General features: G+C 60.5%; 53 protein-coding genes, 1 tRNA gene and 3 pseudogenes (1 of these 57 running past the window's edge). 23 read left to right on the plus strand and 34 right to left on the minus strand.

Annotation, left to right across the window (positions count from 1 at the left end; all coding sequences use genetic code 11):
* Window positions 1-2: 2 nt before the first annotated feature.
* A tRNA-Glu gene (locus AC07VO_RS26995) sits at window positions 3-75 on the minus strand.
* A 394-nt stretch (window positions 76-469) separates the two neighbouring features.
* Here AC07VO_RS26995 and AC07VO_RS27000 point away from each other — a divergent pair.
* Window positions 470-1,228, plus strand: a complete 759-nt coding sequence (locus AC07VO_RS27000; protein WP_064616541.1) for a hypothetical protein — start codon at window positions 470-472, stop codon at window positions 1,226-1,228.
* 111 nt (window positions 1,229-1,339) lie between these two features.
* On the opposite strand, the gene AC07VO_RS27005 is transcribed toward AC07VO_RS27000, so the two are convergent.
* From AC07VO_RS27005 to AC07VO_RS27020, 4 genes and pseudogenes are all read right to left on the minus strand, one after another.
* Window positions 1,340-2,221 carry a methyl-accepting chemotaxis protein gene (locus AC07VO_RS27005; protein ID WP_371861333.1) on the minus strand — a complete coding sequence of 294 codons (882 nt, stop codon included), beginning with the start codon at window positions 2,219-2,221 and terminating at the stop codon, window positions 1,340-1,342.
* A pseudogene (locus AC07VO_RS27010) lies at window positions 2,201-3,304 on the minus strand (HAMP domain-containing protein); the annotation flags it as partial. The pseudogene AC07VO_RS27010 and the gene AC07VO_RS27005, both read right to left, overlap by 21 nt.
* Window positions 3,305-3,690: 386 nt before the next feature.
* Window positions 3,691-5,067 carry an aminotransferase-like domain-containing protein gene (locus tag AC07VO_RS27015; protein ID WP_111455156.1) on the minus strand — a complete coding sequence of 459 codons (1,377 nt, stop codon included), beginning with the start codon at window positions 5,065-5,067 and terminating at the stop codon, window positions 3,691-3,693.
* A 300-nt stretch (window positions 5,068-5,367) separates the two neighbouring features.
* A complete protein-coding gene (locus tag AC07VO_RS27020) occupies window positions 5,368-6,129 on the minus strand; it encodes an SDR family oxidoreductase (RefSeq protein WP_495007684.1) in 762 nt (253 codons plus the stop codon).
* Window positions 6,130-6,364: 235 nt separating this feature from the next.
* On the opposite strand from AC07VO_RS27020, the gene AC07VO_RS27025 reads away from it, so the two are divergent.
* Window positions 6,365-7,369, plus strand: coding sequence for an NADP-dependent oxidoreductase (locus AC07VO_RS27025; protein WP_018926267.1), 1,005 nt, complete (start codon window positions 6,365-6,367; stop codon window positions 7,367-7,369).
* Window positions 7,370-7,441: 72 nt separating this feature from the next.
* Here the strand turns inward: AC07VO_RS27025 and pyrF are convergent, their stop codons facing one another.
* Window positions 7,442-8,140 carry an orotidine-5'-phosphate decarboxylase gene (pyrF, locus tag AC07VO_RS27030; protein WP_167331181.1) on the minus strand — a complete coding sequence of 233 codons (699 nt, stop codon included), beginning with the start codon at window positions 8,138-8,140 and terminating at the stop codon, window positions 7,442-7,444.
* 292 nt (window positions 8,141-8,432) lie between these two features.
* Here pyrF and AC07VO_RS27035 point away from each other — a divergent pair, with 292 nt between their 5' ends.
* The 3 genes from AC07VO_RS27035 (at window position 8,433) to xopAW (ending at window position 11,237) form a co-directional block, all read left to right on the plus strand.
* Window positions 8,433-9,191, plus strand: a complete 759-nt coding sequence (locus AC07VO_RS27035; protein ID WP_019581208.1) for a response regulator — start codon at window positions 8,433-8,435, stop codon at window positions 9,189-9,191.
* A complete protein-coding gene (locus tag AC07VO_RS27040) occupies window positions 9,191-10,243 on the plus strand; it encodes a sensor histidine kinase (protein WP_018926270.1) in 1,053 nt (350 codons plus the stop codon). Before AC07VO_RS27035 ends, AC07VO_RS27040 begins: the two co-directional genes overlap by 1 nt.
* Window positions 10,244-10,385: 142 nt before the next feature.
* Window positions 10,386-11,237 (plus strand): XopAW family type III secretion system calcium-binding effector, encoded by an 852-nt coding sequence (gene xopAW, locus AC07VO_RS27045; protein WP_064616533.1) that lies wholly within the window; start codon window positions 10,386-10,388, stop codon window positions 11,235-11,237.
* A 38-nt stretch (window positions 11,238-11,275) separates the two neighbouring features.
* Here xopAW and AC07VO_RS27050 read toward each other — a convergent pair whose 3' ends face one another.
* The 10 genes from AC07VO_RS27050 to AC07VO_RS27095 all read right to left on the minus strand — a co-directional run bounded on the left by AC07VO_RS27050 (window position 11,276) and on the right by AC07VO_RS27095 (window position 19,841).
* Window positions 11,276-12,331 (minus strand): AI-2E family transporter, encoded by a 1,056-nt coding sequence (locus AC07VO_RS27050; protein ID WP_018926272.1) that lies wholly within the window; start codon window positions 12,329-12,331, stop codon window positions 11,276-11,278.
* 69 nt (window positions 12,332-12,400) lie between these two features.
* On the minus strand, window positions 12,401-13,207 hold the full coding sequence (locus AC07VO_RS27055) for a DUF4892 domain-containing protein (protein WP_495007685.1): 807 nt from the start codon (window positions 13,205-13,207) through the stop codon (window positions 12,401-12,403).
* A gap of 8 nt (window positions 13,208-13,215) precedes the next feature.
* Complete coding sequence (locus AC07VO_RS27060) at window positions 13,216-13,875, minus strand: glutathione S-transferase family protein (RefSeq protein WP_018926274.1); 660 nt, start codon at window positions 13,873-13,875, stop codon at window positions 13,216-13,218.
* A gap of 50 nt (window positions 13,876-13,925) precedes the next feature.
* A complete protein-coding gene (locus tag AC07VO_RS27065) occupies window positions 13,926-14,780 on the minus strand; it encodes an alpha/beta hydrolase (RefSeq protein ID WP_436275167.1) in 855 nt (284 codons plus the stop codon).
* Window positions 14,777-15,583: an alpha/beta fold hydrolase gene (locus tag AC07VO_RS27070; protein WP_064616524.1), complete on the minus strand. Its 807-nt coding sequence runs from the start codon at window positions 15,581-15,583 to the stop codon at window positions 14,777-14,779. Before AC07VO_RS27070 ends, AC07VO_RS27065 begins: the two co-directional genes overlap by 4 nt.
* Window positions 15,584-15,739: 156 nt before the next feature.
* Complete coding sequence (locus AC07VO_RS27075; RefSeq protein WP_019581216.1) at window positions 15,740-16,183, minus strand: hotdog fold thioesterase; 444 nt, start codon at window positions 16,181-16,183, stop codon at window positions 15,740-15,742.
* Window positions 16,184-16,215: 32 nt separating this feature from the next.
* Window positions 16,216-17,883: an AMP-binding protein gene (locus tag AC07VO_RS27080; protein WP_495007686.1), complete on the minus strand. Its 1,668-nt coding sequence runs from the start codon at window positions 17,881-17,883 to the stop codon at window positions 16,216-16,218.
* Between the two features lie 100 nt (window positions 17,884-17,983).
* Window positions 17,984-18,436 (minus strand): phosphohistidine phosphatase SixA, encoded by a 453-nt coding sequence (sixA, locus tag AC07VO_RS27085; RefSeq protein ID WP_018926279.1) that lies wholly within the window; start codon window positions 18,434-18,436, stop codon window positions 17,984-17,986.
* Window positions 18,433-18,783 carry a DUF4389 domain-containing protein gene (locus tag AC07VO_RS27090; RefSeq protein WP_018926280.1) on the minus strand — a complete coding sequence of 117 codons (351 nt, stop codon included), beginning with the start codon at window positions 18,781-18,783 and terminating at the stop codon, window positions 18,433-18,435. Before AC07VO_RS27090 ends, sixA begins: the two co-directional genes overlap by 4 nt.
* Before the next feature lie 35 nt (window positions 18,784-18,818).
* Window positions 18,819-19,841, minus strand: coding sequence for an NAD(P)H-dependent glycerol-3-phosphate dehydrogenase (locus AC07VO_RS27095; RefSeq protein ID WP_018926281.1), 1,023 nt, complete (start codon window positions 19,839-19,841; stop codon window positions 18,819-18,821).
* Window positions 19,842-20,037: 196 nt separating this feature from the next.
* On the opposite strand from AC07VO_RS27095, the gene AC07VO_RS27100 reads away from it, so the two are divergent.
* From AC07VO_RS27100 to AC07VO_RS27125, 6 genes are all read left to right on the plus strand, one after another.
* Window positions 20,038-22,155: a TonB-dependent receptor plug domain-containing protein gene (locus AC07VO_RS27100; RefSeq protein ID WP_495007687.1), complete on the plus strand. Its 2,118-nt coding sequence runs from the start codon at window positions 20,038-20,040 to the stop codon at window positions 22,153-22,155.
* Window position 22,156: 1 nt separating this feature from the next.
* Window positions 22,157-23,089 carry an ABC transporter substrate-binding protein gene (locus AC07VO_RS27105; protein ID WP_495007688.1) on the plus strand — a complete coding sequence of 311 codons (933 nt, stop codon included), beginning with the start codon at window positions 22,157-22,159 and terminating at the stop codon, window positions 23,087-23,089.
* The gene (locus AC07VO_RS27110; RefSeq protein WP_018926284.1) at window positions 23,086-24,987 is read left to right on the plus strand and encodes an ATP-binding protein; all 1,902 of its coding nucleotides are present in this window, start codon (window positions 23,086-23,088) and stop codon (window positions 24,985-24,987) included. Before AC07VO_RS27105 ends, AC07VO_RS27110 begins: the two co-directional genes overlap by 4 nt.
* 245 nt (window positions 24,988-25,232) lie before the next feature.
* Entirely contained in the window at window positions 25,233-25,748 is a 516-nt protein-coding gene (gene fabA, locus AC07VO_RS27115) for a 3-hydroxyacyl-[acyl-carrier-protein] dehydratase FabA (RefSeq protein WP_018926285.1), read from the plus strand.
* A gap of 11 nt (window positions 25,749-25,759) precedes the next feature.
* Window positions 25,760-26,980, plus strand: coding sequence for a beta-ketoacyl-ACP synthase I (fabB, locus tag AC07VO_RS27120; RefSeq protein WP_007937568.1), 1,221 nt, complete (start codon window positions 25,760-25,762; stop codon window positions 26,978-26,980).
* 278 nt (window positions 26,981-27,258) lie between these two features.
* Complete coding sequence (locus tag AC07VO_RS27125) at window positions 27,259-27,447, plus strand: hypothetical protein (RefSeq protein ID WP_018926287.1); 189 nt, start codon at window positions 27,259-27,261, stop codon at window positions 27,445-27,447.
* A gap of 66 nt (window positions 27,448-27,513) precedes the next feature.
* Here the strand turns inward: AC07VO_RS27125 and AC07VO_RS27130 are convergent, their stop codons facing one another.
* From AC07VO_RS27130 to AC07VO_RS27165, 8 genes and pseudogenes are all read right to left on the minus strand, one after another.
* Window positions 27,514-28,056, minus strand: coding sequence for a DUF2058 domain-containing protein (locus tag AC07VO_RS27130; RefSeq protein ID WP_018926288.1), 543 nt, complete (start codon window positions 28,054-28,056; stop codon window positions 27,514-27,516).
* Between the two features lie 25 nt (window positions 28,057-28,081).
* On the minus strand, window positions 28,082-28,915 hold the full coding sequence (mazG, locus tag AC07VO_RS27135; protein WP_018926289.1) for a nucleoside triphosphate pyrophosphohydrolase: 834 nt from the start codon (window positions 28,913-28,915) through the stop codon (window positions 28,082-28,084).
* 111 nt (window positions 28,916-29,026) lie between these two features.
* Window positions 29,027-31,270: a GTP diphosphokinase gene (relA, locus tag AC07VO_RS27140; RefSeq protein WP_018926290.1), complete on the minus strand. Its 2,244-nt coding sequence runs from the start codon at window positions 31,268-31,270 to the stop codon at window positions 29,027-29,029.
* A 121-nt stretch (window positions 31,271-31,391) separates the two neighbouring features.
* Window positions 31,392-32,744, minus strand: coding sequence for a 23S rRNA (uracil(1939)-C(5))-methyltransferase RlmD (gene rlmD / locus AC07VO_RS27145; RefSeq protein ID WP_495007689.1), 1,353 nt, complete (start codon window positions 32,742-32,744; stop codon window positions 31,392-31,394).
* Entirely contained in the window at window positions 32,744-33,646 is a 903-nt protein-coding gene (gene cysM, locus AC07VO_RS27150; protein WP_018926292.1) for a cysteine synthase CysM, read from the minus strand. The genes rlmD and cysM overlap by 1 nt, the downstream gene beginning before the upstream one ends.
* 104 nt (window positions 33,647-33,750) lie before the next feature.
* A pseudogene (locus tag AC07VO_RS27155) lies at window positions 33,751-34,530 on the minus strand (PDDEXK nuclease domain-containing protein).
* A gap of 145 nt (window positions 34,531-34,675) precedes the next feature.
* Window positions 34,676-35,392, minus strand: a pseudogene (locus AC07VO_RS27160) (sensor histidine kinase); the annotation flags it as partial.
* Window positions 35,393-35,405: 13 nt separating this feature from the next.
* Window positions 35,406-36,128 (minus strand): response regulator transcription factor, encoded by a 723-nt coding sequence (locus AC07VO_RS27165; protein ID WP_018926295.1) that lies wholly within the window; start codon window positions 36,126-36,128, stop codon window positions 35,406-35,408.
* A gap of 215 nt (window positions 36,129-36,343) precedes the next feature.
* On the opposite strand from AC07VO_RS27165, the gene AC07VO_RS27170 reads away from it, so the two are divergent.
* Together AC07VO_RS27170 and AC07VO_RS27175 are read left to right on the plus strand one after the other, a co-directional pair.
* A complete protein-coding gene (locus AC07VO_RS27170) occupies window positions 36,344-39,094 on the plus strand; it encodes a response regulator (RefSeq protein ID WP_064616515.1) in 2,751 nt (916 codons plus the stop codon).
* Window positions 39,095-39,191: 97 nt separating this feature from the next.
* Entirely contained in the window at window positions 39,192-40,181 is a 990-nt protein-coding gene (locus AC07VO_RS27175) for a 2-hydroxyacid dehydrogenase (RefSeq protein WP_495007690.1), read from the plus strand.
* 5 nt (window positions 40,182-40,186) lie between these two features.
* On the opposite strand, the gene AC07VO_RS27180 is transcribed toward AC07VO_RS27175, so the two are convergent.
* Complete coding sequence (locus AC07VO_RS27180) at window positions 40,187-40,582, minus strand: hypothetical protein (protein WP_111455169.1); 396 nt, start codon at window positions 40,580-40,582, stop codon at window positions 40,187-40,189.
* 134 nt (window positions 40,583-40,716) lie between these two features.
* Between AC07VO_RS27180 and AC07VO_RS27185 the strand changes: the two genes are divergently transcribed.
* Together AC07VO_RS27185 and AC07VO_RS27190 are read left to right on the plus strand one after the other, a co-directional pair.
* The gene (locus tag AC07VO_RS27185) at window positions 40,717-41,151 is read left to right on the plus strand and encodes a hypothetical protein (protein WP_018926299.1); all 435 of its coding nucleotides are present in this window, start codon (window positions 40,717-40,719) and stop codon (window positions 41,149-41,151) included.
* A complete protein-coding gene (locus AC07VO_RS27190; RefSeq protein WP_007937547.1) occupies window positions 41,151-41,555 on the plus strand; it encodes an META domain-containing protein in 405 nt (134 codons plus the stop codon). Before AC07VO_RS27185 ends, AC07VO_RS27190 begins: the two co-directional genes overlap by 1 nt.
* Before the next feature lie 150 nt (window positions 41,556-41,705).
* On the opposite strand, the gene AC07VO_RS27195 is transcribed toward AC07VO_RS27190, so the two are convergent.
* Window positions 41,706-42,173 (minus strand): TlpA family protein disulfide reductase, encoded by a 468-nt coding sequence (locus AC07VO_RS27195; protein WP_018926300.1) that lies wholly within the window; start codon window positions 42,171-42,173, stop codon window positions 41,706-41,708.
* Between the two features lie 114 nt (window positions 42,174-42,287).
* Here AC07VO_RS27195 and arsC point away from each other — a divergent pair, with 114 nt between their 5' ends.
* From arsC to AC07VO_RS27210, 3 genes are read left to right on the plus strand one after another with little or no spacing between them, the layout of a single operon-like run.
* Window positions 42,288-42,641, plus strand: coding sequence for an arsenate reductase (glutaredoxin) (gene arsC, locus AC07VO_RS27200; protein WP_018926301.1), 354 nt, complete (start codon window positions 42,288-42,290; stop codon window positions 42,639-42,641).
* Window positions 42,638-43,243, plus strand: a complete 606-nt coding sequence (wrbA, locus tag AC07VO_RS27205; RefSeq protein WP_018926302.1) for an NAD(P)H:quinone oxidoreductase — start codon at window positions 42,638-42,640, stop codon at window positions 43,241-43,243. Before arsC ends, wrbA begins: the two co-directional genes overlap by 4 nt.
* A complete protein-coding gene (locus AC07VO_RS27210; protein WP_064616505.1) occupies window positions 43,236-43,661 on the plus strand; it encodes a DUF2069 domain-containing protein in 426 nt (141 codons plus the stop codon). The genes wrbA and AC07VO_RS27210 overlap by 8 nt, the downstream gene beginning before the upstream one ends.
* A 51-nt stretch (window positions 43,662-43,712) precedes the next feature.
* Here the strand turns inward: AC07VO_RS27210 and AC07VO_RS27215 are convergent, their stop codons facing one another.
* Window positions 43,713-44,387 (minus strand): DNA-3-methyladenine glycosylase I, encoded by a 675-nt coding sequence (locus AC07VO_RS27215; RefSeq protein WP_007937540.1) that lies wholly within the window; start codon window positions 44,385-44,387, stop codon window positions 43,713-43,715.
* Window positions 44,388-44,454: 67 nt separating this feature from the next.
* Window positions 44,455-45,279 carry a tRNA 2-thiocytidine(32) synthetase TtcA gene (gene ttcA / locus AC07VO_RS27220; RefSeq protein WP_007937538.1) on the minus strand — a complete coding sequence of 275 codons (825 nt, stop codon included), beginning with the start codon at window positions 45,277-45,279 and terminating at the stop codon, window positions 44,455-44,457.
* A gap of 431 nt (window positions 45,280-45,710) precedes the next feature.
* Between ttcA and AC07VO_RS27225 the strand changes: the two genes are divergently transcribed.
* Both AC07VO_RS27225 and AC07VO_RS27230 read left to right on the plus strand, forming a co-directional pair.
* A complete protein-coding gene (locus AC07VO_RS27225) occupies window positions 45,711-46,313 on the plus strand; it encodes a Yip1 family protein (protein WP_018926304.1) in 603 nt (200 codons plus the stop codon).
* A gap of 149 nt (window positions 46,314-46,462) precedes the next feature.
* Window positions 46,463-46,957 (plus strand): SprT family zinc-dependent metalloprotease, encoded by a 495-nt coding sequence (locus AC07VO_RS27230; RefSeq protein ID WP_007937535.1) that lies wholly within the window; start codon window positions 46,463-46,465, stop codon window positions 46,955-46,957.
* Between the two features lie 24 nt (window positions 46,958-46,981).
* Here the strand turns inward: AC07VO_RS27230 and AC07VO_RS27235 are convergent, their stop codons facing one another.
* Together AC07VO_RS27235 and AC07VO_RS27240 are read right to left on the minus strand one after the other, a co-directional pair.
* Window positions 46,982-48,163, minus strand: coding sequence for a CaiB/BaiF CoA transferase family protein (locus AC07VO_RS27235; protein WP_442115362.1), 1,182 nt, complete (start codon window positions 48,161-48,163; stop codon window positions 46,982-46,984).
* A gap of 144 nt (window positions 48,164-48,307) precedes the next feature.
* Window positions 48,308-49,642 (minus strand): dicarboxylate/amino acid:cation symporter, encoded by a 1,335-nt coding sequence (locus tag AC07VO_RS27240; protein WP_018926306.1) that lies wholly within the window; start codon window positions 49,640-49,642, stop codon window positions 48,308-48,310.
* Window positions 49,643-49,979: 337 nt separating this feature from the next.
* Here AC07VO_RS27240 and AC07VO_RS27245 point away from each other — a divergent pair, with 337 nt between their 5' ends.
* Window positions 49,980-50,978 (plus strand): AraC family transcriptional regulator, encoded by a 999-nt coding sequence (locus tag AC07VO_RS27245; RefSeq protein ID WP_018926307.1) that lies wholly within the window; start codon window positions 49,980-49,982, stop codon window positions 50,976-50,978.
* Between the two features lie 188 nt (window positions 50,979-51,166).
* Here the strand turns inward: AC07VO_RS27245 and AC07VO_RS27250 are convergent, their stop codons facing one another.
* The 4 genes from AC07VO_RS27250 to AC07VO_RS27265 form a co-directional block, all read right to left on the minus strand.
* Window positions 51,167-51,526, minus strand: a complete 360-nt coding sequence (locus tag AC07VO_RS27250; RefSeq protein WP_019581235.1) for a DUF6124 family protein — start codon at window positions 51,524-51,526, stop codon at window positions 51,167-51,169.
* Between the two features lie 443 nt (window positions 51,527-51,969).
* Window positions 51,970-53,316, minus strand: coding sequence for an ATP-binding protein (locus tag AC07VO_RS27255; protein WP_064616500.1), 1,347 nt, complete (start codon window positions 53,314-53,316; stop codon window positions 51,970-51,972).
* Window positions 53,313-53,990, minus strand: a complete 678-nt coding sequence (locus AC07VO_RS27260; protein ID WP_064616498.1) for a response regulator transcription factor — start codon at window positions 53,988-53,990, stop codon at window positions 53,313-53,315. The genes AC07VO_RS27255 and AC07VO_RS27260 overlap by 4 nt, the downstream gene beginning before the upstream one ends.
* Window positions 53,991-54,082: 92 nt before the next feature.
* On the minus strand, window positions 54,083-54,685 hold the full coding sequence (locus tag AC07VO_RS27265) for a hypothetical protein (RefSeq protein ID WP_086944560.1): 603 nt from the start codon (window positions 54,683-54,685) through the stop codon (window positions 54,083-54,085).
* A 147-nt stretch (window positions 54,686-54,832) separates the two neighbouring features.
* Between AC07VO_RS27265 and AC07VO_RS27270 the strand changes: the two genes are divergently transcribed.
* Together AC07VO_RS27270 and AC07VO_RS27275 are read left to right on the plus strand one after the other, a co-directional pair.
* The gene (locus tag AC07VO_RS27270; protein ID WP_495007691.1) at window positions 54,833-55,624 is read left to right on the plus strand and encodes a dienelactone hydrolase family protein; all 792 of its coding nucleotides are present in this window, start codon (window positions 54,833-54,835) and stop codon (window positions 55,622-55,624) included.
* A gap of 197 nt (window positions 55,625-55,821) precedes the next feature.
* Window positions 55,822-56,240: the 5' portion of a 4'-phosphopantetheinyl transferase family protein gene (locus tag AC07VO_RS27275; RefSeq protein WP_495007692.1), read on the plus strand. Its footprint extends 307 nt past the window's final position; the window shows 419 of its 726 coding nt (coding positions 1-419); its start codon is at window positions 55,822-55,824; the stop codon falls past the right edge of the window.

Raw genomic sequence — 56,240 nt, forward strand, 5'->3', positions numbered from 1 at the left:
GGCGTCCCCTAGGGGACTCGAACCCCTGTTACCGCCGTGAAAGGGCGGTGTCCTAGGCCACTAGACGAAGGGGACACACGTACAACATTCACTCCCTACCGCGTTTCGCTGTGTGCTTTACGCTGTAAGTGGCGCGCATTCTATGGATGGATTGAGGGGTCGTCAACCCCCAGATATAAATTTATTTAAATCAATGACTTCGCCCTGCTTTTGGCAGCGATTCAGGCTTTTGTGTCGCCTGACCTTTGGCGCCTATATTCTGGCATCCACCAAGACGCTATAGTCCATGCCGAGATGATGGCAATGTGCACCTCGCACGCTATTTACTTATAGAAGCGGCATTGCGGCCGATATAAGAAGAGCTATAGCCGATTCACTCGTCGAGCAACCCTATGCGCCCATATGCCAAGCCAACTACACTCGACTCGAACGCGAACCCCATAAAGAGGTCTTACCGGTGACACCACTCATGATCACCCTGCTAGTCGTAGCCGGGATCGCACTATTGATCGCCATTGGCTACATGAACCATGTGGTGGAAAACAATAAGCTGGAAAAAGCCCGCACCAAGGTTGAACTCAACGACCGCCTGCGTCGCTGCGGCGAAATCACCGAGACCTTTCCCGGTCAGTTCATGACACCCGCGCTCAAGTTGCTATTGACCCGTCTGGAACTGAACGTCTGCCAGCGCCTGCTCAACCTGGAAAAAACCAGCCCCACGCTCAAGCCACGGATTACCGAGCTGAGTGCCTTGGTTGCCCAAGGCGAATCGATCCCGGTCAACAACCCGCCGGCACCGATCCAGACCGAAGCCAAGGCCAAAGACGTGCGCTTCCTGCTCGAAGCCCTGCATGGCCAGATCACCCGTGCCGCACAGGACGGCTACCTGCCGACCAACGAAGCCAAGCACTGGATCCGCGAGGTCCGCCACATCCTGGTCCTGCTGCACATCGAGTTCTTCAACAACCTTGGTCAGCATTCCCTGCAACAGAACCAGCCAGGTCAGGCCCGACTGGCCTTCGAACGCGGCGTGCAATACCTGCGCAAACAGCCGGAGCCCCAGGTATACAGCGAACAACTCGAGTACCTGGAAAAACTCCTGGCCCGCGCCAACGACCAGGTCATGGACAAGATCGCCCCGGTTGAAGGCGAAGTGAACCAACTGACTGAAGGGCTCAAAGACGTCGAGGCTGATGCCGACTGGAAGAAGAAAGTGATCTACGACTGATCATGCAAATGCTGAAAAGCCACCGGGTCAGGTGGCTTTTTTTTTGCGTTGGGATTGATGGCCACCAGAATCAATAGATTATCCGGACGCAGCCCGAGCCTTCGGCAGCTGCTACAGCTTGAAATGCCCCACCATCCCCCTCAACTCACTCCCCAACTGCGCCAGTTCAATACTCGACGCCGCATTGCCCTGCATCGCCAATGAAGACTGATCCGCACTGGCGCGAATGCTCGTGACACTGCGATTGATCTCCTCGGCCACCGAGCTCTGCTCCTCCGCAGCCGCTGCAATCTGCTGGTTCATCTGCTGAATCAGCGACACCGCCGCCGCAATACTCCCCAATGCACTTTCGGTCTGCAACGCATCGCTCACCGCCAGCTTCACCAACTCGCCACTGCTCTGAATCTGCTGCACCGACGATTGCGCCGCCGAGCGCAAGGCACTGACCAGGCGTTCGATTTCCTCGGTCGATTGCTGGGTTCGCCTGGCCAGCGCCCGAACCTCATCGGCCACCACTGCAAAGCCCCGGCCCTGCTCGCCGGCACGCGCCGCCTCGATGGCCGCATTGAGCGCCAACAGGTTGGTCTGCTCGGCAACGCTTTTGATCACGCTGAGCACCGTGCCGATGTTCTGGATTTCTGCACTGAGGCTTTCGATGCTGGAGCTGGCCGAGGTGGCCGAGTCCGCCAGTTGCTCAATTCGCGCCATGCTCTGACGCACCACCTGCTGACCGCTTTCGACCTTGCCATCGGCAGTCTGCGCCGCCTGGGCGGCCTCCTCCGCATTACGTGCCACATCGTGCACCGTGGCGGTCATCTGGTTCATCGCAGTGGCGACCTGCTCGGTTTCTTCTTTCTGGCTGCTGACTTCAAGGTTGGTCTGCTCGGTCACCGCCGACAGCGATTGCGCAGAGCTTGCCAGCTGTTCGATACCGGCCTGCAAACCACTGACAATGCTGCTGAGCCCCGCGCCCATTTGCTGCATGGCTTGCATCAACTGGCCGATCTCGTCACGGCGGGTCACCTCAATCGTCGCGCTCAAATCGCCCGCGGCGATCTGCTGGGCGACACGGATCACGCTGCGCAGCGGTGCGACGATCAACCGGGTAATCACCCACGCGGCAATCAGCCCGACCAGCAAGGCCAGTGCCGAGGAGCCGATGATCAACAGCGAGTTCTTTTTCAGCTCTGCCTGCATCGACCGGTCTTCGGCAACGTAGGCCTGATCCACCCGCTCCACCACTTGCGCGGCGCGCTGGTGGAGTTGCTCGGAGACGGTCTTTTCCTGCGCCAACAACCCGGTGTACTCGGCGAGTTTTTCAGTGAAACTGCCGATATGACCCGACACTTCATTGAGGACCGTCTGGTAACCCTCATCCTTTACGGTAGCTTTCAACTGTTCGGCCTGGGCCAGCGCCTGGTCGGCTTGCTCGATCTTGCCCTGCCCGGCACTGTCGTCGCCCTTGCGGCTCTGATCCAGGCGTACGTGCGCTTCGTTCATGGCCTGCAACATCAGTCGCGAGACCTGGCTGACCTGATTCGCCTGCTCGATGAATTGCGCACCGTCCTTGCCCTCGGACTCCTTCAAGGCATAGGCGCCATCATCGCTAAGCCCGGACTGCAGCACATCCAGGTTATTGGCCACACTGGACACCGACCAACTGGCCATTTCCAGCGCCAGGTCCTTGGCCTGACTCAGCGAGACGAACTCGTCAAAGGCCTTGCGATAAGCCCCCAGAGACTGTTCGACGTCATTCATGACCGGCACGTTGGCTGCGGACTGAGCCTTGAGCTCGGTCGCCAGCGCGATCAACGCGTCCACCCCCGCGTGCAAGGCTTCCACGGTTTTCGGGTCGCCGCGCAAGACGTAGTCCTGCTCAAGCAGACGCACCTTGAGCAAACCGCTGTTGAGCGACGACATCTGCTTGAGCCCGTCGAAGCGATGACTGATGGTTTGCAGGGACCATACGCCAATGGCCGCCACCAGGGCTGTCAACAGCAGCACCAGTACAAACCCGACACCCAGTTTTTTCGCCATACCGAGGTTGGCAAAACGTCCTTGCACGGCCGAAATCATTGCGCTTAGTCCCCTGCCATTGTCTGTGGATGCAGATTCGCAACGGGCTTGTGCCAACACAAGTCTCTGGCGTCTGAATAATGGCCAAAAGCTACGCCAGCGTCGTTTTCAGAACGCTTGAGGTCGATCCTCAGGGTCTGTTGACGTTTGGTGACGACCGCGACGGATGCCAACGTTGCGCAGGGCAAGGCGCGAGGAACGTGGTTTGGTTGTTCCAAATAAGTTCCGAGCAACGCAGCCCTGCGCAACGTTGGCTCCGTCCCTTCGGGTTGCGCGCCAACGTGCGCGAGGCTGCGTTGCGGGATTTGCCAAGGGAACAACCATTGGCGGCATCCCGCGCCTTGCCTCGCGCACGTTGGCATCGCAACGCGGCTCGCCACCAAACGTCAACAGACCCTGGCGGTAGCCTGAAAAAATGCCCGAGCACGAGGATCACAGGCATAGGCAACGTTGATGCGCTGCCAGTCATGAGCCTCGCCGGTGGGGCTGAATGCCGTTGCGCATGACAGACGGATGCCGAAGCGTCGCGCCTGAACCTGCACCTGAACGGCGTCGGCCTTGCGCGATCGCGCCCAGATGAACAGGCCACCTGCGGGTTTGCCGAAAACCTCCCATTCCGCGTCTTCAAGCACCTGCAAGGCCGCGTCCCTGTCGGTGCTTAAACGCTGGCGCTGACGCTGCACCAATTTGCGATAGGCACCACTGGCCAACAAAGAAGCCAGCACCGATTCGCTGAACCGTGAAGCACCCATGCTGCTGATCATCTTGACCTCGGCCAGTCGCGCAATGACGTCGGCACCCGCCACGACAAAGCCGACCCGCAACGAACTGCTGAGGGTTTTGGAGTAGCTGCCGACGTAGATCACGTTGTCATCGATACCCAGTGCCGCAAGACGCGTCCCGGGACCGCGGTACAAATCCGCATAGACGTCGTCTTCGATCACCAGTACGCCATGCTTTCTGGCCAGCTGCATTACCTGCCGAGCCACGCCCAAGGTCAAACTGCTGCCGGTGGGGTTGTGATAAAAGCTGTTGATGAACAAGCCACGGGGTTTGTATTTCAGCAACAGTGCCTGGAGTGCTTCGGTGTCGGGTCCGTGAGGCGTTCGTGGGACTTCGATCATGCTGACCCCGTGCAGCCTGAGCAAATCGAACAGCATCGAATAACCGGGGTTCTCCACCACCACGCAATCGCCCGGTTTGAACAACGTGCGCACGATCAGGTCGAGCCCATGACTGGCACCCGCCGTGGTGAGGATTCGACTTTCATCCACCGCGATATCCAGCTGCTTCAGTCGTTTGAGGATCTGTTGGCGCAGGGCAAGCAGGCCCAGCGGTGTGCTGTAGTTGAACAAACCGGCCATATCGGTGCGGCTGACCTGGCGTATGGCATAGCTCAGGTCGTCAGTCTCGCGCCAGCTTTCGGGTAATCCGCCGCAACCCAGCTTCAGATCGCCCGCGACGCCACTCTGCTGCTCAACCCCCTCGAACCAGGAAAAATCCCGTTGCCCGTGAGCGGCAAGCGCCGTTGCCGCGACAAAGAAACCCGCCCCGCTACGCGTGGCCAGCACACCTTGGGCCACTAACCGTTCACAGGCCTCGACAACACTGGATTGGCTGAGCAGATTGATCCGCGCGATTTGCCGCACGGAAGGCAAACGTGTCCCCGGCGACACCTCGCCACGATGGAGCCAGTCGGCCATCGCGTCGACGATTTGCTGCACGACCGGCACCAATGCCTGTCGATCGATTCTCAACTCCATGAGCAAGCAAACTCCTGTCTGTTTTGCGGAAAACAGTTAATCACAGGAGCGCTCGACAAGATGTGCGACAAAACCGCCAAAACCGTCGGTTCTAACCATTTGAAACACAATGCCCGGTGTTTTCACGGAACCGATGGCAGTGTGCGTAATGCTGAGAAACCTGTGGCGAGGGAGCTTGCTCCCGCTTGAGTGCGTAGCACTCACAAAAACCGGCAATGGTTGTCAGATTTTTGGGGCCGCTACGCAGCCCAGCGTGAGCAAGCTCCCTCGCCACAAAAGCAGGTATATCGAAACGCCTGATTAAAACGCCGTAACCCCACCATCCACCGCCAGCGAATGACCGGTGGTGAACGCCGCGCCGTCGCTGCACAGGTACAGCACCGCGCTGGCAATCTCCTCGACCTTGCCGATACGTCCGACCGGGTGCATGGCATTGGCGAACTCGCCCTTCTTCGGGTCCGCTTCATAGGCCCGACGGAACATGTCGGTGTCGATCACCGCCGGGCACACCGCATTCACGCGAATCTTTTTCTTGGCGTATTCGATGGCCGCCGATTTGGTCAGGCCGATCACCGCATGTTTGGAGGCGGCGTAGATGCTCATCTTCGGCGCAGCCCCCAGGCCGGCGACCGAAGCGGTATTGACGATCGCGCCGCCGCCCTGGGCCAGCAGCAATGGCAACTGGTACTTCATGCACAGCCAGACGCCTTTGACGTTGACGCCCATGATCGCGTCGAACTCATCGAGCGTGCCCTCGGCCAGTTTGCCTTTCTCGATTTCGATGCCGGCATTGTTGAAGGCATAGTCGAGACGGCCGTAGGCATTCACGACCTCGTCCATCAGATTTTTTACATCGCTTTCCACAGTGACATTGCAGCGCACGAAGGTCGCGTCACCGCCGGCAGCGCGAATCAGCGCCACAGTGCCTTCACCACCGGTCACGTCCAGATCGGCCACCACCACTTTCAACCCTTCGGCGGCGAACGCCAAAGCGGTTGCGCGGCCAATCCCATTGGCCGCGCCCGTCACAACGGCGACCTGGCCGGAAAACGTCATGCTCATTGTTATGTCCTCGAAGAGAAGAATGTGGGGAGTCACGTGTTTTCAGTTAGCCACAGCGCCTTGTGACACGGCAGCACTATCAGAAGGCCGGTTGGGCGCCCATGAGTGGCAGTGATGGAACTGCCGCCCTGACTATCACTGCACTGGATCGATGTGCATTCGCCGTGTCAGCCAACCTTGCAGCATCGTCCATGAAGGTCTATCAACAAGGCTTCATTCATCTTGAGTGCCTGTCATGACTACCCAGACCAATCGCCAGTTCCTGCTCGCCAAACGTCCCGTGGGGCCAGCTACCCGCGAGACGTTCACCTATCAAGAAGTACCAGTCGGTGAGCCTGCGGCAGGTCAGATCCTGGTCAAGAACGAATACCTGTCCCTGGACCCGGCCATGCGTGGCTGGATGAACGAGGGCAAGTCCTACATCCCTCCGGTCGGCATTGGTGAAGTGATGCGTGCATTGGGCGTAGGCAAAGTCATCGCCTCGAACAATCCGGGCTTTGCCGTGGGGGACTACGTCAACGGTGCCTTGGGTGTGCAGGATTACTTCCTTGGCGAGCCGCGAGGTTTCTACAAGGTCGATCCGAAACTGGCGCCGCTGCCGCGTTATTTATCCGCGCTGGGCATGACCGGAATGACCGCCTACTTCGCCCTGCTCGATGTCGGCGCGCCGAAAGCCGGCGACACCGTGGTGTTGTCGGGCGCGGCCGGTGCGGTGGGCAGCATCGCCGGGCAAATCGCCAAGATCAAAGGTTGCCGGGTGGTCGGCATCGCCGGCGGCGCGGACAAGTGCAAGTTCCTGATCGATGAGCTGGGTTTTGACGGTGCCATCGATTACAAGAACGAAGACGTGATCGCCGGCCTCAAGCGTGAATGCCCGAAAGGCGTCGACGTGTATTTCGATAACGTCGGCGGCGATATTCTCGACGCCGTGCTGAGCCGCCTTAACATGAAAGCACGGGTGGTGATTTGCGGTGCCATCAGCCAGTACAACAACAAGGAAGCAGTCAAAGGCCCGGCCAACTACCTGGCGTTGCTGGTCAACCGCGCGCGGATGGAAGGCTTCGTGGTGATGGATTACGCCGCACAGTTCGCCGCTGCCGGGCAGGAAATGGCCGGCTGGATGGCCAAGGGGCAGCTCAAGAGCAAGGAAGACATCGTGGAGGGACTGGAAACATTCCCGGAGACGCTGATGAAGTTGTTCAGCGGCGAGAATTTCGGGAAGTTGGTGTTGAAGGTATAAAAGCTTCGCGGGCAAGTCGGATCGCCGCACCGCTCGCTCCTACAGGAGCGAGGCTTGCCCGCGAATCGGCGCTTAAGCGATTTCTGCGACGACCGCCGCCAACGCCTTGGCCGGATCCGCCGCCTGGCTGATCGGACGGCCGATCACCAGGTAATCGGAACCGGCATCCAGCGCCTGACGCGGCGTCAGGATGCGGCGCTGATCGTCCAGGGCACTGCCCGCCGGACGAATCCCCGGCGTCACCAGTTGCAACGACGGGTGGGCGGCTTTCAAGGCCTGGGCTTCCTGGGCCGAGCAGACCAGACCGTCCATCCCGGCCTTTTCCGCCAGCGCGGCCAGGCGCAGCACCTGCTCCTGCGGCTCGATGTCCAGGCCAATACCCGCCAGATCCTCACGCTCCATGCTGGTCAGCACGGTCACGCCGATCAACAGCGGTTTCGGGCCGCTGCGCTGATCGAGCACTTCGCGGCAGGCGGCCATCATGCGCAGGCCGCCGGAGCAGTGCACATTGACCATCCATACGCCCATTTCCGCAGCCGCCTTGACGGCCATGGCGGTGGTGTTCGGAATGTCGTGGAACTTGAGGTCCAGGAACACTTCGAAACCCTTGTCGCGCAAGGTGCCGACGATTTCCGAAGCGCAACTGGTAAACAGTTCTTTACCGACTTTGACCCGGCACAGTTTCGGGTCCAGTTGATCGGCCAGCTTCAGTGCGGCGTCACGGGTGGGGAAATCCAGGGCGACGATGATAGGCGTCTGGCAGGCGGACATGAGTGGGCTCTCAGGCAAGTCGAAATCGGCGCGCATTGTAGCGGAACCAGCGCCGCTGCGGGACCCGATGATCGGTAATTCGTCGTCGCGGCTCAGGCAAGACTAGCTGCTGCGGCAATTGTGTCGACCCCGATACACACACGACACGCCCACAACACCCTTCAACGCTACCCTCGTCAGCCGCAACAAGCCCTACAGCACTTCCCGCCTCACGGCCGGACGCCTATGCTGAAGCCACAACCTCGCAGCCTATCTTTGTGGTTGGCAGCCTACCTGGCAGATGAACGCACGCATGCACAACTCCCCAGCACCTCTGAACGACGATCAAAAAGCGCCGGCCGATGACAAACGCTGGAGCATTCGCGCCCTGATCGTCGACGATGACGTTCCGATCCGCGAACTGATGATCGACTACCTGGCCCGTTTCAATATCCACGCCAGCGGCGTCTCTGACGGCGCCGCCATGCGTCAGGCGCTGCAAGCCGAGCATTTCGATGTGGTGGTGCTCGATCTGATGTTGCCGGGTGAAGATGGTTTGTCGCTGTGCCGCTGGCTGCGCGCCGAATCGGACATCCCGATTCTGATGCTCACCGCCCGCTGCGAACCCACCGACCGGATCATCGGCCTGGAGCTGGGCGCCGACGACTACATGGCCAAGCCGTTCGAGCCGCGGGAACTGGTTGCGCGGATTCAGACCATTCTGCGTCGGGTGCGCGACGACCGTACTGAACAGCGTGCGAATATTCGCTTCGACAACTGGCGATTGAACAGCGTGTTGCGCCAGTTGATCGCCGCCGATGGCCTGGTGGTGCCGCTGTCCAACGCCGAATTCCGTTTGCTTTGGGTGTTCATCGAACGGCCGCGCCGGGTGCTCAGCCGCGAACAACTGCTGGACGCGGCGCGCGGTCGCTCGATCGAAGCGTTTGATCGCAGCATCGATCTGTTGGTGTCGCGCCTGCGCCAGAAACTGGGCGACGACCCGAAAGCCCCGCAGTTGATCAAGACCGTTCGCGGTGAGGGTTATCTGTTCGACGCACGAGACATCAGCTGATGCGTGCGCGCTTCGATACGCTGTTCGGCCGCCTGTTCGGCGTGCTGTTGGTGGCGATCGTACTGGCGCACTTGTTAGCTTTTTTATGGTTCAAACATTACGGGCCGCCCCCGCCTCCCCCACCGCCACCGGGTTTTTCCGAGCGCTTCGACGGCCCTCCCCCACCAATGGACCCGCGTTTCGGCAATCGACCACCGCGGCCATGGTTCGGCGGGCCGCTGGTGCCACTGACCTTTCAGTTTGTCTCGCTGATCATCGCCGCCTGGTACGGCGCCAAGCTATTGACCCGCCCGATTCAGCGCCTGAGCGACGCCGCCGAGCGCCTGAGTGAAAATCTCGACAGTCCGCCGCTGGATGAGTCCGGCCCACGGGAGGCGCGGCAAGCGGCGCACACTTTCAACCTGATGCAGAAACGCATTCTTGAACAAATGCAGCAACGTTCGCGCATGCTCGGCGCGGTGTCCCATGACCTGCGCACACCGCTGTCGCGACTCAAGCTGCGGCTGGAACAGATCGACGATGAGAAGCTGCAAGGCCAGATGCGTCAGGACCTGGACGACATGATCGGCATGCTCGATTCCACCCTCACCTACCTGCACGAGCAGCGCACCAGCGAGGCGCCACAATGGATGGACGTGCAAGCGCTGGTGGAGTCCCTGAGTGAAAACGCCCAGGACCAGGGCGCCGACGTCCAGGCCCGCGGCCATTGTGCCCCGCTGCAGGTTCAACCGATGGCTTTGCGCTCGTGCATCAACAACCTGCTGGACAACGCCTTGCGTTATGCCGGGGACGCGCTGATCACGCTTGAGGACAGTCGCGAACAACTGGTAATCCGGGTCATTGACCATGGCCCGGGTATCGCGGCGGAAAAACGTGAAGCGGTGTTTGAACCGTTCTTTCGCCTGGAAGGTTCGCGTAATCGCAACTCCGGCGGCGTCGGCCTGGGCATGACCATCGCCCGGGAAGCCGCGGAGCGTTTGGGCGGGCAGTTGAGCCTGGAAGAAACGCCCGGCGGTGGTCTGACCGCCGTCATCCGCCTGCCCCGCGTCTAAGCCCGCATCCACAGGATCCGGGTCTGACTGGATAAGTTGTGTGTACCCATCGGTACAAATCCCACATACCCACGACAACTTGCCCCTTGAGGCTGCATAAGCCGGTGCACCCACCGGTTTCCCATTCCAAGGAGTGAGCACAATGATCGGTAGTGTCAGCAGCTACACGAGCTATACCAGCACCAGCAGTACCGCCACCAACAGCGCCCGTAGCCAGCAATTCCAGAAAGAACTGCTCGCCAAACTCGACAACAACAGCGACGGTGCGGTGGATCAGGATGAGCTCAAGAGCGCCCTGTCGCAGAAAAACGACGATGGTCTGCTGGTCAGCCTGAGCAAGAACTTCAGCGATCTGGACAGCGACAAAAGCGGCAGCCTGAGCAGCGAAGAGATGGCCGCGATGGCCCCTCCGACGCCACCGCCGCACGATCAGGCACCGAACACCGAGCTGGCCGATGCGCTGATCAGCGCTTTGGACAAAGACGGCGACGGCGCCATCAACAGCGATGAGCTGAGCAATGGCCTGACCAGTGCCGGCAGCACGGCCGACAGCTCGAAAATCTTCTCGGCCCTGGACAAGAATGAAGACGGCACCGTCAGCCAGGACGAACTCGCCGCCAGCCTGACCCCGCCGCCACCGCCACCTCAGCAGATGTCCAGCGAAGAGCTGTTCAGCCAACTCGATACCGACAGCGATGGCAGTGTCACGGCCACGGAACTGAGCAGCGCGTTGCAGGCGAGCGACAGCACTTCATCGACCGCCACCGACACCAGCGCCGCGTTGCTCAAAGTACTCGATAGCGACAGCAGCGGTGGCGTCAGCAACGATGAACTGAAAGCCGTCCTGCAAGCCGGCCGCGAGCAGAACTCCGACAGTTCCACCCATCAGTTCAACGTGACCGAAGCCCTGAACAAAATGATCGCCAACCTGAGCAAGCAGTATTCGCTCGACAACGTGGCGACCGTAGGCAAACACCTGAACGTGGCGACCTGAGTCAAAAAACTTCGCGGCCCTAAGACCCAACAAAAAACTTAGGGCCGGCGATCTTCAACCCGAGCCTGGCTCTTGCTCCAATCGGTCAACAGGCTGTAAGCCACTGCCAACAACGTCGGGCCGATGAACAGGCCGATAAACCCGAACGCAATCAACCCGCCAAACACCCCGAGCAGCACAATCACCAACGGCAAATTCCCGCCCCGGCTGATCAGGTACGGCTTAAGCACGTTGTCGACCCCGCTGATAATGAACGTGCCCCAGATCCCGAGGAACACCGCCATTCCGTACTCACCCTTCCAGGCCAGCCACGCCGTGGCCGGAATCCACACCAACGGCGGCCCCATCGGAATCAGGCTCAGCAAGAACGTCACGATCCCCAGCACCAGCGCCCCAGGCACGCCGGCAATCAGGAAGCCGATCAACGCCAGCACCGCCTGCGCCGCCGCTGTGCCGATCACCCCGTTGACCACCCGTTGCACGGTGCCCGCCACCAGTTCGATGTAATACCCGGCGCGGTCGCCAATCAGCCGCTCCAGCAACCCATGGACAAACACCGCCAAACGCGGCCCGTCCCGGTAGAAAAAGAACACAAACACGATACTCAGCGTCAACTCGAGGATCCCGCCGCCAATCTGCGCACTGCGTGCCAGCAACCAGTTACCGACCTGACCCAGATAGGGCTTGATCGCCAGCATCATCGCCGCACCTTGCTGATCGATGCTGTTCCAGATCCCCACCAGCCGCTCGCCGACCAAAGGAATACCGCCAACCCAGGCCGGCGCTTCAGGCAGACCATCGACCTGCACATCCTTGATGAACGCCGTGGCATCGCGCACGTGATCCGCCAGGTTGAACCCCAGCCACACCAGCGGCACCGCCACCAGCAGCATCCAGCCAAGCGTCAGTAACAGCGCCGCCAGGGATTCACGACCATTGAGCCAACGGGTCAACAGACGCATCAACGGCCAACTGGCAAACGCCAGCACCGCCCCCCAGAACAGCGCCGACCAGAACGGCGCCATTACCCATAAACTCGCGCCAAACAGCACCAGCAGCAGGATCTGCACCAACAGCCGATCGTTATTGACCATGTAAGATCCCGAAAAAAGTCAGTCCGCAAAGAATTGGCGAATGCGCAGAACGCATTCGCCAAATGAAGCTTATCGCAACAGTTCGAAGTGCAGGCCAGAGCCTTCGACGCTGCCGGTTTCCATCCGCGCCGTGCGCACGCCCTGGCCGATCAACGCCTGGCGCCAGGCTTCGGCACTGGGCCCGGAAACGCTGACTCGCAGTGTGGTGTCCAGGTTCAGGCCTCGGGAAATCAAACGCAGCCAGGTGTCGTCAGGGTCGCCGTCGAGTTTGGGGAAATCGAGTTTCCCGGTGCTTTTGAGCTGGCGCAGCAACGTCGGGGACGTCGGCAGCAAATCACCCAACGGCGCCGAGGCATCGAACTGTTCGACGTGCAGATAAGCCCTGCGATTACCGCGAGTGATGCTGTAAAGCGCCACCAGGGTGTTTTCTTGGGGGGCCGCCAGACGCAGCAGCAAATAAGCCTGCTGATTATCGGCGCCATAGAGCTTGGCGTTACCGAAGACTTCATTGGCCCACAGGCTGCTTTCCCCACAATCCCGGGCCTGACACCAGAACAACAGCTCGGCGCCCTGCTTTTGCAAGGCTTCGCGGGCGGCGGTGAAGGCATCGGTGGAGGAATGCTCCGGTGGCAATTCGTAGGTGACCGAGGTGGTTTGACCGCGAGCGGTGACCTGGCCGTCGAAACGCAATTGGCCGCTGATCTTGCGGATCGAACCCAGCGGGTAAATCCGCTCGAGTTCTACCGTCGGGCGATAGTCGACGATCTGCGCATCGGTTATGCGCGGCACGATAGGCAGGTCCTGACTGCCAGGAATGTCAGCGGCCAATAACCAGGGACTGAAACTGCACAGCGCCAGCAGAGTGAGTGAACGCATGGATAGGTTCATCGGATCAACATGGCCTGGGCACCCTTGATGACACTGGCATCATCGATGCGCTCCGGCACCCGCAAACCACGCTGCACCGCAGGGCGTGCTTCCATGGCGGCCAGCCAGCGTTGCAAGGCAGGCAAGCCGTCCACCGAGACACCGGACCAGTCATGGCCACGGACCCACGGAAAGGTCGCGATATCGGCGATGCTGTACTCGCCCGCCAGGAATTCCACGGTTTGCAGACGCGTGTCTAGCACTTCATACAAGCGTCGGGTTTCATGTTGATAGCGATCGATGGCGCCCTGGAGCTTTTCCGGGAAGTAGCGGAAAAATACGTTGGCCTGGCCCTGCATCGGGCCGATGCCGCCCATCTGGAACATCAGCCACTGCAACACCACCGAGCGCCCTTTCGGATCCTGTGGCAGCAGTTTGCCGGTCATCTCGGCGAGGTAAATCAGAATCGCGCCGGACTCGAACACGGCGAAATCGCCATTGGCGCGGTCGACAATCGCCGGAATCCGGCCATTGGGGTTGATCTTGAGGAACTCCTCGGACTTCTGTTCCTTTTTGTCGAAACTCAAGGCATGCACCGTGTAGGGCAGGCCGAGTTCCTCGAGCACGATAGAGACCTTGTGGCCATTCGGGGTCGCTGCGGTGTACAGATCTATCATGGTTGTCTCCCATTTCAACCCGCCCAGCCTCGACAGTTGCCCGACGCAAGTCAAGGAACGGCGAAGAACCGATTGAAACAGTCTGCGACAAGACCGGCACCGGGTTCGTCATTGAGGTGCAAGTGATGGCCGCCAGGCAACTGTTCATGGCTAAAGGGTAGACGTTCCAGCAACTCGGGATGTTTGGCGAGCATGCCGTCAGCCGCGACCACCAGGTGTGCAGGACAACTGATGCGCTGGACGAAAGCCATCGCCTGCTCAGTGGTCAGACGCAGCGGCGACGGTAGCGTCAGGCGGTTGTCGGTGCGCCAGGTATAACCGCCCGGCACCGGCATCAAGCCGCGCTGGGCCAGCAGTTCAGCAGCTTCGCGACTGACCGCCACCAAGCCTTTCATGCGCGCTTCGATGGCCCGGTCGAGGGTGTTGTAGACCGGTTTGCGTTTTTCCCGCAGGTCCAGCTGCGCTTGCAGTGCCATGCCCATGCGCTCGGCGGCGTTTTCGCCTTTGTCTGTAGGAGGAATGATGCCGTCGATCAACGCCAGGTGAGTCACCCGCTCCGGCAACGACCCGGCCAGCACCAGCGAGACGATCGCCCCCAGGGAATGCCCCAGCAGCGCAAAACGTTTCCATCCCAACTGCTCGGCCACTTGCAGCACGTCGTGGGCGTAGTCCCACAGCGCATAACCGGCGCCGTTCGGCCGATGTCCCGAGTGACCGTGCCCGGCCATGTCCAGCGCGATGATGCGCAAGCCGTTGAGCTTCGGCGCCAACCGGGCAAAGCTGTTGGCGTTATCCAGCCAGCCATGCAAGGCAATCACCGGCAAACCGTCCTCGGGACCGAACAGGTGCGCCGCCAACTCGATATGCGGCAGGCTCAGGCGAACTTCTTCAACAACGCTGCTCATGCGCAATCCTGTTGGCGGCGACTGTCCCAGCGACTGAACAGATTCTTCAGCAGCGTGGCCGTGTCTTGTGGACGTTCGAGGGGAAACATGTGGCCACCGGGCAGGGTCAAGGACTCGCCCAGCGGCATGCGCCCGACGGATCGGGCGTGATGACGCATCACCACGCGGCTCTTGTGCCCGCGAACTACTGCCAGCGGCACTTTCAACTGTCGCGCGCGGCCAGGGCTGGTGTGCGGTACGCCGCGGTAGATGCTGATTTCCGTGGCTGGGTCGAAACGCAGGCGCAGCTTGTCGCCGACCTTTTGCAAACCATGTTGAAGATAGGCTTCGAAGCATTCCGGGTCGAAGCCACGAAACAGGGTTTTACCGGCGAAATACAGGCGGGCCGCTTCCAGATCGGCGAACTCTTCCCGTCGTCCCAACGTGCGACCGGCCGGGGTCAGGCGATCGATGAAACCGAAGCGTTTGGCGGCACGGATCACCCATTGATCGGTGCGGGTCAGCACCGGTGAATCGAGCATGACCACGCCGCGATACAACTCAGGGCAACGCAACGCGGCGTGCAGGTGCAGCACGCCGCCGAAAGAGTGGCCGACGCCCCAGACCGGCTCCGGCTGCTGCTGGAGGTGATGAATCAGCTCATCCACCAGATTGCTCCAGTTGTCGTCCGCCGGAAAACGCGGGTCATGGGCGTGCTGCTCCAGATGCGCCACCTGGTACTCGGGCGCCAGCGCCGCGAACAACTTGCTGTAGGTCCCCGAAGGAAAGCCATTGGCGTGGGCGAAAAATATCTGTTGCGACATACCGGCAGATCCATGTGCGAAAAACAGACGTTGATTGTCCGTAAGACGGCGTCCCACAGCAATGACCGTAACTGACAGGAATGATGACAGTCGGGTCAGGGCTATGGCGGGGGAGCAAGAATGCCCCTCGCCTTGCTACACAGAACATGTCGAAACTCATCGCGCCGGCGGTTTCTCCCCCAACGGCACCACCGCCATGGTCAGGCGCGACACACAACTGGCCTTGCCCTCATCACTGGTCAAGCGAATATCCCAGACATGGGTGGTGCGCCCGATGTGAATCGCCTTGGCCACCGCCGTCACCCGCCCGCTGCGCAGACCGCGCAAATGGTTGGCGTTGATTTCCAGGCCCACACAATAAAACTTGCTGGCGTCGATGCACAGGAAACTGGCCATCGAGCCAACGGTTTCGGCCAGCACCACCGAAGCGCCGCCGTGCAGCAAGCCATAAGGCTGGTGCGTACGGTGGTCGATGACCATGCTCGCGGTCAGGGACTCGTCATCGAAGGCTTCAAAGCGAATATCCAGCACTTCGCCGATGGTGTTTTTCTGGATAGCGTTCAACTGCTCGATGTTGGGAGTGGTGCGCCACAGAGTCATCGTTGCGTTCCTTTGTTGGTGTTGTTCGTGACTCAATCCTGCCACAGCACCGCCTCGCTGCGCGCGCTCCATTCTTCGAAGCGCGCACCGTAAACCGCTTCGATCATGTTGCGCTTGATCTTCAGGGTCGGTGTCAGGAAGCCGTTTTCCACCGCCCAACTGTCCTTGACCACCACCAGCCGATGCAAGCGTTCATGCCGGTCGAGGACGCCGTTGACCTCCTCCAGCAGTTGTTCCAGGCTTGAATGCAAACCCGCCCTCGCCGTCCCGCTGGCGTCCTGCTGACCGACCGCCGACAACACGCACAACCCCAGTGGCGCGCTCAAGCCATCGCCGACCACGCACACTTGTTCGATCCGCGAATGCACCGCCAGACGATTCTCGATCGGCGCCGGGGCCACGTATTTGCCTTTGCTGGTCTTGAAGATTTCCTTCAGGCGCCCGGTCAGGCGCAGGTTGCCCTCGGCGTCTTCCTCGCCCTTGTCACCGGTGCGCAGGAAGCCGTCCTCGGTGAGGGATTCGGCGGTTTTCAAAGGCTCCTTGAAATAGCCGAGCATGGTCGCGCCGCTGCGCACCAGCACTTCACCTGATGGCTCAACCCGTACTTCGACTTCCGGGCATGGCTTGCCGATCCAGCCGGGGTTGTTTTGGCCGGGCAGGCCGATGTGGGAGTAACCGCAGCTTTCGGTCATGCCGTACACCTCCAGCACGTCCAGCCCCAGTTTTCGATACCAGTTCAACAAGGTCTGCGGCACTGGCGCCGCGCCGGACAAGGCGATGCGCAAAGCGTCCAGCCCCAGCCCGGCGAGGACTTTGTGCCCTACCCGTTTGCCGATGAAAGGCAGGCCGAGCAGGAAGTCGAGGCGTTTTGCCGGGATCTTGCCGTACACGCCCATCTGGAATTTGGTCCAGATGCGTGGCACGCCGAACAGCGCGGTCGGTCGGGCACGCTGCAAATCGGTGAGGAAGGTGTCGAGACTCTCGGCGAAAAACACCGTTTGCCCGGTGTAGATCGCTGCCAGCTCGACGAACATCCGCTCGGCGACATGGCACAGCGGCAGGTAGGACAGCAGGCGATCCGACTCATTCAGGCTAAACAACCGGGTGCCATGGGTGGTGGCAAATCCCAGCGTGCCGAAACTGTGCATCACGCCTTTGGGCTGGCCCGTGGTGCCAGAGGTGTAAATGATGGTCGCCAGTTGATCGGCGGCGGGTTTGGGGTCGTCCTGAATCGGTGAGCTGCGTTGCAGGTCGGCCCAGCTGAAATTGAAAGTGCCCACCGGGCACAGCGGCAGGCTGATGGTCGGCAGGTCAGGCCTAATCCCGATGGACATGCCCGGCCAGTCATCCAGCTTGCCGATGAACGCCAGTGCAGCTTCAGAATGATCAAGCACCTGCGCCACGGATTCGGCGGTCAGATTGGGGTACAGCGGCACCGAGACATGCCCGGCCATCCAGATCGCCAGGTCGGCGATGATCCAGTGGGCACAGTTTTTCGAGATCAATGCGATGTGGCTGCCTTGCGGCAATTCACGAGCCCGCAGCCAGTGGGCGGCACAGCGCGCCTGATGACCGACGTCGGCCCAGGTCAGCGTCTCGACCTGGCCACCCCCTGTCGGCTGAACCAGAAAGCGCTGGCGTGGATGACGGGCTTCGCGCTCGTAGAAGACGTCCAGTGGCAAACGAAAAGCAGCAGACATGCGACTTGCTCCCATATTTCTGGTCTGGAGCAAGCGTAGTCAACCAAGCAAGTGCTTGGTTGACTATTTCACACAAAAATCAGCGTCCTGTGGGAGCCGGTTACGGGGTTTTGATGCCGTTGAGCTTCATCGCCCCGACCAGCAGTTCGTCGCCCTCAAGCTCCGCCAGTCCGGCGGTGCCGACCCGCTCCGGGTCTTGCACGTGACCATGCTGCAAATAGCCCAGCAGGTTACCGACCAGCGGGTTGTGGCTGACCAGCAGTGCGTGATCCACGGAAACCAACTGCTCCGCCACTGCTTGCGGATTATTGTCGGGCGTCAGCCATTCGACGGTGCGAATCTCCGGTGCAAAACCCAGCTCCTTACGCACCAGCATTGCGGTCTCCTGCGCTCGCAGGTAAGGGCTGGCATAAATGGCAGTCAGGTGTTTGCCCTTCAATTTGGCCGCGATGCGCTTCACCTCTTTGCGCCCCTTATCGGTCAGGGCCCGCTCGGAGTCCGGACGGGTACCGTGAGGTTCGGCTTCACCATGACGCAATACCCAGAGTTTCATAGTTTCGGTTCCTCATCTCGGGCCGGATGCGGCGCCGGCGCCACAACGTGCGGGGCTTCACCTTCCGGTGTACGCGGCGCTGGCCAGTCGGCGAACGGCCAGGGCTTCTGGTCGCTGTGAAAGCTGCCGAAACGACCGATCTGCGCCAGAAACTGGCTCAGGCTGTCGCCGAAATTCATCAGGCTGGCGCTCGGTGCGCCATATATCAAACGATAGATCAGCTGCACCAGCACCACCGCGCCGAGGATCAATTGCGCCACTTGCCAGACCAGCACATAGACAATCATCCACAGCACCCGCAGCAGGATGGATTCGTACTTGCCTTCTTCTACTTTCGGATCGTTCATGTCTGTCTCGCTCCCTGCTCGTATCGGTTAAGTGCTTAGAAACCACTGGGGGAAATAAAGTCCACGTCGGTTTTCGGTTCGCCACGCATCAACAACCCGATCACCTGATCAAGCGTGCGCCCTTCGAACAGAATCGCGTGCAATCCGGCGACCAGCGGCATATATACACCTACTTCCTGAGCCTTGGCCTTGAGCACCTTGAGGGTATTCACGCCTTCGGCCACTTCGCCCAGACGCGTCACCGCGTCCTCCAGGCTCAAGCCCTGGCCGAGGGCAAACCCGACCTGATAATTGCGGCTTTTCGGCGATGAGCAAGTGACGATCAAATCGCCGACGCCCGCCAGCCCCAGGAACGTCATCGGGTTGGCACCCTGACTGACCGCGAAGCGGGTCATTTCCGCCAGTGCCCGGGTAATCAGCATGCTCTTGGTGTTTTCGCCCATGCCCAACGCCACTGCCATGCCGGCGATGATGGCGTAAACGTTTTTCAGCGCCCCGCCCAGCTCCACGCCAAAGCGGTCGGCGCTGGCGTATACGCGAAAGGTCCGGCCATGCAGCGCGGCCTGAACCTGCTGGCAAAGGTCTTCGTCTTCGCTGGCGACCACCGTGGCGGTCAGCGCGTGTTCGGCGATTTCACGGGCCAGGTTCGGTCCCGACAGCACGCCGATGCGCGCTTGCGGGGCGATGTCTTCAAGAATCTGGCTCATCAGCTTGAACGTATGGGCTTCGATGCCTTTGGTCAGGCTCACCAGCATTTTGCCGCTCAAAAGCTGAGCGTAAGGCGCCAGCACCGAGCGCAGCGCGCTGGAGGGCAACGCGACGAAGCACAGGTCGCAGGCTTCCAGCGTGGCTTGCAGGTCTGTGACTGCCTCCACCGCCGGAAGAATCTTGATGCCTTTGAGGTAACGCGGGTTCTCGCGATTGACCCGAATGGCCTCGGCCTGCTCGGGGTCACGCATCCACAGCCGCACCTGATGCCCGTTCTCGGCCAGCAGATTAGCCACGGCGGTACCAAAACTTCCGCCTCCCAGGACCGCAATTGGGCGCTGTTCAGTCATATGCAATCCGTTAATCCATACCAGTGGCGATGCCCGCATTATACGGAGCGGCCCAGTCGCGGCCAGCCCCGACATCAATTACCGGCACTTGTAGGAAGAAGACCAAGAAAACCGAGGAAAATGCCCACAACGTGACTGGAAAAGTCATTGCGCTCGGTTAACATGCGCGCCAATTAATCGCTATCAAGGCCGTGCCGTGTCTTTTGGCTCTCCCTCTCCTCGCTCGCCACTGGTGCTGGCGCTGATGTTCAGCTCGCCATTGCTGGCCGACGACCTGTTCCTGGACAACGGTCCGTTGCCGCAAGTGCTCACCGCGACGCGCCTGAAGCAGTCGCCGGCGGCCGTGCCGGGCAGCATGACGGTGATCGACAGCGAACTGATCAACGCCAGCGGCGCGCGGGACATCAGTGAGTTGCTGCGGCTGGTGCCGGGGATGATGGTCGGCAATATCAGCGGCAACCAGGCAGCGGTGAACTACCACGGCACCAACGCCAGCGAAGCGCGGCGCATGCAAGTGCTGATCGACGGCCGCTCGGTGTACCGCGCGGGCCTGGCCACGGTGGACTGGAGTGATATTCCGGTAGCCATGGAAGACATCGAGCGCATCGAGGTTTTCCGTGGCCCGAACACCGTCAGCTACGGCGCCAACGCGCTGATGGCGGTGGTCAATATCATCACCCGCAAACCGGCCGACAGCCACGGCACGCGGCTGAAAATCACCCGAGGCCAACGCGGCATCAACGATTTCTACGCCAGCCAGGGTATGGGCTGGGACAGCGGCGACTTGCGCCTGTCGCTGTCCGGCCAACAAGACGATGGGTTCGACTCGGACCGCACCGGCGCCGATTATCGCGACAACCGTCGTTTGAATCGCTTCAGCCTCGCCGTCAGCCAGACGCTCAATGAGAATCAGAGCATCGATTGGCAACTGAACGCCAAGGACGGGACCAACCAGCGGCCCTATACCTACCGCCCGGTGTTCTCAGGGATTACCGCCGCTGGGAATAATTCCGACGTCATCGCCAAGGACTACGCCGGCTCGCTGCGCTGGAACCTGGACATCAACCCTGATCACAGCCTTTATATTCAAGGCTCGGCGCAACACTGGGATCGTCAGCAGACTTGGCGTGCCTGCGATGCCGAGATCTCGTTCAGCCCGGAGCTGACCCAACTTTGGCACCTCAATCCCAATTACACCGAACGCCTGGCGCGCAACATCGCTCGTTTCACCGGCGCGCCCCCCGGTACAGCGGCAGAACAAGACCTGGCCAATCAGGTTCTGGCGCAATGGCGAAACGGCGCGAACAAAACGCTGTGCGGCGACATCGACCAGAGTGCCCGAGAGTCGCGCTACGACCTCGAACTGCAAGACACCCTCAGCCTGTCCGACACGCTGCGGCTGGTCAGCGGCATGAACTATCGTTACGACCGGGCCGATTCCGAGACCTACTTCAATGGCACGCTCGACGACACCACCTGGCGGGCGTTCGGCCAACTCGAGTGGCGCGCCACCGAGCACTGGTTGCTGCAAGGCGGGGCGATGTTCGAAGACACGCAATTGACCGGCAGTTCACTGACCCCACGACTGGCGGTCAACTATCTGATCAACCCGCGCCACGGTTTGCGCGCGGTGTATTCGGAAGCCGTCCGCTCGCCGGACATGTTCGAGAACAGCGTCAACTGGAGTTACCAGGTGACCAACCTGCAACCCAGTGCCTATGGCCAGACCAGCGCCCGCTATTTCGTCAGGACCCGTGGCCCGGGTGACCTCGAACAGGAACGCATGCGTTCCCGGGAATTGGGCTACAACGGCTACTTCACAGACTGGGGGCTGACGGTCGATGTGAAGCTGTTCTACGACGAAATCAACGGCATGATCAGCGAACCGCTGCGCAACAATCAGTACATTGCCAGCAACTCGAACAGCTCACGATTCTCAGGGACGGAAACCCAACTGGACTGGCGCGTCAGCAGCACCGATCGTCTGCGCCTGACGTACGCCTATGTCGATGCCGAGGCGAGCAACCCGCTGGATGCACAACAAACGGCGCGCAACAGCGGCTCCGCCGGTTGGCTGCGCAACTGGGGCCAGGGCTGGAACAGCGCGCTCTTCTACTATGGCGCCGACGCCCTCAACGGTTACCGCTTCGAACGGGTCGACACCCGCCTCGCCAAACGTATCGGCTTGGGCAAGGCCAATCTGGAGCTGGCCGGGATCCTCCAGCAACGCCTCGACAATCAGCCCACCACTTTCGTCGATAACAACTACGACGAACGCCGGGTGCTCTACTTCAGCGCGGAGCTGGAGTTTTAAGATGCCGTATTGCCTGCCACGGAAGACGCCAACCCTTGGCCGCCTGCTGGCCGGGCTGTGCCTGGTGTTTGCCGGGCTGCTGTGCAATCTGCCGGCCCGGGCCGCCGACATTCTGCTGACCGGCGCCGACGACAGCCCTGGCGTGCAGTCTTTCGTCCAGGCCCTGAGCGAGTTGCGCCCCACCGACAGCGTGCGTTTCCAGCCGGTCGCCAGCTTGCCGGCACCCGGCCAACTGCCCGCAGGTACCCGCCTGATTCTGCTCGACTTGCAAAGCCTCGACTGGCGCCTGCAAGACGCCCAAGGCCCGGCAACGCTGGTGCTGCGCATCAGCCGTCTGCAAGCCCACCAACGCTTTGGCGATGTTTCGCCACCGCACCTGAGCCTGCTCTGGAGCGATCCGCCGCTGGATCGACAATTGCGCCTGACCCGACTCGTCCTGCCCGAGGCTCGACGTGTCGGCGTGCTTTTCGACAGCCACAGCGAATTCCTGCTGAAGGAACTGCATCAGGCAGCCCTGCCCCTGGGCCTTGAAGTGGTCACCGAGCGTTGGGACAACACCAATGACAGTCGCCCGTTGCAGGCCCTGCTGAAAAACAGCGATGTGCTGCTGGGCCTGGATGATCCTGATCTGTACAACCCCAAAACCGTGAAAAACCTGCTGCTCAGCAGCTACGCACGGCAACTGCCGCTGATCGGTCCCAATGCCGCGTTCGTCAGGGCGGGCAGCCTCGCCAGCACCTACAGCGACCAGAGCGATTGGCTGAAGATTCTCGACGAACTGCTCGACCGCCCCTCCAGCACTTGGCCGCGCACCCTTTATCCGCAGCACTTCAAGGTCTTGAGCAACCCGCAAGTGGCTCGTTCATTAAGCATTGAACCGATGAATGAAGCCTCTGTCGCAACACAGCTGGCCGAAGGAGAACATCGCCCATGACCTTCCATAGCGGTTGGGACATCAATACCCGTACCCAGATCATCAGCCTCGGCCCGGCGCTGCTGCTGACGTTGCTGCTGATCAGTTTTTTCACCTTCGTGCGAATCCAGGACCTGCGCCAGGAACTCAACCACACCGGTCAACTGATCGCCAACCAACTGGCGCCGGCCACCGAATACGGGGTGATCTCGGGTAATAACGACGTGCTCGAGAGTTTGCTCAAAGCCACCCTGGCCACGCCCAATGTGCGTTTTCTGGAGGTTCAGGACCGCACCAACCGGGTCCTGGTGTACGTCGAACAACCGTCGGAAACCCACAATCGTTCGCACCAGGTCGAAGTGTTCCAGGCACCGGTGCGGCTGCAACGCATCGCGCTCAACAATGACTTCTTCCAGAACAGCCGCACCGCCCCCACGAAGCCGGGAGAAGATTACCTGGGCCGGGTGATCGTCGGTCTGTCCAATGACGCCTTCAACCAGCGCCAGCAGGAAATCCTGTTCAAGGCCGGGATCCTTGCCCTGTTCGCCCTGCTGTTTACCTTTCTGCTGGCTCGGCGTCTGGCCAGCAGCCTGTCGCAACCGATCCATGACATCGGCAATGCGGTCAAGGCGATCCAGAAAGGCGACTACAAAACGCCCCTGCCGATTGTCGATGACACCGAACTGGGCGCCCTGTCACAACACATCAACAACCTTGCCCAGGGCCTTGAACAAGCCAGCCGCGAACAGCATCAGGCCATGGCGCAATTGATCCAGACCCGCGAGGAAGCGGAAAAGGCCAACAACGCCAAATCCGATTTCCTGGCGATGATGAGCCATGAGCTGCGCACGCCGATGAATGGCGTGCTGGGCATGCTGCAACTGCTGGAAACCACCGCGATGACCGAGGAACAGATCGAGTACGCCGCGCTGGCTTCTGAATCGACTGAACACCTGCTCAAAGTGATCAACGACATTCTCGACTTCTCGCGCATCGAACGCTCGGAACTGGAGCTGGAGCACATTGCATTCAACCTCGCGGACCTGATCACCAGTTGCGCCCAGTCGTTCCAGCACAGCGCAGTGCAACGTGGGCTTGACCTGCAACTGCAGATCCCCGAGGACATGCGCGCCCTGCAGGTTCAGGGCGACCCGACGCGGATCCGGCAGATCCTGGTCAACCTGGTCGGCAATGCGCTGAAATTCACCGAACGGGGCCGCGTCACGATCGAACCGCAGTGGCAGTCGCTGGATCACGAATTGCTGTGGTTCACCTGCACCGTGCGCGACAGCGGGATCGGCATCCCGGCCGAAAGCCTGGAATTGATGTTCAACGCGTTCCAGCAGGCCGACAGTACTATTTCAAGACGTTACGGTGGCACCGGGCTGGGGCTGCCGATTGCCCGCACTCTGGCAGAACGAATGGGCGGCACCTTGCGTGCTCAAAGCGAAGAAGGCGTCGGTTCGGTGTTCACCCTGGAAATTCCTTTGGCGCTGTATAAGCAGTCGTTGCCGGTGCTGACGCCGCGAGTACATACCGGCAATGGCCACGGCGAAGGTCGCAATGTGTTGCTGGTGGAAGACAACCCGGTCAACCGCACCGTCATTGAAGCAATGTTGCGCAGCCTGGGCTTTACTGTCAGCGTCGTCACCGATGGTGCACAAGCGGTGCGCAGCGCCGAGAGCCTGATTTTCGAAGCGATTCTGATGGATTGCCGACTGCCGGTCATTGACGGCTACGAGGCCACCCGACAGATTCGCCAACTGCCCGGCTGCGCTGACGTGCCGATCATTGCCCTGACGGCCAACGCCTTGCAGGGCGATCGTGAAGCCTGTTTGTCCGCGGGAATGAACGATTACCTGGCCAAGCCCTTTAAACGCACTGATCTGCAGCAAATTCTGCAGCGTTGGGTGCAGTAGTGCAGGCCTTTCGACGATCTGCGACTGGCGTGAAAGACGAAAGTGCGGCAGTCTTAGGCACCCGAACAGGCCCTAAAAGGGGCTTGAATAATAATTTCAGTGCACAAGTGTACATTCATGTCCTTGGTACTGTGACTTTCACTACAACGCAATAGTCTATGAGTAGGCTGCTGACTCGAGGCATGAACGCTTCGATCGGCCGGGAAGATTCGCCCCCCTGCCGCATGGACTATTGAGGAGCTCGCATGACCAAACAAAACGCCTTTACCCGGGAAGACCTGCTGCGCTGCAGTCGTGGTGAGCTGTTCGGCCCGGGTAACGCGCAACTGCCCGCCCCGAACATGCTGATGGTCGATCGCATCACCCTGATCTCCGAAGAGGGTGGCAAGTACGGCAAAGGTGAATTGGTCGCCGAGCTGGATATCACTCCAGACCTGTGGTTCTTCGCCTGCCACTTCGAAGGTGATCCGGTGATGCCGGGCTGCCTGGGCCTCGATGCCATGTGGCAACTGGTCGGTTTCTTCCTCGGCTGGCAAGGCCTGCCGGGCCGCGGTCGCGCCCTGGGTTCGGGCGAAGTGAAATTCTTTGGCCAGGTACTGCCGACCGCCAAGAAAGTCACCTATAACATCCATATCAAACGCGTCCTCAAAGGCAAACTGAACATGGCCATCGCCGATGGTTCCGTGACTGTCGACGGCCGCGAAATCTATACCGCCGAAGGCCTTCGGGTCGGCGTTTTCACCTCCACTGACAACTTCTAAGGGTTATCCGCATGCGCCGCGTCGTTATCACTGGTCTGGGCATCGTTTCGTGCCTGGGCAATGACAAAGAGACCGTCTCCGCTAACCTGCGTGCAAGCCGCCCTGGCATCCGGTTCAACCCGGAATATGCCGAAATGGGTCTGCGTAGCCAGGTTTCCGGCTCCATTGACCTTCCCCTCGAAGAGCTGATCGATCGCAAGATCTATCGCTTCGTCGGCCACGCGGCGGCTTACGCCTACCTGGCCATGAAAGATGCCATCGCAGACTCCGGCCTGACCGAAGAGCAAGTTTCCAACCCGCGTACCGGCCTGATCGCCGGTTCCGGTGGCGCCTCCACGCTGAACCAGATGGAAGCGCTGGACATCCTGCGCGAGAAAGGCGTCAAGCGCGTCGGCCCATACCGCGTAACGCGGACCATGAGCAGCACTGTTTCCGCTTGCCTGGCCACCCCGTTCAAGATCAAGGGCCTGAACTACTCCATCGCTTCTGCCTGCGCCACCAGTGCTCACTGCATCGGTACCGCCATGGAACAGATCCAGATGGGCAAGCAGGACATCGTATTCGCCGGCGGCGGTGAAGAAGAGCACTGGAGCCAGTCGTTCCTGTTCGACGCCATGGGCGCCCTGTCCAGCCAGTACAACGAAACTCCGGAAAAAGCTTCCCGTGCCTACGACGCCAAGCGTGACGGTTTCGTCATCGCCGGCGGTGGCGGCATGGTCGTGGTCGAAGAGCTGGAACACGCTCTGGCCCGCGGCGCGAAGATCTACGCGGAAATCGTTGGCTACGGCGCGACCTCCGACGGCTACGACATGGTCGCCCCAAGCGGCGAAGGCGCCATCCGCTGCATGCAGATGGCCATGTCCACCGTTGACGCACCGATCGATTACCTGAACACCCACGGCACCTCGACTCCGGTCGGCGACGTGATGGAAATGAAAGGTGTGCGTGAAGTGTTCGGCGACAACGCTCCGGCCATCAGCTCCACCAAGAGCCTGTCGGGTCACTCCCTGGGCGCCGCCGGCGTTCACGAAGCGATCTACTGCATGCTGATGATGGAAGGCAACTTCATGGCGGGTTCCGCCAACATCGACGAACTGGACCCGGAAGTGGCAGACATGCCAATCCTGACCAAGACTCGCGAAGACGCCACCATCAACACCGTGATGAGCAACAGCTTCGGCTTCGGTGGCACCAACGCCACGCTGGTACTGAAGCGCTGGCAGGGTAAGTAATACCCCGCCTACGCCACACATAAAAACGCCCCGACTGGTTCGGGGCGTTTTTTTTGGCCAGGTTTTATCTACGGCCAGACAGCCCTTTAGACATGAAACATTTGTCATGGAACTCAACAGCCTGCGACTGAATGTCGCGTATTTCGCGGGCTGCAGCACTTTCTCCGTTTTTGAAAAAGTCCGTTACCGATTTCAGTCGTTTACTTAGCCAGCTAACAAAACTTATAACAAAGGCCTGCACACGCCTTGCTGCAGATAACAGAGATTGGAGCTAGCAGATGACTGTAAAAGTAACTGAACGCGACGATTCACATATGTCCCATGAAGGCATCGCCGCCGGTATCCGCATCTGGGATGTACATCAACAAGACCTGCTGGTCGGGATGTTCCATTCCGAGACCGAAGCCCACCAATACAAGGCCGAACTGGAATCACTGGAGCAGCAACGCGAAGCGCGTTCTGCATAACCACCGCATTGAAAATGACAAACCCCGCCATGAGCGGGGTTTGTCGTTGTTGCAGCTGCTAACGGCTTACCACATCAGATCGTCAGGAATCTGATAGGCCGCGTACGGATCGTCTTCGGTGCTGACTTCTTCTGTCTTCACATTCAGCTGCACGATGCGCTGTGGGTCGCGCTCCTGAATCTTCAGGGCCGCTTCACGAGGGATCACTTCATAACCGCCAGCGTGATGCACGATCGCCAGGGAACCGCTGCTGAGCTTGTTGCGCATCAGGGTGTTGACGGAGATACGCTTGACCTTTTTGTCGTCGACGAAGTTGTAGTAGTCCTCGGTGTTCAGCTTGGGCAGGCGCGAGACTTCGATCAATTGCTTGACCTGGGCGGCTCGGGCCTTCTGCTCGGCCTTCTCCTGCTGCTGACGGTTGAGCTCCTGATCGCGCTTGACCTTCTCGGCCATGGCTTCCTGAGCCGCACGCTGCTGGGAGTCATCGAGTTCGATCTGGCCTTTGTGGGCCAGACGCTGTTGTTTCTGTTTTTCTTTGCCGACCTGTTTGGCCTGCTTTTGGTTGACCAGCCCTGCTTTGAGCAACTGGTCGCGAAGGGAAAGGCTCATGGTGCTTACTCACTTAGGCAACAGCTCAGCCGCAGCTGGGCAAATTCTTTTCCTGACGTTTGGCTTCGCCCCACAAGGCGTCCAACTCTTCGAGGGTGCAATCTTCTATGGGACGGTGGGTGTCGCGCAATGCCTGTTCGATAAATCGGAAGCGTCTTTCAAATTTTGTGTTCGCGCCACGCAGTGCGGTTTCCGGATCGACCTTGAGGTGACGCGCCAAATTGACCACGGAAAACAGCAGGTCGCCGACTTCATCGGCAATCGCCGCCGAGTCATTGTCGGCCATGGCTTCAAGCACTTCATCGAGCTCTTCGCGAACCTTGTCGAGCACCGGCAAGGCGTCCGGCCAATCGAACCCGACCTGCCCTGCGCGCTTCTGCAGTTTTGCCGAACGGGACAACGCCGGCAGTGCCGCGGGTACGTCATCGAGCAAGGACAACTGCTCCGGCGCCGAAGACTTCTCGGCGCGTTCTTCGGCCTTGATCTCTTCCCAGCGTTGCTTGACCTGCTCTTCATTCAGACGCGGGACGTCCAGCGGCGCGTACAGATCCCCGGTGGGAAATACGTGAGGATGACGGCGGATCAACTTGCGCGTGATGCTGTCGACCACGCCAGCGAATTCGAAGCGCCCTTCTTCCCGAGCCAGTTGGCTGTAATAAACCACCTGGAACAACAAGTCGCCCAACTCACCCTGCAAGTGATCGAAATCGCCGCGTTCAATAGCATCGGCAACTTCGTAGGCTTCTTCCAGGGTGTGCGGGACGATGGTGGCGTAGGTTTGCTTGATGTCCCACGGGCAGCCGTACTGCGGGTCGCGCAGACGGTTCATCAGGTGCAGCAGGTCTTCAAGTGAATACATCAATCAATCTCTGCGAGAACCTGTGGGAACCTGACTTGTCGGATCGCCGCACCGCCGCGATCCGACAAGCCAGCCCCACAAAAGCTTGGCGGCCACAAAAAAGTGAACGCCTTACGGTGTGCGGTTACGGCGGGTTTCGATGATGTTCGGCAACTGGGAGATCCGCCCCAGCAACCGCCCCAGCGCATCCAGCCCCGGAATCTCGATGGTCAGGGACATCAACGCAGTGTTGTCCTCTTTGTTCGAGCGGGTGTTGACCGCCAGCACGTTGATCCGCTCGTTGAGCAGCACCTGCGACACGTCACGCAGCAGACCGGAACGGTCGTAAGCGCGAATGATGATGTCCACCGGATAGGTGAGCACCGGCACCGGCCCCCAGCTGACCTGGATGATCCGCTCCGGCTCGCGCCCGGCCAGTTGCAGCACCGAGGCGCAGTCCTGACGGTGGATGCTCACGCCACGGCCCTGGGTGATGTAACCGACGATGGCGTCCCCCGGCAACGGCTGGCAGCAGCCGGCCATCTGGGTCATCAGGTTGCCGACGCCCTGGATCTGGATATCGCCGCGCTTGCCCGGTTTATAGCCGGTGGCTTTGCGCGGGATCAGCTCCAGCTGTTCGTTGCCGCGTTCCGGCTCGACCAGTTGCTGCGCCAGGTTCACCAGTTGCGCCAGGCGCAAATCGCCTGCGCCCAACGCAGCGAACATGTCCTCGGCGGTCTTCATGTTGGCCTTTTCGGCCAACTTGTCGAAATCCACCTGCGGCAGGCCGAGGCGATTGAGTTCGCGCTCGATCAAGGTTTTACCGGCCGCAACGTTCTGATCGCGGGCTTGCAGCTTGAACCAGTGAACAATCTTCGCCCGCGCCCGTGACGTGGTGATGTAGCCCAGGTTCGGGTTCAGCCAGTCGCGGCTCGGGGTGCCGTGCTTGCTGGTGATGATCTCGACCTGTTCACCGGTTTGCAGGCTGTAGTTGAGCGGCACGATGCGCCCGTTGATCTTGGCGCCGCGGCAGTTGTGACCGATTTCGGTGTGCACGCGGTAAGCGAAGTCCAGCGGTGTCGCGCCCTTCGGCAAGTCGATGGCATGACCGTCGGGAGTGAAGATATAAACCCGGTCCGGCTCGATATCGACCCGCAGCTGTTCGGCAAGGCCGCCGATATCGCCCAGCTCTTCGTGCCACTCGAGAACCTGACGCAGCCAGGAGATTTTCTCTTCGTAGTGGTTCGAGCCGGACTTGACGTCGGTGCCCTTGTATCGCCAGTGCGCGCAAACCCCCAGCTCGGCTTCTTCGTGCATGGCGTGGGTGCGGATCTGCACTTCCAGTACCTTGCCTTCAGGGCCGATTACCGCGGTGTGCAGCGAGCGGTAGCCATTCTCTTTCGGGTTGGCGATGTAGTCGTCGAATTCTTTCGGGATGTGCCGCCACAGGGTGTGGACGATGCCGAGCGCGGTGTAGCAGTCGCGCATTTCCGGCACCAGCACGCGAACGGCGCGCACGTCGTAGATCTGGCTGAACTCCAGACCCTTGCGCTGCATTTTGCGCCAGATCGAATAGATGTGTTTGGCACGGCCGCTGATGTCAGCCTCGACGCCGGTGGCCTGCAACTCGTTCTTGAGCTGGGTCATCACATCGCTGATGAAGCGCTCGCGATCCAGCCGTCGCTCATGGAGCAACTTGGCGATCTGCTTGTACTGGTCGGGCTCGAGGTAACGGAAGGACAAGTCCTCCAGCTCCCACTTGATATGACCGATACCGAGGCGGTGAGCCAGCGGCGCGTAGATGTCGAAGACTTCACGGGCGACGCGGTTACGCTTCTCGTCATCGGCGGTTTTTACCGCACGGATCGCACAGGTGCGCTCGGCCAGTTTGATCAGCGCGACGCGCACGTCGTCGACCATGGCCACGAGCATCTTGCGCAGGTTTTCCACCTGGCCTTGGGTGCCCATCACCATGGATTTACGCGGACTCAGACTGTCGCTGATCGCCGCCATGCGTTGCACGCCGTCAATCAGTTTGGCGACCACCGGGCCGAAGCGCTGGCTGACCGCCGGCAACTGGATCTGGCCTTCGCGCACGCCGCGGTACAAGACTGCCGCGACCAACGAATCCTGATCGAGTTTGAGGTCGGCGAGAATCTCGGCGATCTCAAGGCCGGTGCGGAAACTCGAGGTCCCTTCGGACCACAGGTTTTTCGCCGCATTGGCTTGTTGTTCGGCCTCGCGAGCGAACTCGCAGGCTTCTTTCAAGGCTTCGCGATCCAGTGCCGTATCGATACTGACCGCGTGATCGAGCCAAGCCTCGAGATTGATACTGCCGTCAGTGTTGATCGGCTGGTGTGCTCTCACCTGTACCATCTTGCTTTACCTTCCCTACGACGCAGATTCAATGCGTCAAATCGCTGACCTTCATTGTCCGGGCGCCCCGCCGGGCTGATGCGTGGCGGCACGGACGGTCAGTCGGACCAGACGAGCCATCCTAGCTCGCTTCAAATAACGCCATGGCCTCGACATGCGCCGTTTGAGGAAACATATCGAGAATCCCGGCACGTTTTAACCGGTAGCCCTGCTTGATCAATTCGACCGTGTCGCGCGCCAGAGTTGCAGGGTTGCACGACACATAAACCAATCGTTCGGCACCCAGGGACGCAAGCTTGCGCACCACCTCGAAAGCACCGTCGCGAGGTGGGTCCAAGAGTACCGCACAAAAGCCTTCGCTGGCCCATTCGGCATCAGCCAAAGGCTGGGATAAATCGGCCTGAAAAAATTTCGCGTTATGCAAATTATTACTAGCGGCGTTCGCGGCGGCCCGCTCGACCATGGCCTGCACACCTTCCACCGCCACCACTTCACGAACGGTCCTGGCCAGCGGCAAGGCAAAGTTGCCCAACCCGCAGAACAGGTCCAGAACCCGCTCATCGGCTTTCGGCGCCAACCATTCCAGCGCCTGAGCGATCATCGCTTCGTTGACCCCGGCGTTGACCTGGATGAAATCTCCAGGCCGATACGCCAGATTCAAGTCCCACGGTTCAAGGCGATAGCCCAGGGCCTGATCGGCGTCGACCGGTTGCGGCTCGCCGTCGCCATGCAGCCACAACTGGGCCTCATGGAGCGCGCAGAATTCCTTGAGGATCGTCATATCGGCTTCGGACAACGGCGCCATGTGCCGCAGCAATACCGCCAATGACGAACCGCTGAACAATTCCACATGCCCCAGTGCCTGAGGTTTGCTCAAGCGCCGCAGCATATCCGGCAAGCAGGTCATGATCGGCTGCAAGGGCTGTACCAGCACCGGGCACTCGTTGATGGCAACGATGTCCTGGCTGCCGGCAGCGCGGAAACCGACTTCGAGTTTTTTCGCCTTCATGTCCCAACGCACCGCCACCCGGGCACGACGCCGGTAGCCGAATTCCGGACCGCTCAATGGCGCAGCCCACTCTTCGGGTTCGACGCCGGCAACCCTCGACAATTGCTCGGCGAGCATGCGCTGTTTCAGGGCGAGTTGTTCGTTGTGGGGCAGATGCTGCACGCTGCAACCACCGCAGCGACCGGCATGGGCGCACGGTGCCGGGCGGCGCAATTGGCTGGCCTGGAACACCCGCTCGGTACGCGCCTCGACCACTTTACCGTGGGCACCCAAGACCCGCGCCTCGACCTCTTCACCGGCCAAGGCGCCGATGACGAACCAGGTGCGACCTTCAAAAAATGCGATACCGCGACCGTCATTAGCCAGGCGCTCGATGGTCAAACGCTGCTTTTTGCCGGTCGGGACTTGCGGGGCCTTGCTGCCGCCCGTGGGCTGAAAGCGCAGGCCTCTCTCTTGCTTGGCCATCAGTTGGGCGCGTCGAAAATGCCGGTCGACAGGTAACGGTCGCCACGGTCACAGATGATCGCGACAATCACCGCGTTTTCAACTTCTTTGGACAGGCGCAGCATCGCCGCCACGGCACCGCCCGAAGACACGCCGCAGAAAATGCCTTCTTCGCGCGCCAGACGACGGGTCACGTCCTCGGCCTCGCTTTGCGCCATGTCGACGATCCGGTCCACGCGATCAGCCTGATAAATCTTTGGCAGGTATTCCTGCGGCCAGCGGCGGATGCCCGGAATTGCCGAGCCTTCCATGGGTTGCAGACCGATGATCTGCACGTTCTCGTTCTGTTCTTTCAGGTAGCGCGAGACACCCATGATGGTGCCGGTGGTGCCCATCGAGCTGACGAAATGCGTGATGGTGCCCTGGGTCTGACGCCAGATTTCCGGACCGGTGGTGGTGTAGTGCGCCTCGGGGTTGTCACCGTTGGCGAACTGATCGAGCACCTTGCCACGGCCTTCGGCTTCCATTCGCTGGGCGAGGTCGCGCGCGCCTTCCATGCCTTCTTCCTGGCTGACCAGAATCAGCTCGGCGCCATAGGCCGTCATCGCGGCTTTACGCTCGGCGCTGGAGTTGTCCGGCATGATCAGGATCATCTTGTAACCCTTGATCGCGGCGGCCATGGCCAGGGCAATCCCGGTGTTACCCGAAGTCGCTTCGATCAGCGTGTCGCCGACGTGGATCTGCCCGCGCAATTCGGCGCGGGTGATCATCGACAGCGCCGGACGATCCTTGACCGAACCCGCCGGGTTGTTCCCTTCGAGCTTGAGCAAAAGCGTGTTGCTGGTGACGCCAGGCAGGCGCTGCAAACGGACCAGCGGAGTGTTGCCGACGCAATCGGCGATGGTTGGGTACTGCAAGGTCATGGCGTATTCGCAATCCGGACTGCGGGGGCGCCTATCATACCGGCAAACGTGCGCAGGCCATATCACGCAAAGTAAGGGGCTTATGGCTTATGGGAATAAGCAGTTCACTCCTCTTCTCCTTGTGCAATATTCAATGCATAAAACTCATGCAATTTGGCCTGCAGCGGCTGTTTGTCCGGAAGCTGGACCTGGCATTCAGCGATCAACGCTGGCGACAGGCTGCGGTTAAGGGCGTATTCGACCACTTCGTCATCCTTACTGGCGCAGAGCAACACACCGATGGCCGGGTTTTCGTGGGGTTTGCGCTCCTTGCGATCCAGCGCTTCCAAATAGAAACTCGAGCATGTAGGCGTCGCGGAATATCTCAAGCGCTGCCGGGTGGGCTTGTCTCAGCACTGCTGAGATTTTTGCTGGTTGGGTCACGCTTCGTTCAAACAGTGCGGTTTTGAACTGACGCTCTAGTTCGCGCTTCGACCATTTTCCTGAACTGCCAAACGCACGTAGAACTCCCGCTCTTCCGGCCGTTTACTCTGGCTGAAAATGATCAGGTTATGCGACCAGGACAATTGTCGCACCAGTGGTGCGACTTTCTCTTCAGCGTGATAAGTCTCATAGAACTGGCGCATGCGAAACAAGTTCGACCGGGTAAACCCGCGCAACCCCGGTTGAGTCTGAGCCAGATGCTCAGCCAGTTGGCTGACCACAGAATCGCCCCACTCAGCCTGTTCCAGCTTGCGGCTGATGTAAGCACCGACCTGCCAATACAGCTCGATCAACTGGGTATTCACCGCCTGCATGGCCTGCTGTTTGGCATTTTGAATCAGCGCAAGCACTTCATTGAAACGGTCGTCGTGTGCGTTGCCGGGGACGCTGGATGCATTCATACCGAACTCCTGGAGGACGAGGAAAAACGCGAGTCTATTCCGTCAAGTCAGGCTTAAGGTGTCGGCGATACCCTTTAAGAAAGGTCGTACAAAATAACGGGAACGCTCCGGCAAAATCAGCAAGCCTCTTCGCGGCCGGGGTTGATCACGCAATTTGTGGTCGACACATATCAATTGTGGGAGCGGGGGCGTCATCATTGTCGCCATGGAGATCAGCCAATAACAGCATATTCAGCCGTAAGCCCCGCCCTGCATTCTCCGCCCAAAGCCGCCCGCCCTGCCGCTGCACCGCATTCCTCGCAATGCTCAACCCCAATCCGAACCCACCATCCCCCGGCCGTGAACCGTCGAGCCGGATGAACGGCGAGAAGATCCGCTCAAGATCCTCGTCAGCCACCCCACCGCCCTCGTCCTCCAGCCACAGGTGCCAAAAGTCGCCATCACGCCGGCCACCGAACATCACGAGACCGCCCTGCGGTGAATGACGAATGGCATTGCGCAGAATGTTTTCCAGCGCCTGGGCCAGGGTATTGAGATGGCCGCGCACCCAGCAGGAGGCATCCACCGCACAGTGCAACTGACTCGCCGGCCAGCTGCTTTCATAGCAAGCGTTTTCCGTGAGCATTTCCCACAAGGCCTGGACCTGGATCGCTTCATCGGGCAAAGACGTGCGCTCGGTGTCGAGCCAGGCCAGTTGCAGCGCATCCTCGACCAGGCGCTGCATGCCGTCGACTTCCCGGCTAATGCGCTCGCGCAATTGCTCCAGGTCCTGCTCACTTTCACAGGCCACCCGCAACCGGCTGAGCGGCGTGCGCAATTCGTGGGACAGATCGCGCAGCAGTTGCTGTTGCAGGAGCACCGTGCGGCCCGGCGCGTCAGACCACTTCATCGACCGCACTCAATACGTACCCTTTGCCCCAAACCGTGCGCACTTCACGCTCGGTGTAACCGATGGCCTTGAGCTTGCGGCGAATCTGGCTGATGTGCATGTCGAGGCTGCGGTCATGGGGCGCATAACCGCGCTGCAATACCTGCTGATAAAGGAACGCCTTGCTCAACACTTCATCGTCGTTGCGGTTCAGCGTGTCCAGCAAGCGGTACTCGCTGCGGGTCAGGCCGGCCGCGAGTTCACCACAAAAGACCTCGCCCAGTTCATCGTCAAAACGCAGGCAGTCCGTCGCAGGGGGCGTCGGTATCGGCGCTGGTCGACGGTCGAACGCCACCCGCCGCAGGATCGCTTCGATGCGCACCCGCAACTCGGCCATGCTGAAAGGCTTGGGCAGGTAATCGTCGGCCCCGAGGCGAAAACCACTGATGCGATCCGCCTCGGCACCCAGCGCCGACATCAGCACCACTGGCGTGGAATGGCTCTGGCGCAATTGGGTCAACACCGCCAGGCCATCGAGCCCCGGCAACAGAATATCCATCAACACCACATCGAAGGCCTGCTGGCGCGCAATCGCCAGGCCTTCCTGCCCGTTCTGGCACCAGGTCACCTGAAAACCGCAGCGCCCCAGATGCTCATGAACATAAGCACCGAGCACTGGATCGTCTTCGATAGAGAGGATGCGAGGATGGCCAATCGCGATGGGAGTCATGAGTATCTGCAAATAATTCTCAATTGCTGATTATTCAAGATTGCCTCTCCAGGGGCAACCCAAGGTTTGTCTCCCTGGGCCAAAGCATTGAACTGACCGACGAATGACGACATCAATTTTACGAAGATTGCCCGCATGCAAATCGCTACACTGCGCAGGTGGCGCGTGCCGGACGCATGTGCAGGTCAATAAACAGCTGGATGCAGGAGAGATGCGTGCTCAAGAAACTGGGAATTAAAGGCCGCGTGCTGTTACTGACCCTGTTGCCGACCACCCTGATGGCGTTGGTCCTGGGCGGCTATTTCACCTGGATGCAGCAATCGGACCTGCAAGCCCAGCTCATGCAACGCGGCGAAATGATCGCCGAACAGCTGGCACCGTTGGTGGCCCCGGCCATGGGTCGCAAAGACAACGAGCTGCTGGAGCGCATCGCCACCCAGTCCCTGGAACAGACCGACGTGCGCGCGGTGACCTTCCTCGCCCCCGACCGCACGCCGCTGGCCCATGCCGGCCCGACCATGCTCAATCAGGCGCCCCTGGGCAACGGTTCACAGTTGCTGCGCCGCAGTGGCAATGACGCCACGCGTTACCTGCTGCCGGTGTTCGGCAAGCACCGCAACCTGGCTGGTGACCTGATCCCCGATGAAGCCGACCGCCTGCTGGGCTGGGTCGAACTCGAACTATCCCACAACGGCATGCTGCTGCGCGGCTACCGCAGCCTGTTCGCCAGCCTGCTGCTGATCGGCGGAGGCCTGGCCGGTGCGGCGCTGCTGGCGTTACGCATGGGCCGAACCATCAATCGGCCATTGAGCCAGATCAAACAGGCCGTGGCGCAACTCAAGGACGGTCACCTGGAAACCCGCCTGCCGCCCCTCGGCAGCCAGGAACTGGATGAACTGGCGTCCGGCATCAACCGCATGGCCGGGACGCTGCAGAACGCTCAGGAAGAATTGCAAAACAGCGTCGACCAGGCCACCGAAGACGTGCGTCAGAATCTGGAAACCATCGAAATCCAGAACATCGAGCTGGATCTGGCGCGCAAGGAAGCCCTGGAGGCGAGCCGGATCAAGTCCGAGTTCCTGGCCAACATGAGCCATGAAATCCGCACGCCGCTCAACGGCATTCTCGGCTTCACGCACCTGCTGCAAAAAAGCGAACTGACGCCGCGCCAGCTCGATTACCTGGGCACCATCGAAAAGTCCGCCGACAGCCTGCTGGGGATCATCAACGAGATTCTCGATTTCTCGAAAATCGAGGCCGGCAAACTGGTGCTCGACCATATTCCGTTCAACCTGCGCGACCTGCTGCAAGACACCCTGAACATCCTCGCCCCGGCCGCCCACGCCAAAGAGCTTGAGCTGGTGAGCCTGGTTTATCGCGATACGCCACTGTCGCTGGTGGGCGATCCGTTGCGACTCAAGCAGATCCTCACCAACCTTGTGAGCAATGCGATCAAGTTCACCCGCGAAGGCACCATCGTCGCCCGGGCGATGCTCGAAGAAGAGCATGAAGACAGCGTGCAACTGCGCATCAGCATTCAGGACACCGGCATCGGTCTGTCGAACCAGGACGTGCGCGCCCTGTTCCAGGCCTTCAGCCAGGCCGATAACTCGTTGTCCCGACAACCCGGCGGCACCGGCCTCGGATTGGTGATTTCCAAACGGCTGATCGAACAAATGGGCGGCGAGATCGGCGTCGACAGCACGCCGGGCGAAGGCTCGGAATTCTGGATCAGCCTGAGCCTGCCCAAAACCCGCGACGACGCCGAAGACCTGCCCGGCCCACCGTTGCTCGGGCAGCGGGTGGCTGTCCTGGAAAACCATGAACTGGCCCGTCAGGCATTGCAGCATCAACTGGAAGACTGCGGCCTGAGCGTCACGCCGTTCAATACCCTGGAAAGCCTGGCCAATGGCGTGACCGGCGCCCACCAGACCGATCAGGCCATCGGCCTGGCGGTGCTCGGCATCACCAGCAACGACATGCCGCCGGAGCGCCTCAACCAGCACATCTGGGACCTTGAACACCTGGGCTGCAGAGTGCTGGTGCTGTGCCCGACCACCGAACTGACGCTGTTCCATCTCTCGGTACCCAACCCCCACAGCCAGCTCCAGTCCAAACCCGCCTGCACCCGCAAGCTGCGTCGGGCCCTGTCTGATCTGGTCAACCCGCGCCAGCAGCGCAGCGACCCCGCCGAGCCCGTTTCCAGCCGCGCGCCGAAGGTCCTTTGCGTGGACGACAACCCGGCCAATCTGCTGCTGGTGCAAACCCTGCTCGAAGACATGGGCGCCAAGGTGCTCGCGGTAGAAAGCGGTTACGCCGCGGTCAAGGCCGTACAGAACGAGACTTTCGATCTGGTGTTGATGGACGTGCAAATGCCCGGCATGGATGGGCGCCAAAGCACCGAAGCCATTCGCCAATGGGAAAGCGAGCGGCATTGCACGCCACTGCCGGTCGTGGCCCTCACCGCCCATGCGATGGCCAATGAAAAACGCGCGTTGCTGCAAAGCGGCATGGACGACTACCTGACCAAACCCATCAGCGAACGGCAACTGGCGCAAGTGGTGTTGAAATGGACGGGCCTGGCGCTGCGCAATCAGGGTCCGGAGCGTAATAGCGATAACAACAGCGCTCATGAACTGCAGGTGCTGGACCACGAAGAAGGCCTGCGCCTGGCGGCCGGCAAGGCCGATCTGGCGGCGGACATGCTGGCCATGCTGCTGGCCTCCCTGGAAGCCGACCGCGAGGCCATCCGCGTGGCTCGTGAAGCCAACGACCAGAATGCCCTGATCGAGCGAGTCCATCGCCTGCACGGGGCAACCCGTTATTGCGGCGTCCCGCAACTACGCGCCGCCTGCCAGCGCAGCGAAACCCTGCTCAAGCAACAGGACCCGAAAGCCCCCGTCGCGCTGGAAGAACTCGAACGCGCCATCAATCGCCTCGCGGCCCATGCGCGCATCAATGCCTGATGCAGCGCAATAACGCAGGAGGGCCTGAACGCTAAGCTTAAACCCTATGGCAGCTGCCGAAGGCTGCTACGGGGTTTGAGACTTCCAGGAGGACAGCATGCGCACGATTCTTTTCAGCAGCCAGACCTACGACCGCGAGAGTTTTCTCGCCGCCGTCCTGCCCGCCGGCATCGAACTGCATTTCCAGCCGGCACGACTGAGCCTCGACACGGCGGCGCTGGCCGAGCATCACGAGGTGGTCTGCGCCTTCATCAACGATGACCTCAGCGCCCCGGTGCTTGAACGCCTGGCAGCGGGCGGCACACGCCTGATCGCCCTGCGCTCGGCCGGTTACAACCATGTCGACCTCCCGGCGGCGAAGCGCCTGGGGCTGACGGTTGTGCGGGTCCCGGCCTACTCGCCCCACGCCGTGGCCGAACATGCGGTGGCGTTGATCCTGGCGCTCAACCGCCGTCTGCACCGCGCCTACAACCGTACCCGCGAGGGCGATTTCAGCCTGCACGGGTTGACCGGTTTCGACCTGGTGAACAAGACCGTCGGCGTGGTCGGCACCGGGCAGATCGGCGCGACCTTTGCGAAGATCATGCACGGCTTCGGCTGCCAATTGCTGGCCTATGACCCCTATCCGAACCCACAGGTCGAAGCCCTCGGCGCGCGCTACCTGAGCTTGCCGCAACTGCTGGCCGAGTCTCAGATCATCAGCCTGCATTGCCCGCTCAACGAGCAGAGCAAACATTTGATCAACCGCGAGTCACTGGCGCACATGCAGCCCGGCGCGATGTTGATCAACACCGGGCGTGGCGGTCTGGTGGACACGCCGGCGCTGATCGACGCATTGAAAAACGGCCAATTGGGCTATCTGGGACTCGATGTCTATGAAGAGGAGGCGCAGTTGTTCTTCGAGGACCGCTCCGACCTGCCACTGCAAGACGATGTGCTGGCGCGCCTGCTGACCTTTCCAAACGTGATCATCACCGCACACCAGGCCTTCCTCACTCGCGAAGCCCTGGGCGCGATTGCCGCGACCACATTGCAGAACATCGCGGCCTGGGCGGCCGGTTCGCCACAGAATCAGGTCGAGCGCTGAACGGCTCAGGCCTTGGACAAGAGGATCATCAGGCCCAGCCAGCCGAAGCCCAGCAAGCGCTGCCCCGTTGAATGCCCGCGACGCAGCAGGAACCAGACAAAAAACGGCGGCAGAAAGAAAATCATCAGTTTCAGCCAGAGTTCCACCGGACGCGGTCCATTGAGCACCGGTGCCGGGACCTCAGCCTGGATTTCGGTTTTTCGTTTACGCCCGAAGGCGGCCGGGGTCACCCGAGGCACACTCTCATTGCTCGGCAAACGCCCGAAAGAAAGCGGTGCTTCCACAGGCGCTGCCGTCGAAGTAGCCGCGTGCACCGTTGCCGCAGGCGCACCGCAATGAATGCAAGCAGGCGCCGTGGAGCTGATGCGTTGCTTGCACTCGTAACATTCGATCAACGCCATTTCTGTTCCTTAGAGATGCAAAAATGGCAGTTTGCCATGGATTAGCAGGCAATTTGAACCTGATCGAAGGTCACATGCCCACGCCATCCTGTGCTGATGCCCGTGCTAGCATATCGCGCATATTTGGAGGACCCATGGTCGAACACGATTTCCGCTACAGCCTGATGAACCCGCAACACACCCTCACCGAATGCCGCGCCCTGGTGCCGGGGCGTTATCAAGTCACCGGCAACGGTGGCTCGATTCGTAACAACGACGTGCTGGTAGTGACCCTCAAAGGCAGCAAGGACTTGTCCATGCGCCTGACCGTCGAAACGGTTCGCCACCTGATCAACCCGCCCGGCCAATGGGTCGCGGTGGCCAGTGGTCCGGTGTTCGGCGAACTGGCGATCCATACCTGGAAAGTCAACTGCGACAGCTGCGCCAAAGAGCTGAGCTTCGAGTTCGCGGTCGACGCCAAGCTGGGCAACAAGGCTGAAAAACCGGCCGCCACCGCACGGATTGCCGAGCTGGGCTGGACCGCAGCCGGCGAAAAACACCTGTGCCCGAAGTGCCAGGAGCCTGCGTGATGAAACGCCTTGCTCTGACCACGATGGTCGGTGCCAGCCTGCTGGGCTGCGCCGCCGAGCCGGTAAAGTTGCAACAGAACCGCAGTTACATTCTGGAGTGGATCGGCGAACGTCCGCTGATGGACTACAGCCACCTGACCATCACGCTCGGTGACGATGGTCGGGCCTACGGTAACGGCGGCTGCAACCACTGGTTCGCGCCGTATTCTCTGGAAGGTGAAAAGCTCAGCTTCGGCAAGATCGGCAGTACCCGCAAACTCTGCGCGCCGGCGTTGATGGAGCAGGAAAAACGCTTCCTGCAGGCGCTGGAAAACGTCCAGCGCTGGGACGTCTCACCGATTGATCAGATGCGCTTCTGGCCGGCCGAAGGCAAGCCATTGCGTTGGTGGCTTGAAGAGGGGTGATGCCCCTGTAGCGAGGGAGCTTGCTCCCGCTCGGCTGCGCAGCAGTCGCTAACTATCCGACGCGGATTGTCTGACACACCGAGTCGGATGGTTTTAGGGCCGCTTCGCGCCCCAGCGGGAGCAAGCTCCCTCGCCACAGGCGGTGCTCGGTCAGTTGGTCGCCTGCAACGCCTCAAGCTTCGCCATCACCCCCGCCGCCGTCTGCTCGCCCATCAACTGTTCCCGCACCTTGCCCTTGTTATCAATGATGTAAGTCACTGGCAGCGCTTCACTGCGCGGCAATTCGAAAAGGTCGGCCGGATCCTGGGCCAGCACGGTGAACTTGATCCCCAGTTTCTCACTGGCGCCTTTGAGCTCTTCGCCCTGCACATTGTCGAAGTTGACCCCGAACACGCCGATCTTCTTGCCCTGGAGCTGCTCGGCCAACACATTCAGCTGTGGGATTTCGGTCCGGCACGGGCTGCACCACTCGGCCCAGTAATTGAGCACCAGCCATTGTTTGTCCAGACGCTCGGCGGCGACCTTGTGACCATTCTGGTCGATGCCATAGTCGTTGCCACAGCCCCCCAGCAATAACGCCCCCATGATCGCCAATGCTGCTGCCAGTCGCCTTGTCATGTCTCAATCCTTGTCAAAAATAGAATGCACCTGCGACCCATCGCCTCCCAAGGTTCTGGATTACGCGCCGCACAGTTAGAATAGCCGCCACTTTACGCAAGAAGCGACCCGCACATGACCGATCTGACGCTTTATCACAACCCGCGCTGCTCGAAATCCCGCGGTGCGCTCGAACTCATCGAAGCCCGAGGCCTGACGCCAACGGTCGTCCGCTACCTGGAAACACCACTGGACGCCGCGCAAATCCAGAGCCTGTTGAGCAAACTCGGAATCAGCGCCCGGCAATTGCTGCGCACCGGCGAGGACGAGTACAAAACCCTCAACCTGGCCGACAGTAGCTTGAGCGAAGCGCAATTGATCGCCGCTATCGCCGCACACCCGAAACTCATGGAGCGGCCGATTCTCGAAGTCGGCGACAAAGCCATCATCGGCCGTCCGCCGGAGAATGTACTGGAGTTGCTGCCGTGAGCGCGCCGTACATTCTGGTGCTGTATTACAGCCGTAGCGGCTCGACCAATGAAATGGCCCGGCAGATTGCCCGCGGTGTCGAGCAGGCCGGCCTTGAAGCCAGGTTGCGCACGGTGCCAGCGATCTCCACTGAATGCGAAGCCGTGGCGCCGGACATTCCCGATGAAGGCGCGCTGTACGCCAGCCTCGACGATTTGAAGAACTGCGCCGGCCTGGCCCTGGGCAGCCCGACCCGCTTCGGCAACATGGCCGCACCGCTGAAATACTTCCTCGACGGCACCAGCAACCTGTGGCTGACCGGCGCTCTGGTGGGTAAACCGGCCGGAGTCTTCACCTCGACCGCCAGCCTGCACGGCGGCCAGGAAACCACACTGCTGTCGATGATGCTGCCGTTGCTGCACCACGGCATGTTGATCACCGGCCTGCCTTACAGCGAATCGGCGCTGCTGGAAACCCGTGGCGGCGGCACGCCTTACGGCGCCAGTCATCACGCCGGGGCCGATGGCAAAAGCGGTTTGAACGAACATGAAGTCGCATTGTGCCGTGCCTTGGGCCTGCGCCTGGCGAAGACTGCGCAGAAACTGGAGAGCCATCGTGGCTAAGAAGCCTAAGGTGTTGCCTGCCATCGAATGGCTCGAACCGCGTGTACGGGCGATGCGCGTCATCAGCCTGCTGTGCTTTTTCGGCCTGGCGGGGCTGCTTTGCGCCTACTACCTGGTGTTCGCCGACCTGCATGGCGCGCGGCCGTGGGTGATTCTGCTGATCGAACTGGTGCCGCTGCTGTTGCTGGCACCGGGAATGATCGTCGGCAGTGCCCGTGGGCATTCGTGGATGTGTTTTGTGGTGAATCTGTATTTCATCAAGGGCGCATTGGCCGCCTATGACCCGAACCGGCAGCTGTTCGGTTTGCTGGAGATGGGCGCGAGCCTGGCGGTGTTCTGCTCGGCGATGCTGTATGTGCGGTGGCGGTACCAGTTGAACCGCAAGTTGGCGGGGGAAGGCGAGATTTCCGTCGCCTGACGGCCCCCACCGTGATCATTCCCACGCTCTGCGTGGGAATGATCATCTTCGTCAGTGGTTAACGGTATACGCCAGCATCATCGAAATCTGGCTCATCGGCCGTCCACCACTCTCTTCGTGCCATTGGTTGAACGCATTCTGCACCGTGGCCAGGTCGCGCAAACTGCTCGGCACCTTGTCGATGATCTGCTGTGCATTCAGCGCTGCCACCACGTCGTAGCTCGGCACGAAGGTGTCCTTGCCGACCATCCGCAAGAATCGCGGTGCGGATAACCCGCCCAACTGATGGCCGTGTTTTTTCAGGTAGGTCCACAAGCCGACGATATCGGTTACCGGCCAGTCGGCGATCAACGCACCGAAACTACCCTTCTCATGGGCCACGTCCAGAATGAACTGCGCATTTCGCGGCACACTCTTGAGCTTGCCCAGGTGGCGGATGATTCGCGCGTCCTGCATCAAGCGCTCCAGATGTTCGGCGCTCATCAGCACGACTTTTTCCGGGTCGAACTTGAAGAACACTTCTTCGAACGCCGGCCACTTGGCATCCACCAGGCTGTGCTTGAGCCCGGCACGAAATACCCGCAACGCCATGGTCGAGAGGTAGCGGTCGTCGCTGATCTTGCGCAATTGCGCCGGGGTCTTGGGAACCGGCAGATGGGCTTCCAGTTCAGCCGCCGAACCGAAGCGGTTCAGACAGTATTCGTGCAGCCACTTGTAATCGCGCATGCCCTCTCCTACGGGATGAAATGAAAACGGCGCCCGCGAGCGCCGTGTGTCTGAGTGACTTGAACCGTCAGAGGTTCACTACGTTGACGAACCGCGATGCGGCGCTTTCGTCGATACGCAGGTTGGTGAAGTCGAACAGGTTGCGGTCCGCCAGTTGCGACGGGATCACGTTCTGCAGGCTGCGGAAAATGCTCTCGGTGCGGCCCGGGGTCTTGCGTTCCCACTCCTGCAGCATCTCTTTAACCACCTGGCGTTGCAGGTTTTCCTGGGAGCCGCAGAGATTGCACGGGATGATCGGGAATTGCTTGAGGTCCGAGTAGGCCTGGATGTCTTTTTCGTTGCAGTAGGCCAGCGGGCGAATCACCACGTTGCGCCCGTCGTCGGCGCGCAGCTTTGGCGGCATGGCCTTGAGCGAACCGTTGAAGAACATGTTCAGGAAGAACGTCTCGACGATGTCGTCACGATGGTGACCGAGGGCCATTTTGGTCGCGCCGATTTCGTCGGCAAAGGTGTATAGCGTGCCGCGACGCAGGCGCGAGCACAGCGAGCAAGTGGTCTTGCCTTCCGGGATCAGCTCCTTGACCACCGAGTAGGTGTCTTTCTCGACGATGTGGTACTCGATGCCCAGTTCTTTGAGGTAAGCCGGCAGCACGTGCTCGGGGAAGCCTGGCTGCTTCTGGTCCATGTTCACGGCGACGATCTCGAACTTGATCGGGGCGACTTTCTGCAAATGCATCAGCACGTCGAGCATGGTGTAGCTGTCCTTGCCACCGGACAGGCAGACCATGACCTTGTCGCCGTCTTCAATCATGTTGAAATCGGCAACAGCCTCACCGGCCTGGCGGCGCAGGCGCTTTTGCAGTTTGTTCTGGTTGACCGTAAGAGTGCCCATGACGCGAAATCCGTGAGGTGTGACGAAAGGCCGGCATTTTACGCAAAAACCCTGGCGGGGCGAAGCCTGCACTTATATGACTTGAGCATACCCCTGTGGCGAGGGAGCTTGCTCCCGCTCGGCTGCGCAGCAGTCGCAAAACCTGCCGCCGCGGTTTGCCTGACACAACAGGGTGGACTGTTTTGGGGCCGCTTCGCGCCCCAGCGGGAGCAAGCTCCCTCGCCACAGGTTCCATTCGGCACAGACCTTGCGGCGATTAACAAGATTGTTTACAGCGCGATTTGCTCTAAAGCCCTCGCACTATTGCAAGTAACTCCTTTCTATACTGCGACATAAGGTCGCACGCGTATTCAGACCTGTTCTTACCTGGCCACTTTGGCCTGTAAGCGCTCCGCTGGGGGGCGATGGCAACAACAAGAGGAGTGACTGGCATGATCCATCACGTAGTGGGACTCTTTACCCACCCTGACCAGGAATGGAAAGAAATCCGTGGCGACGAGGAAGAAAGCATCAGCCACATGTACCTGACGCACACCCTGATTCTGGCGGCGATCCCTGCCATATCGGCGTTTATCGGCACTACGCAAGTCGGCTGGGTCATCGGTAACCGAGCGCCGGTCATGCTGACTATGGAAAGCGCGCTATGGATGACCATCATGTCGTACCTGGCAATGCTCGGCGGTGTCGCGGTGATGGGCGCCTTCATTCACTGGATGGCCCGTACCTATGACGCCAACCCGAGCCTGGCGCGCTGTATCGCATTCGCCACGTACACCGCCACCCCACTGTTCGTCGGCGGCCTGGCGGCGCTGTACCCGCACTTGTGGCTGGGGATGATCGTTGGCACCGCGGCTGTCTGCTACACGGTGTACCTGCTGTATGTAGGGCTACCAACGTTCATGAACATTCCATCGGACGAAGGCTTCCTGTTTTCGAGCTCGGTGCTCGCCGTAGGATTGGTGGTACTGGTAGCCATCATGGCGTTTACCGTGATTGTCTGGGGCCTTGGCGTGGGACCGGTCTATACCAACTGACAAACCAGCGCCAACATAAAAAACACGCTCCGCCACTACAGGCCGCCGCTAGGCGGCCTTCTAATGCGAGCAACGACCATTCGGCGCCTGAGCGATTCGCAAGCCCTCGGGGTTGCGGCATACTCGACATCCTTGGAGATCCATCAAGCATGCCCGAGCAACTCAATACCCGCGTCGAAGACTGTTTCCTGCAAGCCGAATCCTTTTTCAAACGACCTTTCAAACGCCCCGTGGTGAGCCTCAAGCTGCGCGGGCAAAAAGCCGGTGTCGCGCATTTGCACGAGAACCTGCTGCGCTTCAACCCGCAGCTGTACCGGGAAAACACCGAAGACTTCCTCAAGCAGACCGTGGCGCACGAAGTCGCGCACCTGATCGCCCATCAACTGTTCGGCGACCGCATCCAGCCCCACGGCGAAGAGTGGCAACTGATCATGCGCGGCGTCTACGAACTGCCGCCCAACCGCTGCCACACCTATGACGTCAAACGTCGCAGCGTGACCCGCTACATCTACAAATGCCCCTGCGCCGACAGCGATTTCCCGTTTTCGGCCCAGCGTCATAGCCTGGTACGTCAGGGGCGGCGGTATTTGTGCCGGCGCTGTCGCAGTACGTTGGTGTTCAGCGGGGAAATGCGGGTCGAATAAGTTGAGCTTCGGCCGGGACAGACGCTAGATAACTACCTTGGCCCGCCGCAGCGCTTCAATCCGCTCAACACTAAACCCCAGTTCACCCAACACCTGATCCGTATGCTGCCCCAGCCGGGCGCCAATGTGCCGCGGCTCAGGCAACCCCGCTGAAAACTTCAACGGACAGGCCATCTGCGCCTGGGTCGAGCCATCGCCCCGCGGCACCTCAGCCACCAGTTCCCGCGCCTGCAACTGCGGATGCCCGACCGCTTCGCCCAGGCTCAACACCGGCTCGACACACGCATCGGCCCCGGCAAACAGCTCACACAGCCAGGCAAAGTCGTGTTTTTCGAATTCAATGTTCAGCGCGTCCTTGAGCGCCCGTTGCCGGGCGGGGTCGGACGACAGTCCCTCGGCCGCCAGTTCCGGACGGCCGAGCACCGTGCACAATTGCTGCATGAACCCCGGTTCCAGACTGCCCACCGACAACCAGCGGCCATCGCGCGACCGGTAGTAATCGTAGAAGCTGCCGCCGTTGAGCATCTGGTCTTCCCTGCCCGGCTCAACGCCGCAGGCCAGGTAGCCGGCACCGGCCATGGCGTTCAGGCTGAAGGCGCAGTCAGTCATGCTCACATCCAGATGCTGTCCCTGCCCGGTCTGCTGCCGCGCGATCACCGCTGCCAGCAGCCCGATCACCCCATGCAACGAACCGCCCGCGACATCTGCCACCTGCATACCCAACGGCAACGGGCCGCTGTCGGCGCGGCCGGTGTAGCTCGAAAGCCCCGCCAGCGCCAGGTAGTTGATGTCGTGTCCGGCGCGGTCCTTGTAAGGGCCGGTCTGGCCATAGCCGGTGATCGACACATAAATCAACCGTGGATTGATCGCCTTCAAGGCTTCATACCCCAGGCCCAGCCGTTCCATCACGCCAGGGCGGAACTGCTCCAGCACAATGTCGTAGTCCGCAAGCAATTGCTTGATCACTTCCAGCGCCTCGGGCTGCTTGAGGTCCAGCGCCAGGCTGCGCTTGTTGCGATTGAGGTAGGCGTGGCTGGCCGACACCCCCTGATCATGGGGCGGCAGCACCCGCAGCAAATCCGTGCGGGTCGGCGATTCGATGCGCAGCACCTCGGCGCCCATGTCCGCCAACAGCAACGAGGCGAACGGCCCCGGCAGCAATGTCGAGAAATCCAGAACCTTGAGTGATGCCAGTGGACCGAGCATGAGCGTTCTCCAGTGCAGTCCCCCAAGCCTAGGCAGCCCGGGACATTGCAGCAATCACCTTATGTGCCAGTGACACTGACCGTTACGCTCAAATCGCAGGCAACAAAAAACCCGCCGAAGCGGGTTTTTCATTTACAACAAGGCTTACTTGGCGTTCGTCGGGGTTGCCCCTTCGACGTGGCCCAAAACATCATCTTTAGGCTCGTCGGCAATGCCGCGACCGCCCGAGGCCAGCTCGGATTGCAGCACGTCGGTGTCGAGTTCCTTGACCCACTTGGCCACAACAATGGTGGCAACCGCGTTACCGATCAGGTTGGTCAACGCGCGGGCTTCGGACATGAAACGGTCGATACCCAGGATCAGCGCCAGGCCGGCAACCGGCAGGTGGCCAACAGCGGACAAGGTAGCGGCCAGTACGATGAAGCCACTACCGGTCACGCCAGCAGCGCCTTTGGAGGACAGCAGCAACACCACCAGCAGAGTGATCTGGTGAGTGATGTCCATGTGGGTGTCGGTGGCCTGAGCAATGAACACTGCCGCCATGGTCAGGTAGATCGCCGTACCGTCGAGGTTGAACGAGTAGCCGGTCGGGATCACCAGACCTACCACGGATTTCTGCGCCCCCAGACGCTCCATTTTGATCAGCATGCGTGGCAGTACCGACTCCGAAGAGGAAGTACCCAGCACGATCAACAGCTCTTCACGGATGTAGCGGATCACTTTCAGAACGCTGAAGCCGTGAGCACGAGCAATACCACCCAGCACCACCAGAATGAACAGCAGGCAGGTGATGTAGAAGCAGGCCATCAATTGACCGAGTTGCACCAGCGAGCCAACGCCATAAGCACCGATGGTGAACGCCATGGCACCCAAGGCACCGAGCGGCGCGAGCTTCATGATCATGTTGATGATGTTGAACATCACGTGGGCGAAACGGTCGATGAAGTCCAGGATCGGCTTGCCGTAGGCACCCAGGCGATGCAGGGCGAAACCGAAGATCACCGAGAACATCAGCACTTGCAGGATATCGCCCGTGGCGAACGCACCGAAGATGGTGGTCGGGATCACGTTCAGCAGGAAGCCAACGACGCTTTGATCCGCACCGGCAGCCACGTAGGTTGCGATTTTGGAGGCATCCAGCGTGGTGACATCGATGTGCATGCCGTTACCCGGCTGCACGATGTTGACCACCACCAGACCGACCAGCAGTGCAATGGTCGAAACGATTTCGAAATACAGCAGCGCGTAACCGCCGGTCTTGCCGACCGACTTCATGTTCTGCATGCCCGCGATACCGCTGACGACGGTGCAGAAAATGATGGGAGCGATGATCATTTTGATCAGTTTGATGAACCCGTCACCCAACGGCTTGAGGGCTACACCGGTCTGCGGGTAGAAGTGACCGAGCAGGATGCCGATGGCGATGGCAACGATCACCTGGAAATACAGGGATTTGTACAGTGGCTGACGAGTCGTCATTGCAAAGTTCCTCAAGAGCGCCCGGTGACAACATCCATCTGTTGCCCAAGACACTTCAATTGCGAACCCTCCTGCACTGGAGGGATTTGTTTTGTCGAGCTGCGCAACGGCAGGCATCTGCTGGTTGTATCGCAAGGCCCGTGCCACATTCGCCAAAAAGCCTGCGAGCCTTTTGACATCAAGGGTTACAGGTTTCTTTTGGTCACCAACCAGTTACCACCATGTGGCGGATTTCCGCCAACCCACCTGACCTCGTCCTGCAATTTGGCGGATATCCGCCTTGTTCATCGTCGATGGGCACCGCTACCATCCATTGCTCAGTGGACGGACCTGCCCCATGCGTGAACGCACCATCGCCAGCCATTTCGCCCGTGCCGCCCTCGGCGGCGCACGCCGACGTGGCTACGACTATTCGAGCCTGCTGCAGCAACTGGGGATCAGCCCCGAGTTGCTTGAAGAACCGCGCGCCCGAATCGCGCCGGAACAGTTCACCCGGTTGATCCAGGGATTGTGGCTGGCCCTGGACGACGAATACCTGGGCTTCGGGCAGGCCCCGAGCAAACCCGGCAGCTTCGCGATGATGTGCCACGCGGTGATCCACTGCCGCACGCTGGAGAAAGCACTCAATCGCGGCCTGTTGTTTTACAGCCTGTTTCCCGGGGCGCCGCGTCTGACCTTGAGCCGCGAAGGCGAGATGATTCGCCTGAGCCTCGACGATTCGCCGCTGTGGGACCCGGACCACTTCCTCAGCGAAAGCCTGCTGGTGATCTGGCATCGGTTCGGCAGCTGGCTGATCGGCCAGCGCATTCGTCTGGAGCACGCCACATTCAGCTACCCGAGGCCCGAGCACGGGGCCGAATACGACTTGCTGTTTTCCTGCCCGCTAACGTTCGATACTACTCAGAGTAGCCTGCTGTTCCACAGCCGCTACCTGAACATGCCGCTGTTGCAGGACGAACGAACCCTCAAGCACTTTCTCGAGCGCTCCCCCGCCGACCTGCTGTCACGCCCCGACGAAGGCGACAGCCTGAGCAGCCAATTGCGGCGCTTGCTCAGCCGCGACAGTGCACGCTGGCCGGACCTGGAAGCAGTGGCGGCGCACCTGCACATCAGCCCGCAAACCTTGCGTCGGCATTTGCGTGAGGAAGGCACGAGTTTTCAGGAATTGAAGGATCAGTTACGCCGGGACATCGCGATTTATCACCTGGGGCGGGCGGATCTATCGTTGCAACAAATTGCCGAGCAGTTGGGGTTTTCCGAACCTTCGGCGTTTCATCGGGCGTTCAAGAAGTGGACGGGTTTGACGCCGGGGGCCTATCGGGCGCAGGAGAACTGATTTCACAACTTTGCAGGCAGCCATGCTGTTGTGGCGAGGGAGCTTGCTCCCGCTGGGTTGCGAAGCGACCCCAAACCCGGCAATCACGGTTTTTCAGACACACCGCAAACTCAGGTTTTGCGACTGCTTCGCAGCCGAGCGGGAGCAAGCTCCCTCGCCACAATAAGTGCTCTCACCACAGACTTTCGTTAGCCTTGCGGATCGAGGTTATCCAGCACCCGGTTGACGGCCAGCTCACCGAGCATGACCACCGATTGAATCCCCAACATCATGTTGCGATGGGGCATGTCCATCAACCCGGCGAATTCACTGAGCATCACGCTCGCTGACGCCAGGGATTCGCAGGCGTTGACCAGCAGGGTTTCGTTATCGACCTTCGCACCGACATGGTAAATGGTGCTGGGTTTGCGCTTGGTGTCTTTGGGAGTGGGTGGTTTGAGGTAGTGGTCGAGGGCGCGGTCGGCGGCTTCGTGGAGTTTTTTGGAATCGAGGGATTCGTACGGGGAGACGTCGTCGGGTGCTGGTGGATTAGGTGTTGGTTTGAACATGGATAAAGCCTCCTAGAGTCATGGAGCCGCCACTGTTCGCTGCGAGACGAAAGAAGGTGGCAGCTATACGCGGGTCGCAGACCGGGACTCTAGAACCGGCAGACCCGAAGGTCTCCCACGTACAGCCGCCATAATGTGAACGGAGGATGTTGTGCGTCTAGAGATACACGGGCTGCGAGACCCGATCGCTGATTCGTCAACGACAGGGAAACGATATAGCCCACGCCCCAGGCGCACTAGCCGGCGGATTCTGGCGTAGTCGTAGGCAGCGGCGCAAGGATGTGTAGGTTGGGTGAGTTTCTGGAAGTGTCGTTTAAACATCGCCGTTTAAGATCAAAAGATCGCAGCCTCGTTGCACTCGACAGCTCCTACAGGGATTTGCGTCCACCTGTAGGAGCTGTCGAGTGCAACGAGGCTGCGATCTTTTCGGCCAAGCCCCTACATCAAACCACCGGAAAATGAATCCGGAACGCCGCGCCGCCCATCGGCGAATCCCCCAGCGTCAGCTTGGCGCTGTAGCTTTCGATGATGTCCTTGACCACCGCCAAGCCAATCCCCTGCCCCGGATGCTGGCGGTCCAGCCGCTCGCCGCGCTCGAGAATCCGTGCGCGTTGGTCCGGTGGTACACCGGGGCCATCGTCTTCAATGCAAAGCTCAATGCTACTGAGGGTTTCGCGCACGCTGATGCGTACTTCGTTCAGGCACAGGCGATAGGCGTTTTCCAGCAGGTTGCCCATCATTTCCAGCAAGGCGCCCTGCTCGATCGGTACGTAGCACTGATCCGGCAGATCGAAGGCGACCCGCACGCGTTTGTCGCGGTAGACCTTGTCCAGGGTGTCGCAGAGGCTTTGCAGCACCGGGCGTAAGCGTACCTGATGGCGCACCAGACCACTTTTGCGCAGGCTGGCCCGTTGCAGTTGATAGCTGATCTGCTGGCTCATGCGTTCGATCTGGGTTTGCAGCACCCAGGCCTGATCGCGCTCTTGCGGCTTTTGCGCCATGTCTTCGCTGACCCCTTGCAACACCGCCAGCGGGGTTTTCAGGCTGTGGGCCAGGTCGTCGAGGGAGTCGCGGTAACGGCTGCGCTGTTCACGCTCGCTGTGCAGCAAACGGTTGAGCGAGCCGGTCAGGCGCAGCAGTTCGCGCGGGTGTTGTTCGCTGAGGCTTTCGCGGGTGCCGCTTTCGATCTGGTCCAGCTCCTGGCTCAGCCGGCTCAACGCCTGCAAGCCCCAGGTCAGGCCGACCCAGAGCAAGACGAGCAACACCAGTAACGCGGCACCGAAGCCCAGGTAGAGGTTTTCCCGCAGGCCTTCGAGGGTGACTTCGTATTCGCGCACCGGTTGCAGCGCGACGATGCTGAACGCCGCGCTTTTGCCGCCGAGCAGCTTGACCTCGACGTCATAGACGAAAAACTCTTCACCATTGGCCTCGCGAATCCTCGCGAACTCGTTCCCGCGCCCGTCGTAACGCGGCTTGTAGTTGATGTTCTCTTCCTGGGTGGCCCTCGAGCGCCAGACCAGGTGACCTTCGCGGTCATAGATGTAGCCGAGCAAACGGCTGTCGGTGAGGTTGAAACGCTCATCGGGTAACTGCGCCGGCATCTGCAAGCGGTTGTTATCCACCCGGGCGGCGGAGATCAGCGTGGTGACGTCCGACGCCAGGCGCTGCTCGATGGAGTCCTGCAACGCCAGGCTGAACGCGCCCTGCATCGCCGGCAGTAACGCCAGCATGAACAACACCGCCAGGGTGGTGGCGGCGAGCATCAAGCGGACACGAAGGGAACGAATCAAGTGCAGCGCTCATTGAACAGGTAGCCGAGGCCACGCACGGTATCGATCGGCTTGAACCCGGCCGGGCCTTCGAGTTTGCGACGCAAGCGGCCGACCAGCACTTCGATCACATTCGGATCGCGCTCGTCGTCATCCGGATAGAGTTGCTCCATCAAGCGGTCCTTGGCCACCACTTGCTGGTGATGGCGCATCAGGTATTCGAGGATCCGGTATTCGTAGGCGGTCAGCGCCAGCGGCTGGTCATCGAGGGACGCCTGTTTGCGATTGAGGTCCAGCACCAAGGGACCGGCGACGATGGTCGACTGGGTGAAACCGCTGGAGCGACGCAGCAAGGCATTGAGCCGGGCGTCCAGCTCTTCGAACTGGAACGGCTTGACCACGTAGTCGTCGGCACCGGCGGCGAGGCCTTCGACCTTGTCTTGCCAGTTGCCGCGCGCGGTGAGGATCAGGATCGGAAACGTCTTGCCCTGGGAGCGCAGCTGACGAATCAGGTCGAGCCCGCCCATGCCCGGCAAACCGAGGTCGATCACCGCCAGGTCATGGTTGAACTGCTCGGCCTGATGCAACGCATCGATGGCGTTGGCCACGGCCTCGACCACGTGGCCGCTGTCCGTCAAACGGGTCTGCAGGTGATGGCGCAACAGCGCTTCATCTTCGACAACCAGCAATTTCATAAGGCTCTCCGGGGCAAATCAACATCTCCAAAGGTCAGTCAAGCCTGCTCCCACAGGTTGCGAGGCTTAACTGACTGGCAACCAAACGCTGTTTAGAAAGCGTAGTTGGCGGACAAGTACGTCTGGGCGCTGCTGGTCAAGTCCAGCGACCCCTGTTTGCTGCCGCCGCGCTCGCTCATCTCGGTGCTGGCGTTGCTACGCAGGTAACGGTAACCCAGCTCGACCGAGGTGTTTTGCGAAACTTGCTGCAACACGCCGAGCTGGCCGCCAATGGCGTAACCGATGTCGCTGTCGCGGCTGAAGCCTGGCGATTCCTGGGTCATTTTGGTCAAACCGGCCGTGGCACCGCCGAACAGTTTGGTGCTGCCACCCACTGGGTAAAACAGATCGTAGCTGCCCAGCAGGTTTTCCTGACGCAGTTTAATGCCATTATGCGAGCCCGACACGTTGTCGTAAGTGGCGTAGTAGCGGCCCTGGCTGTCTTGCTGGCCCACACGCAAACCCCAGGTGTTGTCCTTGCCGATCACACCGTCGGCGTTCGGGTGGTTGAGGTTGTCGTTCAGGGCACTGGATTTTTTAACCTTGTCGCTGGTCTGGCCAAAGGTCAGCCCGGCAAAATTGGTGGTGTCGGCGTGGGCGGCAACACTGGCGCCCATCACGGTGAAAGCCAGCAGCAGCTTTTTCAAAGTAGTCATTGGGGAATTTCCTCATGCGCTATGTGCTTTTTGGGTACGGGGCAAGGTTACTGACCTCACCCTGTACAGCCCCTGAACGCACTCTGAACCTGAGCTGAATCAAATCGGCTACGCTTTCTTGACGTTTGTTTATAAGGAGATTCAGCCATGCGTGTGTTGCTCGCCCTTGTATTACTGGCCGTGAGCGGGGTCAGCCAGGCCGCCATCAAGACCCAGGAAATTCCCTATCAGAGTGCCGATGGCACCAAGCTGATTGGCTATTACGCCTACGACGACGCCATTAAAGGTCCGCGTCCGGGTGTGGTGGTGGTACATGAATGGTGGGGGCTCAACAACTACGCCAAGCGGCGCGCACGCGATCTGGCGGGTCTGGGCTACAGCGCACTGGCGATCGACATGTATGGCGACGGCAAGAACACCGAACACCCCAAGGACGCCATGGCGTTCATGCAAGCCGCGACAAAGGACAGCGCAGCAGCCAGCGCGCGGTTTCAGGCCGGGCTCGATTTGCTGAAGAAACAGCCACAGACCGATCCGGCCAAACTGGCGGCCATCGGCTATTGCTTCGGTGGCGCAGTGGTGCTGAATGCCGCACGCCAGGGCTTGCCGCTGGCGGGCGTGGTGAGTTTCCACGGTGCACTGGCGACCAATACGCCGGCGGTGCCTGGCAGTGTGAAGGCGAAAATCCTGGTGGAGCATGGCGCCCTGGACAGCATGGTCACAGCGGAAAACGTGACGGCGTTCAAGGCGGAAATGGACAAGGCCGGTGCCGACTATAAATTTGTCAGCCTCGAAGGCGCCAAGCATGGCTTCAGCAACCCTGATGCGGATCGTCTGAGCCATGGCGATCATGGCGGGCCGGACATTGGTTACAACAAGGCCGCCGATGAGAAGTCGTGGGCGGACATGCAGGCGTTTTTCAAGAAGATCTTTGGCTGATCAGATAGACCTCTGTGGCGAGGGGGCTTGCCCCCGTTGGGCTGCGAAGCAGCCCCAAAACCTGCAACCGTATTTCGTCAGGTACAACGCGTTTGCCGCCTTTACGACTGCTACGCAGCCGAGCGGGAGCAAGCTCCCTCGCCACAAAAGCCCTCAGCCACTACCCAGCCTCAAGGCAACCCGGCAAAATGCCCGTCATGAATCCCGTCCCCGCCCTACCCGCCTGCTGCACCCCGCTCGACGCCCATTGGCCGCTGCCGTTTGTGCTGCCCGATACGGTCCTGCTGGGCACTCACTTCGATACCAAGCAATTGGCCAGCGATGATTTCCAGCGCAGCGCCATCGAGCCGCCCGCGAGCATCCAGCGCTCGGTGGCCAAGCGTCAGGCCGAGTTTCTCGCCGGGCGGATTTGCGCTCGGGCCGCGTTGCAACAGCTGGAAGGGCTGAGCTTCATTCCGGCCATTGGTGAAGACTGCGCACCGGTGTGGCCAGCGCATATCACCGGTTCGATCACCCACAGCACCGGCCGGGCCGCGGCGATTGTCGCGAACAAGGCCCATTGGCGCGGCTTGGGAATGGACCTGGAAAATCTGCTCGACGCAGAACGGGCCGAACG

It is taken from the genome of Pseudomonas sp. GW821-FHT03E01 (assembly GCF_059420765.1).

Coding starts and splice junctions, on each gene's coding strand:
- AC07VO_RS27040 (WP_018926270.1), top strand. CDS start 9,191: ATGCGTGCGCGCTTCGATACGCTGTTCGGCCGCCTGTTCGGCGTGCTG.
- AC07VO_RS27230 (WP_007937535.1), top strand. CDS start 46,463: ATGCCCGAGCAACTCAATACCCGCGTCGAAGACTGTTTCCTGCAAGCC.
- AC07VO_RS27075 (WP_019581216.1), bottom strand. CDS start 16,183: ATGACTCTGTGGCGCACCACTCCCAACATCGAGCAGTTGAACGCTATC.
- AC07VO_RS27055 (WP_495007685.1), bottom strand. CDS start 13,207: ATGCGTTCACTCACTCTGCTGGCGCTGTGCAGTTTCAGTCCCTGGTTA.
- AC07VO_RS27050 (WP_018926272.1), bottom strand. CDS start 12,331: ATGGTCAATAACGATCGGCTGTTGGTGCAGATCCTGCTGCTGGTGCTG.
- AC07VO_RS27235 (WP_442115362.1), bottom strand. CDS start 48,163: ATGCTCGGTCCACTGGCATCACTCAAGGTTCTGGATTTCTCGACATTG.
- AC07VO_RS27015 (WP_111455156.1), bottom strand. CDS start 5,067: ATGGAGTTGAGAATCGATCGACAGGCATTGGTGCCGGTCGTGCAGCAA.
- AC07VO_RS27245 (WP_018926307.1), top strand. CDS start 49,980: ATGCGTGAACGCACCATCGCCAGCCATTTCGCCCGTGCCGCCCTCGGC.
- AC07VO_RS27195 (WP_018926300.1), bottom strand. CDS start 42,173: ATGACAAGGCGACTGGCAGCAGCATTGGCGATCATGGGGGCGTTATTG.
- sixA (WP_018926279.1), bottom strand. CDS start 18,436: ATGAAACTCTGGGTATTGCGTCATGGTGAAGCCGAACCTCACGGTACC.
- AC07VO_RS27240 (WP_018926306.1), bottom strand. CDS start 49,642: ATGACGACTCGTCAGCCACTGTACAAATCCCTGTATTTCCAGGTGATC.
- mazG (WP_018926289.1), bottom strand. CDS start 28,915: ATGTATTCACTTGAAGACCTGCTGCACCTGATGAACCGTCTGCGCGAC.
- AC07VO_RS27000 (WP_064616541.1), top strand. CDS start 470: ATGATCACCCTGCTAGTCGTAGCCGGGATCGCACTATTGATCGCCATT.
- AC07VO_RS27185 (WP_018926299.1), top strand. CDS start 40,717: ATGGTCGAACACGATTTCCGCTACAGCCTGATGAACCCGCAACACACC.
- AC07VO_RS27070 (WP_064616524.1), bottom strand. CDS start 15,583: ATGTCGCAACAGATATTTTTCGCCCACGCCAATGGCTTTCCTTCGGGG.
- AC07VO_RS27080 (WP_495007686.1), bottom strand. CDS start 17,883: ATGTCTGCTGCTTTTCGTTTGCCACTGGACGTCTTCTACGAGCGCGAA.
- AC07VO_RS27060 (WP_018926274.1), bottom strand. CDS start 13,875: ATGATAGATCTGTACACCGCAGCGACCCCGAATGGCCACAAGGTCTCT.
- AC07VO_RS27095 (WP_018926281.1), bottom strand. CDS start 19,841: ATGACTGAACAGCGCCCAATTGCGGTCCTGGGAGGCGGAAGTTTTGGT.
- cysM (WP_018926292.1), bottom strand. CDS start 33,646: ATGACCTTGCAGTACCCAACCATCGCCGATTGCGTCGGCAACACTCCG.
- AC07VO_RS27125 (WP_018926287.1), top strand. CDS start 27,259: ATGACTGTAAAAGTAACTGAACGCGACGATTCACATATGTCCCATGAA.
- AC07VO_RS27165 (WP_018926295.1), bottom strand. CDS start 36,128: ATGACTCCCATCGCGATTGGCCATCCTCGCATCCTCTCTATCGAAGAC.
- AC07VO_RS27180 (WP_111455169.1), bottom strand. CDS start 40,582: ATGGCGTTGATCGAATGTTACGAGTGCAAGCAACGCATCAGCTCCACG.
- AC07VO_RS27025 (WP_018926267.1), top strand. CDS start 6,365: ATGACTACCCAGACCAATCGCCAGTTCCTGCTCGCCAAACGTCCCGTG.
- AC07VO_RS27105 (WP_495007688.1), top strand. CDS start 22,157: ATGCCGTATTGCCTGCCACGGAAGACGCCAACCCTTGGCCGCCTGCTG.
- AC07VO_RS27090 (WP_018926280.1), bottom strand. CDS start 18,783: ATGAACGATCCGAAAGTAGAAGAAGGCAAGTACGAATCCATCCTGCTG.
- AC07VO_RS27130 (WP_018926288.1), bottom strand. CDS start 28,056: ATGAGCCTTTCCCTTCGCGACCAGTTGCTCAAAGCAGGGCTGGTCAAC.
- AC07VO_RS27035 (WP_019581208.1), top strand. CDS start 8,433: ATGCACAACTCCCCAGCACCTCTGAACGACGATCAAAAAGCGCCGGCC.
- AC07VO_RS27250 (WP_019581235.1), bottom strand. CDS start 51,526: ATGTTCAAACCAACACCTAATCCACCAGCACCCGACGACGTCTCCCCG.
- arsC (WP_018926301.1), top strand. CDS start 42,288: ATGACCGATCTGACGCTTTATCACAACCCGCGCTGCTCGAAATCCCGC.
- relA (WP_018926290.1), bottom strand. CDS start 31,270: ATGGTACAGGTGAGAGCACACCAGCCGATCAACACTGACGGCAGTATC.
- AC07VO_RS27020 (WP_495007684.1), bottom strand. CDS start 6,129: ATGAGCATGACGTTTTCCGGCCAGGTCGCCGTTGTGACGGGCGCGGCC.
- AC07VO_RS27260 (WP_064616498.1), bottom strand. CDS start 53,990: ATGAAATTGCTGGTTGTCGAAGATGAAGCGCTGTTGCGCCATCACCTG.
- AC07VO_RS27065 (WP_436275167.1), bottom strand. CDS start 14,780: ATGAGCAGCGTTGTTGAAGAAGTTCGCCTGAGCCTGCCGCATATCGAG.
- AC07VO_RS27215 (WP_007937540.1), bottom strand. CDS start 44,387: ATGCGCGATTACAAGTGGCTGCACGAATACTGTCTGAACCGCTTCGGT.
- ttcA (WP_007937538.1), bottom strand. CDS start 45,279: ATGGGCACTCTTACGGTCAACCAGAACAAACTGCAAAAGCGCCTGCGC.
- AC07VO_RS27270 (WP_495007691.1), top strand. CDS start 54,833: ATGCGTGTGTTGCTCGCCCTTGTATTACTGGCCGTGAGCGGGGTCAGC.
- AC07VO_RS27265 (WP_086944560.1), bottom strand. CDS start 54,685: ATGACTACTTTGAAAAAGCTGCTGCTGGCTTTCACCGTGATGGGCGCC.
- pyrF (WP_167331181.1), bottom strand. CDS start 8,140: ATGTCCGCCTGCCAGACGCCTATCATCGTCGCCCTGGATTTCCCCACC.
- AC07VO_RS27175 (WP_495007690.1), top strand. CDS start 39,192: ATGCGCACGATTCTTTTCAGCAGCCAGACCTACGACCGCGAGAGTTTT.
- AC07VO_RS27225 (WP_018926304.1), top strand. CDS start 45,711: ATGATCCATCACGTAGTGGGACTCTTTACCCACCCTGACCAGGAATGG.
- AC07VO_RS27190 (WP_007937547.1), top strand. CDS start 41,151: ATGAAACGCCTTGCTCTGACCACGATGGTCGGTGCCAGCCTGCTGGGC.
- rlmD (WP_495007689.1), bottom strand. CDS start 32,744: ATGGCCAAGCAAGAGAGAGGCCTGCGCTTTCAGCCCACGGGCGGCAGC.
- fabA (WP_018926285.1), top strand. CDS start 25,233: ATGACCAAACAAAACGCCTTTACCCGGGAAGACCTGCTGCGCTGCAGT.
- fabB (WP_007937568.1), top strand. CDS start 25,760: ATGCGCCGCGTCGTTATCACTGGTCTGGGCATCGTTTCGTGCCTGGGC.
- xopAW (WP_064616533.1), top strand. CDS start 10,386: ATGATCGGTAGTGTCAGCAGCTACACGAGCTATACCAGCACCAGCAGT.
- AC07VO_RS27005 (WP_371861333.1), bottom strand. CDS start 2,221: ATGCAAGCCATGCAGCAAATGGGCGCGGGGCTCAGCAGCATTGTCAGT.
- AC07VO_RS27110 (WP_018926284.1), top strand. CDS start 23,086: ATGACCTTCCATAGCGGTTGGGACATCAATACCCGTACCCAGATCATC.